Below are 54613 nucleotides of genomic sequence, written 5' to 3' on the forward strand. Positions count from 1 at the left end.
TCCTCGCCGGCTCCACCGCCGCCAGTACCGGCACCCCGGCCTTCAGCGTCTATGGCGCCTCCAAGGCCGCCGTGCGCGCCTTCGCCCGCAACTGGATCCTGGAGCTGCAGGGCCGCGGCATCCGCATCAACACCCTGAGTCCGGGCGCCACCCGCACCCCGGGCCTGGTGGAGCTGGCCGGTCCGGATGCCGCTCAGCAGCAGGGCCTGCTGGACCACCTGGCCAGCCAGATCCCCCTGGGTCGCGTCGGTGAGCCCGAGGAGATCGCCAGGGTCGCCCTGTTCCTGGCCTCCAGCGATTCCAGCTTCGTCAACGGCGCCGAGCTCTTCGCCGATGGTGGCCAGGCGCAGGTCTGAACGGCGTCTGGCGGCCAGAAAAAAGCGGACAGCGCCCGGGGCGCTGTCCGCTTTTTTGCCGACCTAATGCGGGCGTCAGCCGCGCAATCGCGTGTTGAGTACGGCGATATGCTCCGGACCGATGCCGCAGCAGCCGCCGATCAGACTCGCACCACGCGCCTGCCAGTCCTGGGCGAAGCTCAGGTAGCCGGGCGGATCCAGGTCCGGACGCAGGGGGTCGAGGCCATCATTGGCGGTGGCCTCTTCCGGCTGGGGCGGGAAGGCGTTGGCATAGGCGCCAAAGGGAATCTCGACACCCGCCGCGGCAAAGGTCGCCCGCGCGGTATCCAGCGCCGCGGCCATGACCTCGGGCTGGCTGCAGTTGAACAGCAAGGCTCCGGCGCCCAGCTCCACCGCCAGCTGCGCGGCCGCGGTCACCGGCTCGCCGGATCTCAGCCGTGGGGTCTCGTCGACGTCTTCGTCCTTGAGGGTGAAGGACAGCCACAGCGGCTTGCCGTCCCCTGGCAGCCCGGCGGCGATGGCGCGCACCTCGGCCAGGGAGCTCTGGGTTTCCGCCAGCCAGAGATCGACATGGGGCGCCAGGCCGCGGATCAGCGGCTGCAGCACCTCGTCCACCCGCGCCGGCTCGAACAGGTCGGGGCGATAGGAGCCGAACAGCGGCGGCAGCGACCCCGCCACCCGCACCGGCTGACCGCTGGCCACCACCGCCTGCCGTGCCAGCTGGCCGGCCCGCGCGGCCAGGGCCTCGCCTTCGGCGGCGAAGCGCGCCTCGCCGATATGGAAGGGCACCACCGCATAGCTGTTGCTGGTGATCACCTGGGCGCCGGCCTCGATATAGGCGCGGTGCACCGCCTCCACCTGCTCCGGCGCCTCGCTCAGGGCTAGGGCCGACCATTCCGGCTGACGGAAGGGCGCGCCGCGGCGCTGTAGCTCGCGGCCCATGCCACCGTCGAGAAGCACAAGATTCATGTTGGCCATATAGCTATTTCACTTTTCCTTATAACCAAAACGGAGTTCAATATCGGTTCTCATATCTCTCTAATACCAGGCCCTCTTACCCTTTGCAAAGGACGCCTCCATGAGAACCGCTCTGCTATCGGCCCTCGGCCTGACCCTGGCGCTGGTCGCCACCTCGGCCTCGGCCGGGGCCACCCTGGACCGCATCAAGGCCAAGGGCGAGCTGGTCAACGTGCTCATGGAGAGCTATCCGCCCTTCTCCCAGCTCAATGCCCAGAACCAGCTGGAAGGCTTCGACGTGGACGTGGCCAAGGCGGTGGCCGACAAGCTCGGCGTCAAGCTGCGCCTGGAAACCCCTTCCTGGGACGTGATCGCCGCCGGTCGCTGGAGCGGTCGCTACGACGTCTGCATCTGCTCCATGACGCCGAGCCAGGCGCGCGCCCAGGTGTTCGATTTCCCGGTCAACTACTACGCCTCGCCGGCGGTGATCGTGGTCAACGCCGGTGACGACCGCATCCACGGCGCCAAGGACCTCTCTGGCAAGAAGGTCGGCGTCACCAGCGCCTCTTCCTATGAGAGCTACCTGAACAAGGACCTGACCATTGAGGGCCAGGAGGACAAGCCGCTGAGCTATCCCTTCGACGATGTCCAGGTGGTGCCCTTCCCCGACGACAACGTCGCCTTCCAGGATCTCGGCCTGGGCGCCGGCAAGCGCCTGGACGCGGTGCTGACCAACCTGGTGACGGCCCAGCCGCGCCTGGCCCAGGACAGCAAGTTCAAACTGGCCGGCGCGCCCCTCTATGCCGAGCCCAACGCCGTGGCCATCGAGAAGGGTGATCCGGAATTCGCCGCCACGCTGCGCGAGATCATCGAAGGGCTACGCCAGGACGGCACCCTGAAGCGGATCTCCGACAAGTGGATCGGTGCCGACATCAGCCAATGAGTCCGCTACCGCCCCCAGACCAGCGCCGCCCCCTGCTGAGCTTTCGCACCCGTGTCTGGCTGACCTGGCTGGCGCTGCTGGCCGGGGGCGTGGTCTTCGTGCTCGGCTTCGATCTCAAGTTCGCCAGCGTCTGGCCGCGCCTGCCCAACCTGGTGGGCTGGCGCCTGGGTCCCAACGGCTTCCTGCAGGGCGCGGCCCTGACGCTGTTCCTCAGCCTCAGCTCCATCCTGGTGTCGGTGCTGTTGGGCTTCGCCGCGGCCCTGGGCCGGCTGTCGTCCAGCGCCCTGGCCTATGGCGTGGCGACCTTCTACGCCTCCTTCTTTCGCGGCACCCCGCTGCTGATCCAGATCCTGCTGATCTACCTGGGCCTGCCGCAGATCGGCGTGGTGCCCGGCGCCATCAGCGCCGGCATCCTCGCCCTGTCGCTGAACTATGGCGCCTACCTCAGCGAGATCTTTCGCGCCGGCCTGCTCGGCGTCCCCGCCGGTCAGCGCGAGGCGGCCCTGGCCCTGGGCCTGGCGCCGCGGGTGATCTTCTGGCGCGTCACCCTGCCCCAGGCCATGCGCAGCATCATCCCGCCCACCACCAGCCAGTTCATCTCCATGCTCAAGGACTCCTCCCTGGTCTCGGTGATGGGTGTCTGGGAGGTGATGTTCCTCGCCCAGTCCTATGGCCGCTCCAGCTATCGCTATCTGGAGATGCTGACCACCGCGGCGGTGCTCTACTGGCTGATGTCCCTGGCCATGGAGTTCCTGCAGTCGCGCCTGGAGCGGCACTACGGGAAGGCGTATCGGGGGCGTTAGAGCCTCCCGATGTTCCCGCTGGATCGTGCTAGCCCTTTGATACCAAACCGGATTTTGGTGAAACAGGTCACAACACCCCTGGATCAAGCCTCTACCATTCCCTCCTCCTAAATTCCTGCTTCGGAAAGGACTCACCATGAAGCCTCGTCATCGCCTTGCCGTTCTCTGCCTGGGTGGCAGCCTCGCCGTCACTGGCTGCTCCAACATGTCGCAGAACGAATGGCTCAATCAGGAAAATGTCGGCACCGTGGTCGGTGCGGCGGCCGGCATCCTCATCGGCAGCCAGATCGGTGGTGGCAGTGGCCGTACCGCCGCCATGCTGGCCGGCGCCCTCGCCGGTGGCGCCCTGGGCAAGACCCTGGGGGCCAAACTCGACCAGCGCGATCGCGAGGCCCTGGCCGTGCAGACGCAGAAGGCGCTGGAGCACGCCCAGGACGGTCAGGTGACCACCTGGACCTCCGACCACAGTGGCGCCACCGCCCGCATCGTGCCGGTGGCGACCGAGACCGAAGCCCGCCAGGTGGCGGTCAAGCGCACGCCCAAGGTGCAGAAGGTCGAGCAGCTGACCCTGCTCAACAAGCCCTATCAGTCGATCAAGTCGGCCAATCTGCGCGCCGCGCCCAACGACAATGCCGCCAAGGTCGGCGGGCTGCCCACGGGTACGCGCTTCACTGCCCTGGGCCGTACCGGCAACGACTGGATCGCCGTGGGCCGCAAGGGCGTGACCATCGGCTATGTCTACGCGCCCCTGGTGACGCCGGCGACGACTGCCACGGTGGCGACCGCTGGCAAGACCAAGGCTCAACCGGCACCTGCGGTCGATCTGGACACCCTGGACGTGGCCAGCGCCAAGCAGCAGGGCGTGGACCTCGACGCCGCCGATCTCGATGCCGCGCCGGTGCAGGACAAGGTCGCCGCCAAGACCACCTGCCGCACCCTGAACTACAGCCTGAGCCAGGATGGGCAGCAGGATCAGCAGACCACCAAGGCCTGCCAGGCCGCTGACGGTGCCTGGGAACTGATCTAAGGAAGGATGACCATGAAACCCACCCTGCTGGCCCTGACGCTGCTGGCCACGGCCACGGCTGCCCAGGCCGAAAGCACCCGCCTCGCCTATTCCAAGGCCGAAGACGTCGAGGTCTTCGTCGACCACGCGGCCGCCGCCTGGTGCGCGCCCGACCTGGCGCTGCGCTTCGTCTACGGCAAGCCCGCCGAGGCCGTGGCCGTCGAACGCCTGATGCCCAAGATCGGCGCATTGCTCGGCAAACAGTGTGACCAGGCCGAACGCCTGACCTGGACGGCGACCGGTAGCACCGACGCCCGATTGAACGGCACGGCCACCAAGGCCACGGCCTGGGCGGCGCAGGTACAGAATCCGGCTACCGTCGCCGCAGCTCCTGCTCCGGCCCCCGTCGAGCCGCCCAAGGCGGCGCCTGCCGAGGCTCCCGCTGCTACGGCGCCTGAAACGGCCAAGCCCGCCACTCCTCCAGCAGTCCCGGAGGCACCGGCACCTGCAGCGCCAGCGGCCCCGGTCGCCGAATCGACACCTGTCGCGCCGGCCAAGGTCGAGCCTGCACCTGCACCTGCAGCCAAGGTGCCCACCGGTCAGATCGCCACCGATTTCGATGTCGCCGGCTGGCGGCCGGGCGATGGCGAAGCCGAACTGGCCAAGAGCGACTTCATGACCACCCTCAAGGACAGCCAGGGCTGCGCCTTCCGCGTCCCCTTCAAGGCCGAGGAAGACAGCCGCTACCTGCAGGTTCGCTCCAGCGGTATCCGTTGCGAGAACGGCCTGGCCCAGGGCGAGGGTGAACTCGTTCTGGAGCGGAGCGACGGCAAGCAGTTGCAGCGCTGGAAGGGTTTCTTCCTCAACGGACTGCCGCTGGACAAGCCCTTGCCGCCGCTGCGCTTCGTCGGCTTCGATAGCCAGAAGCAGGCGCTGTTCCTGCTGGCCAGCGATCCTGCGACCGCCAGCTACAGCCTGCTGCGCCTCGGCTACAGCTATCGCGGCCAGTGGTCAACCAGTGCGCCGGATGTGCTGTTCGTGACCGGTAACAGCGAGCAATTCCGTCAGCTCGACCAGATCCGCCCCATCATCGCCAAGACCCAGCAACAGCTCGACAACTTGGGCACGATGATTCCGCACTTCACCTTCCTGGCCGTGCGCGATTTCACCAAGGGTATCTTTCCCCGCCCTTGGAACAGCAACGAATCCAGTCAGGACTTCTGGCTGTATCGCGTCAACGTCGACCGCAACTGGCGCAGCAAGGCCTGGCAGTTCAACCCCGAGCAGGCCACCAACTACCTGTTCATGTGGGACGAGAAGCAGGCGCGCCAGCGCGAGCAGGTCGCACGCGAGCGTGAGCGCGAAGCCCGGCAGGCACGGATGCAGCAGGCGTTCCGTGCCCGTGACCAGCTCGACACCTACGAGCGCCTGACCCGGGAAGCGCGCAGCAATCCCCAGGCGCTGCTGGCGCGGCAGGTCAACGATGTGGACTACGCGCCGGGCAGTGGTGGCGACTATGGCGACCTGGTGCGTGGCGCTACCCATCCCGTACGTCTGATCGCCCGGGTGACCAAGACGAATAGCGATGGCTGGACCCTCGACTATCCCTATCCGATCCAGGCGCAGGTACCGGCCGGCACCTCGGCCAAGACCGGCTGGTATGTCCTGAGCGGCACCCTGCAGCTCGATCCGAAGGCGCGTGACGCCGACGACCTGCCCCTGACGCATCTGACGGCCAAGGTCGTGCAGCCCTGCACCAGCGAAGGTTGCAGCGACCTGCGCGATCCCCTGGCGCTGGCACGGGTGCAATTCGAAGACCCCGCCTGGACCCCCGAGGCGGCCCGCCAACAGCTCAAGGATGCCGGTCTCGGCGAGGAGCGCTTCTGATGAAACGGACTCTCAACGTCAAACTCCTGGCCGGTGCGGCGCTGGTCGTGGTGGTCGGTGGCTATTTCGGTCTCAAGGCCTATGCCGCTCATGTCGCCGACGGACGTCTGCGCGACTGGCTGTTCGAACACCGCCTGCAAGACAAGATCAGCTGGCAGTCGCTGTCCTCCTCACCGCTGGGCGGCACGATCAAGCTGCACGAGGTGCGCATCAGCGATGGGCCGAGCATCGCCCAGTTGACCCTCTCCGACCTCAAGGACGAACCCGCCCACCGCCGGGCGGATGTCCAGTTCGAAGGCGTGGCTTTTCCGCCCGACGCCAAGGGCCGCTCGACGGCGCTGCGCCTGCCCCTGGTTGGCGATCTGCTGCTCGCCAGCGGACGCGCCGAACTGGCGCCTTTTTCCGGCCGATTGAAATGGAACGTCGAGGATGAGCTGGCGGACATCGGCCTGACCCTGGACCTGCCGGAGCTGCTGGACGTGGATGCGAGCCTGTCGCTGGCCCAGGTCCGTCGCCTGGCCGAAGACCTGAGTGACATGGCCGACAGTGGCCAGCAGGTGGGCCAGCGCGGTCTGCTGTCATCCTTCGGTCTGCTGGGCAAGCTGCAGCAGAGCGCGCAACGCGCCGAGCTGAAGGGCTTGCAGGTGGATGTCACGGATCAGGGCTATTTCAAGCGCAGCCTGGCCCTGACCCGTCGCTATCTGCCACTCGACCCTACCGCGGGCGACTTCGACAAGCAGCGGGACCGGGCCCTGGCCGCGGCGCACCAGCAGCAGCGCAACGACTGCCTGCAGGACTTCCAGAGCCTGGGCGCGCGCGGCAGGGACCTCTGCAAGGGTCTGGTCGATCTGGCCGCCGGCGAAGAAGACGGTCTGCGGGTAAGCCTTGCGCCCAAGGAACGCGTGCGTCTGAGCGATACCCTGGAAGTCGCCCTGACCGCGGCCCTGGATCCGGCGGGCGCCGCCGGCCTGCTGGACCGCCTCAACCTGGAGTCGAAAAGCCTCTGACGGCAGCGCTCAGGCCCAGGCCTCCCGCAGCCTGGCCAGCGCCTCCTTGATCCGCGCCTCCGGCACCGCCGCGAAGCCCAGCACCAGTCCGGCGCGGGCGTCGGGCGGGGTCGGGCCCTCGGGCAGCCAGTAGCGCGACAGCGCGTTGAGTTCCACCCCGACCGCGGCCGCCCGCGCTACCAGTTCGGCTTCGCGGGCCAGCTGGGTGACCGGCAGGCACAGATGCAGGCCGGCCACTGGCACACCCGGCGGGGCGCAGCCGGCGACCTCTGGCCAGCCGGCCAGCAGGGCATCACGGCGACTGCGCGCGGCCCGACGCATGCGCCGGATATGGCGCTGGAAATGACCCTGCTCGATGAAATCGGCCATGACCGTCTGGGTGGCGCTGTCGAGATGGCGGATGCCGGCCCGTTGCAGCTCCAGCAGCGCCGGCACCAGCGCAGGCGGAGCTACCAGATAGCCCAGGCGCAGGCCGGGAAAGGCGATCTTGGAAAAGGTGCCGACATAGAGCACCCGACCGTGGCGATCCAGCGCGGCCAGGGGCGCCAGCGGCGCACCCTGGTAGCGGTATTCGCCGTCGTAGTCGTCCTCGACGATCCAGGCGTCCGTCTGCCGTGCCCAGTCCAAGAGCGCCAGGCGGCGCGGCAGGGAGAGCACGGCGCCGGTGGGATACTGGTGCGAAGGGGTGACATAGACCAGTCGGCAGTCCCGCTGGCCTGCCAGTTGCTCCACCACCAGCCCTGCCGTATCCACCGGGATTCCCTGCAGCCGCGCCCCGCCACTCTGCAAGGCCAGGCCCGCGGCGCGATAGCCGGGATCCTCCATGGCCGCCAGGGCGCCGGGCGCCAGCAGCAGCCGGGCGCAGAGTTCGATGGCCTGCTGGGCGCCGCTGGTGATGAGGATCTGCTCGGGTGCGCAGACCAGGCCTCGCGCCTGGCGCAGATAGGCACAGAGCAGGCGGCGCAGTCGCGGTTCGCCGCCGGGTTCGCGATAGCCCAGCAGCGCCGGTTCCGGCTGACGCCAGAAGCGCTGCTGCAGCCGCGCCCAGGTGGCGAAGGGAAACAGATCCACCGCCGGCAGGCCGACCCGAAAGGCGCACGGCGCGCCGGGCGGCACGCTGGCCAGGGGCAAGGGGGCCGCCCTGGTCGTGGCTTCGGGAGCGGCCAGCGCTCGGGTCACGGGCGCGACATAGGTGCCGTCGCCCGGGCGGCTGTCGAGAAAACCTTCGGCCAGCAGCTGCTCGTAGGCGGCGGTCACGGTATTGCGCGAGATCCCCAGCAGCCGCGCCAGTTCGCGACTGGCCGGCAGCCGCACCCCGGCGGCCAGCTCACCGGCCAGGATGCGCTCGCGCAGGCCCTGGTAGAGCTGGCGCGCCAGCCCCTGACCCGGCTCCAGCAACAGCCCCGACGGCTCGAATCCCAGCATGGATTGGCACCCTGAAAGTCATGGAAATTGGCTCTTACAGGGAGCCAAAGGCGACCTTAGCATGGTCGGACATCGCTGGAGTTCCTATCCATGTATCCCAATCCCGCCTTCTGTCTCGACGACCTGCCCAGGCTGCACCAGCACCTGCGCGATCACGCCCTGGCGCTGCTGGTCAGCCAGACCGAGGCCGGTCCGCTGGTGAGTCATCTGCCGCTCTGGCTGGCGCCCGACGAGGGTCCCTATGGCACCCTCTATGGCCATCTGGCACGCAGCAATCCCCAGGCGCAGGCACTGGTCGGGGCCCCTGTCGCGCTGGCGGTGTTCCAGGGTCCCCAGGCCTATGTCAGCCCGGCCTTCTATCCCGGCAAGGCCGAACATGGGCGGGTGGTGCCGACCTGGAACTACCAGGCGGTGCACGCCCGCGGCAGCGTCGAGGTGTTCGATGACCCCGAGCGTCTGCTGCAGTTGCTGGAGCGCCTCACCGACCAGCACGAAGCCGGGCGTGCCCGGCCCTGGCAGGTCGCGGATGCGCCCGCGGATTATGTCCAGGGCATGCTGCGCGCCATCCGCGGCCTGCGCCTGCCCCTCGACAGCCTCCAGGGCCTCGCCAAGCTCAGCCAGAATCGCAACGCCGCCGATCGCGAAGGTGTCCGCCAGGGTCTGGCCGCCAGCTCGGTACCCGGCGACCAGGCCCTGGCCGCCCTGATCCCCTCTCCTGCCTGACCCTGGAGCCACCCATGACCATCCGCCCCCTGAGCGAAGCCGATCACGCCGTCTGGCACGACCTCTGGCAAGCCTACCTGGCCTTCTACGAGACCGTGCTGCCGGAGGCCACCTATGCCCGCACCTGGCAGCGCCTGCTCGATCCCGCCCAGCCCCTGCATGGCGCCCTGGCCTGGGACGGCGAGCGGCCCCTGGGCCTGGTGCACTTCATCTATCACCCGTCCTGCTGGACCGAGAGCGACTACTGCTACCTGCAGGATCTCTATGTCGCCCAGGACCACCGCGGCGGCGGCCTGGGCCGTGCCCTGATCGAGCACGTCTATGCCCGTGCCAAAGCGGACGGCTGCGACCGGGTGCACTGGCTGACCCAGGAGACCAACTATGCGGGACGCCAGCTCTACGATCGCATCGCCACCCGCTCCGGCTTCATCCAGTACCGCCACCTGCTGGGAGACAGATCATGACCCCGCTCGACTGGACCCCGGCCCTTCCACCCCAACCCCGGCTACTGCAGGGTCGCCATGTACGCCTGGAACCCCTGGACCCGCCGCGTCACGGCGACGATCTCTGGGAGGCCCTGCACGACCGGGATCCGGCCCTGTGGGACTATCTGCCCTATGGCCCCTTCACCGAGCGGGCCGCCTTCGACAGCTGGCTGGCCGGCCTGGCCCAGGGGCGCGATCCGCTTTTCTATGCGGTAGTGGACCCCCGCGACGGTCGCGCCCTGGGGCAACTCAGCCTGATGAGCATCGTCCCCGAACACGGCAGCATCGAGATCGGCCATGTCGCCTTCGGCGGGCGCCTGCAGCGCACGCCCCTGGCTACCGAGGCCTTCTATCTGCTGATGCAGGAGGCCTTCGCCCTCGGCTATCGGCGCCTGGAGTGGAAGTGCGACAACGCCAATACCCGCTCGAAACGCGCCGCCGAACGCCTGGGCATGCGCCCTGAGGGGCTGTTCCGCCAGCACCGGGTGGTCAAGGGCCGCAATCGCGACACCGCCTGGTTCAGCCTGCTGGATCACGAATGGCCCACGGTCGACGCCGGCTTCCGGCGCTGGCTGGCGGCGGAGAATTTCGATGCCGAAGGACGCCAGCTCAGCGCCCTGGCTGTCACGCCCGGCAAATGAGAAGCAATACCAACGGAGCAGGCAAAGCGTTATCCTAGAGGGGTTGCTACCACCAATCTCCCTTCGCCGTGACCGCCATCCACGTCCTACTCGTCGACGACCACCGCAAGCTGCGTGAGCCCCTGGCGATCTACCTGCGTCGCCAGGGGCTCGAAGCCACCACCGCAGCCGATGCCACGCGGATGAAGGCGTTGCTCGCGCAGCAGCGCTTCGATGTCATCGTCCTCGACGTGATGCTGCCGGATGGCGACGGCTTCAGTCTCTGCCGTGAGCTACGCCAGCGCGACACGACGCCGATCATCCTGCTCACCGCCCGGGGCGAGGTGGATGACCGGGTGCTTGGTCTGGAACAGGGCGCCGACGACTACCTGACCAAGCCCTTCGAACCGCGCGAACTGGTGGCACGGATTCGCACCCTGCATCGTCGCTACCAGGCGACCGCTCCGACGTCTCCGAGCGAGCCTGTACCGGCGGCGATCTATCGTTTCGCGGGCTGGCACTACGCCGCCGTCAGTCAGCGCCTGCACTACCCGGACGGCAGCACCCGCCGCCTGGGTCAGGCGGAGGCGCGCCTGCTGCTGGCCTTCCTGTGTCAGCCCCAGACCGTGCTGCATCGTGATCTATTGCTGCACCAGGTACAGCCGCCCGATCGCGCGCTGGAAGACCGCAGCCTGGATCGCCAGGTCAGTCGCCTGCGCCTGCGGTTGGCCGATCCGACAGGCGAATCGCCGCTGCGGACCGTCTGGGGCCGCGGCTATCTGCTGGACTGCCCGGTGGAGGCCCTGGACGGCCCATGATCGCGCCTTGGCGTAGCTGGCTGCAGGGCATCACCCCCCGCCTCTGCCTGCTGTTCTGCGCGGCCTTGCTGCTGGCGCACGCGGCCGCGGCGCTGGTCCTGCACCAGACCGGCGCGCTGGTCCATCCGTTGTCCTATGGCCAGGCCTTGGAGCGCCTGGCGGTGGCCCGTACTGCGGTCGAGCGCCTGCCGACGGCGCAGGCGCAAGCCCTGCTGCGGGTGCTGGCCGAGTCACCGGCACAGGTCTGGATAGCCACGACGCCGGAGGTGGCGCCCTTCCCCATGCTCGCGGAAGAACGCCGCCTGACCCGGGATCTGGCGCGGCGCCTTGGACAGGCCGAAGAGGGTCTGGTGATGCAGCTGGAAGGCCTCGCCGGCGACGCCGCCCGCGCCTCACCGCTGACCCCGGCCGGCTGGGCACCCCTGCGCTTGCGCAGCAGCGTGCGCCTTTCGGACGGTCGCTGGCTCAATGCCGTGCAGTATCCGGCACGCAGCGACGGCTGGCTGACCGCCCTGGGCTGGTCGCTGCTGCTGGGCGCCCTCCCAGTGCTGCTGCTGGCCTGGCTGTTGATCGGCCAACTGGTACGGCCGCTCCAACGGCTCACCCGCGCCGCGGAGGGACTCAGCCGGGGCGAGCGCAGTCGCCTGGAGGTCCGTCAGGGCCCACGCGAGGCCAGGGAACTGGCCGCGGCCTTCGAGCTGATGCAGGAACGGCTGCTGCGCCACCTGGATGATCGGGTGCGCATGCTGGCCGCCATCAGCCACGACTTCAACACTCCACTGGCTGCGCTGCGGGTGCAATTGGCCCTGCTGGAGCCTTCGGTCGAGCGCGACGACATGGAAGAAAGCCTGGCCGAACTGGACGCCATGGTGCAGGAAACCCTCGACTTCATCCGTGGCGAGCGCCGGACCGAAAGCCACCAGGATGTCGACCTCGTCGCCCTGCTGCAGGCATTGCAGGATCGCTATCAGGCATTGGGCCAGACGGTGACCTGGTCGGGCACCGGCGCGGCACTGCTCCGCGGTCGCCCACTGGCCCTCAAGCGCGCCCTGGGCAATCTGCTCGACAACGCCCTGCAGCACGGTAGCAGCGCCACACTGGAGCTGTCGCGCCCCGCGCCACAGCTGCTCCGCCTGGACATCCTCGACGACGGACCCGGCCTGCCGGAAAACCAACTGGAACGGGTCTTCGAACCCTTCTACCGGCCTCCGGGCCAGGACAGCGCTCGTGGCCTCGGTCTCGGCCTGGCCATCGCCCGGGCCTGTATCCTCGCCCATGGCGGCGAGCTGCAACTGCACAATCGCCCGCAAGGCGGCCTCTGCGCCCGGATCCTGCTGCCGTCGCCCCCCTAGCAGCCAGATATCCCGTAGGAGCGGCCCATGGCCGCGATCGTCCAAACAAAAGATCTTGTCGCGCCAGGACAATGGCTCCCAGGGTAGCGCCACCTTGATCGATCAGGATCTGGCTGATGCTGGAGATGACCGCCTGCTCGAATAGCGCCCTCTCCCTCCGGGGCGCGCCTCACAGCGAAGTCCCAAGTGGAAAAGGCTCCGCCGTTTTCCACGCTACGGTTACAGCACCAGCGCAGTGGAGGTTCCACGTGGAGCATCTGGCTCCCTTAGAAGCTCAGAGTCGCGCTCACCCAGAGATGGCGACCATAGTTCACCGTGCCATAGGTCTCGTCGTCCAGGCGCCGATCGTTCAGGTTGCGGATAGCGGCATTGAAGCTCAGGTTGCGCGTCGCCACGAAACCGCCGCCCACGTCCCAGGTGGTATAGGCCGGCGCCGCTTCGCCGGTCAGGGTGGCGTCGTATTCCTCACCGTAGTAATCCAGCGCCGTCCACAGATTGAGGCGGTCCGACAGGGTCCAGTCCAGGCGGACGTTGGCCTTGCGCTCCGGAGTCAGGGCCAGGGGCGCACCCTGGTTGGGACCGCTGCGCTGCTCCGAATCGAGATAGGTGAAGTTGCCACCCAGCCGCAGGACCTCGGTGATGTCCCAGCCACCGCTGAGCTCCACGCCGCGGATCACCGCCTCGTCGACGTTGATGCGGTCCATGCGGATGTAGCCATTCCAGCGCTCGGTGGTGGTGACCGTGGACAGCTTGTCCTGAAAGTCGTTGTAGAACAGCGTCGCCGCCGCTTCCAGATTGCGTCGGTTGGACCAGAGCGCCGCCACCTCGTAGTTGGTACTGGTTTCCGGCTTGAGATCCGGATTGCCGAGCATGACGAAGCGGTTGCGCCGCAGATAGGCGTAACCCGGTGCAACAGCGCGGATTTCCGGTGCCTTGAAGCCGCGCGAGACGCCGCCCTTGAAGGTCCACTCGGGAGTGGCGTGCCAGACCCCGTAGAGCCGCGGACTCCAGTGATTGCCGTACAGCTCGTGGTGATCCAGGCGCAGTCCACCGGTGAGCGCGAAGCTGTCGGTGATGGCCCACTCGTCCTCGGCGAACAGCGCCTGCTGGGTCACCGCGAAGGAATACTGGCGGCGATCGTTCAGCCCCTGGTTCCAGTCCTGCACCTCGCCACGGTTGTATTGCAGACCGGTGGTGAGCAGGTGGTCATCCAGGGGCGTCACCAGCTTGGCATCGAACACGGTGTTCTCGACCTGGGGCTTGCGCCCATAGACATCGGTCTGCTCCGGCGTGGCAAGGCCTTCGCGAGAGGTCTCTTCGTGCAGCAGCGACACGTCCGAGCGCAGCCCGCCGGTCCAGTGGCCGGTGTGACTCAGCGACCAGTGATCGCGGTCGTTGTCCTGCTGGCGGGTCGCCCAGTTGTCGCTCAGGCCGTCGCCGTTGCGCAGGCGCGTCTGCCCGGCTTCCAGCAGGAATTCTTGGTTCTCGGTCGGGGTGAAGACCAGACGCCCGGTCAGGTCGCGATGGCGCGCCTTGCTGAAGCCCTGGGTCCGCTCGATGTCGTCGTCGGCCTGGCGATCCAGGTAGCGGCCCCAGAGCTGCAGACCGAGCAGGTCGGTGTGCAGCGGTCCGCTCAGAAAGAATTGGCCCTGGCGCGAATTGCCCTGGTCGCGGTGCTGCTGGGCGATGTAGTCGGTGGTCAGGGAGCCGTGCCAGGTGGCGGCGTTCTTCTTGGTGATGATGTTGATCACCCCGCCGATGGCGTCGGAGCCATACAGCGAGGACATGGGCCCGCGTACCACCTCGATCCGCTCGATGGCCGCCGCCGGCGGAATGAAGCTCTGCTCGTAGCCGCGATTGCCGTTGACCCGCGACTCCCGCGCGCTCTGCCGCTTACCGTCCACCAGGATCAGGGTGTAGTCCCCCGGCATGCCCCGGATGGAGATATCGGTTTCATTGGCCGCACCGTTGACCACCACGCCCTCGACGTCGCGCAGGGCGTCGCCCAGATCGCGGATCGGGCGCTTGCGCAGGGTCTCGGCGTCGATCACGGTGACTGAAGCGGGTGCGTCCTCCAGACGCTGTTCGAAGCCGGCGGCGGTGACCACCGTGGTGTCGAGATCGGTGATCTCTTCGGCTTGGACCGCCAGGCTGGCGGCGGCCAGGCCAAGCGCCAGCGGCGTAGCGATGAAACGTTGCAACCTGGCCATGAGCCATGCCCTCCGATGAAAGGGCATGGATGGTAATGATTGACGTTACGGAAATTGGGACAGGTTGAGACAGCGGCATTCACTCGCCGCGGATATAGCCTTCCAGATGGCGGATCAGCTCCGCCTGCTGGACGGTGGTCGCCTTGACCAGGTCGCCGATGGACAGCAGCCCGATCAGCTTGCCGTTGCCCATCACCGGCAGGTGACGCAGGTGGTGGTCGGTCATCATCTGCATGCAGTCGCCCACGGTCTGCTGCGGCAGCACGATGATGACCGCTTCGGTCATGATCTCGCTGACCGGGGTCGCATAGGAGGAGCGCCCCTGCAAGGCCACCTTGCGCGCATAGTCGCGCTCGCTGACGATGCCCACCAGTTCGCCGTCGCGCATCACCGGCAGCGCCCCGACGTTCTTTTCCGCCATCAGGCGCAGGGCGTCGAGCACCCAGGCGTCGGGGGCGATGGTGTAGACGTCCTGCTGGGTCTTCAGGGCAAGCAACTGGGCGACGGTTTTCATTGTGGTTCTCCTGAGGTGAGGCGAGCGTGACCGGAGGTGCCTGGCAGGGCCGGTCAGTCGATTACATCAGGCCACCTGAACGCCCTTGTCGCCCGAACGACGTCGATCCCGCCACAGGCGCCATGCCAGGGCCAGCAGAAAACCGGCCGTCAGCAGCATCACCAGGGTGGGCGCCGGGGCGCTGTCCCAGACCAGGCTCAGCAGCACCCCGCCCAGGGCCGCCATCACGGCCAGGGTGGTGGCCAGCAGCAGCATCCAGCCAAAGGAACGGGTCAGCAGAAAGGCCGTGGCACCGGGGGCGATCAGCAGCGCCACCACCGGCACCATGCCCACCGCCTGCAGTGCGCCGACCACGGTCAGGGCGATCAGACCGAGCAGGCCGTAGTGCAGCAGCCCCACCCGCAGCCCCAGGGCCCGGGCCTGGGCCGCGTCGAAGGCCAGCACCAGCAGGTCGCGCCAGCGGCAGGCCAGCGCCAGCACCACCAGGCCGGTGATCACCGCCATCTGCCAGAAGGCCGCCGGGGACACCCCCAGCAGGTCGCCGAGCAGGATGTGGTCCAGGTGCAGCTCGGTGGGCAGCCTGGCGTGCAGCACCAGGCCCAGGCCGAACATGCCGGAAAAGACCACGCCCATCAGGGTGTCCTGCTTTACCCGGCTGTGGCGCTTGAGATAGCCGGTGGCCAGGGCGCAACCCAGCCCCGCGACGAAGGCGCCCGCCACCAGCGGTGCCCCCAGCGCCGAGGCCAGCACCAGGCCGGGAAAGACCGCGTGGGCGATGGCATCGCCCAGCAACGCCCAGCCCTTGAGCACCAGGAAACAGGACAGCAGCGCCGTGGGCACCGCCACCAGCACGGCCATCAGCAATGCCTGGCGCAGGAAGTCGACTTCGAGGGTCAGCAGCAGCCAGTCCATCAGCCCGCCTCCGCCGTCTGCCGTGCCCGGCGCCGGTTGGCCAGCAGGCCGTGACGCGGCGCCAGGACGAAGGCCAGCAGAAAGATCAGGGTCTGCAAGACCACCACGCAGCCCCCGGTGGCGCCGTCGAGGAAATAGCTGAGGTAGGTGCCGAGGAGCCCGCTGCCAACGCCGATGGCGACGCTGATCAGCACCACCCGCGAGAAGCGATCGCTGAGCAGATAGGCCGTCGCCCCCGGCGTCACCACCAGGGCGATGACCAGGAAGGCGCCCACCGTCTGCATCGCCGCCACGGTGCTCAGCGCCAGCAGGGTAAAGAACAGCAGCCGGTACAGGGTGGGATTGAGACCGCAGGCGCGCGCCTGGCCCTCGTCGAAAAACACCAGCAGCAGGTCGCGCCACTTGAGCAGCAGCACCAGCAGCGAGACGGCGGCGATAGTCAGCAACTGGCGACTGGCCTCGGGGGTAATGGCCAGGATGTTGCCGAAGACGATGGTCTGGATGTCCACCGCGACCGGCGCCAGCGAGACCAGGAACAGCCCGCCGCCAAAGAAGGCGCTGAAGATCAGGCCGATGATGACGTCTTCCTTGAGCCGGGTGTACTGCCGCAGCCCGAGCATGGCGCCGGCCGCCGCGCCGCCGGCGAGAAAGGCGCCCAGGGCCAGCGGCAGGCCGAGCAGATAGGCGCCGGCCACGCCGGGCACCACCGCGTGGGACAGGGCATCGCCGATCAGCGACCAGCCCTTGAGCATCAGGTAGGCGGAAAGAAAGGCGCACAGCCCGCCCACCAGCGCCGCCGCGCCCAGGGCATTTCTCATGTAGCCGTAGGCCAGGGGTTCCAGCAGCCCTTCCATCAGGCACGCTCCCGCCGCCTCGGCTCCGCTTGCAGCCCGTCAAACAGCCGCAGGGCGCCGCCAAAGGTGCGTTCCAGGTTCTCCCGGGTAAAGACCTCGGCCGTCGGCCCCTGGGCCAGCACGGTGCGATCGAGCAACACGGTGCGGTCGCAGAAGCGTTCGATGCTGGCCAGGTCGTGGGTCGACACCAGCATAGAGCGACCTTCGGCGCGCAGCGCCTGGAGCAATTCGATGATGGCCCGTTCGGAGGTGGCGTCCACCCCGGTGAAGGGTTCGTCCAGGAGGATCACCCGGCTGTCCTGGGCCAGGGCGCGGGCGAGGAAGACGCGCTTCTTCTGGCCACCGGAGAGTTCGCCGATCTGCCGCTTGCGCAACGCGGTCAGCCCCACCCGGGCCAGGGCGGCGTCCACCGCCTGGTGATCGGCGGCGCGGGCCAGGCGCAGGAAATTCATCCGCCCATAGCGGCCCATGAGCACCACGTCCTCCACCCGCACCGGAAAGTCCCAGTCCACGTCTTCGCTCTGGGGGACGTAGGCGACGAGGTTGCGCTTGAGCGCCTGGGCCACCGGCAGGTCATCGACCCTTACCTGGCCGGAACGGACCGGCACGAAGCCCATGATCGCCTTGAACAGCGTCGACTTGCCGCTGCCGTTGACGCCCACCAGGGCGGTGATGGAGCCGCCGGGTACCACCAGGCTGGCGTCGCGCAGGGCGGTATGGCCATTGCGATAGGTCACGCTGACCCCCTCGAGCGCGATCATGGCGCCAGCCCCTTCACCAGGGTTTCGGTGGTGACCCGCAGCAGATCGAGATAGGTGGGCACCGGTCCCTCGGCGGCGCTCAGGGAGTCGACATAGAGCACCCCGCCATAGCGAGCGCCGCTCTCCCGTGCCACCTGCTCGGCCGGTGCGGCGGAAACCGTGCTTTCGCTGAACACCGCCGGAATCCGCTCGGCGCGCACCGTCTCGATCACCCGGCGGACCTGCTGCGGCGTGCCCTGGGCGTCGGCGTTGATCGGCCAGAGATAGAGCTCCCTGAGCCCCAGGTCGCGCGCCAGGTAGCTGAAGGCGCCCTCGCTGGACACCAGCCAGCGCCGCTGTTCGGGAATCGCCTGCAGCTGCTGGCGCAGGGGTTCGAGGGTGGCGGTGATGCGCGCCTTGTAGGCTTCGGCGTTGCGACGATAGGTCTCGGCCTGGGCCGGGTCGTGCTGCACCAGGGCATCACGGATGTTGTCGACGTAGATCAGCGCTGCCTGGGGTGACATCCAGGCATGGGGATTGGGCTTGCCGGCATAGGGACCTTGAGCGATGGCGATGGGCTCGACACCCCGCGAGACCACAGCGCTGGGCACGTCCTTCATGCGGCTGAAGAAGCGCTCGAACCAGAGCTCCAGATTGAGGCCGTTCCACAGCACCAGCTGGGCGTCGCGCGTCTTGAGCAGATCGCCCGGAGTGGGCTGGTAGTTGTGGATCTCGGCGCCGGGCTTGGTGATGGATTCCACCCGCGCGGCGTCGCCCGCCACATTACGCGCCATGTCGGCGATCACCGTGAAGGTGGTGACCACCTTGAACGGCTCCGCCGCCTGAGCGACGTTGCCCAGCAGCAATCCCAGCAGACCCGCCAGGGTCCAGCGTCTCGTCTTCTCCAGCATCCGGCCCGCCTCTCGGTGGTTATAGCCTTGGCTAAATTAGATAGCACAACCTATCAGAGGTGCAGGAAGACTTTGTAACCTGGGATGAGAGGGATAAGGGACAGGGACGAACAGGGCAAGGCGCCTCGCTCAGGACAGGGCGGAGGCGCTGATGAGGGCTGCAGAGGCCGGCGGGACCGGCCTGATTGGCATGGATCAGTGCGCGGCGTGGGCCGTCATGCCGCGCGAGCGCTCGGGCTGGGTCTCCAACGGACGCCGTTCGGCGTGACCGTCGAGCAGCTTGTCCAGCAGACCGCGCAGGGCGCGTTTCTTGAGATCTTTCAGCATCGCGAATCCTCCCGGGATCGTTATAGCCTTGGCTATATTAAATAGCAGACCCTATCGAGAGGTGTTAGTGCTTTTTATCAATCGGATAAATAGAGGCGCCCTAAACCTCTCGGGCTAGAGCGATCGGACAAACCGGGAGCGATGCCTAGTCACCCTCCTCCACCCGCGTCCTCAGGCGGCGACGGGCTTCCTGCGGCGCCAGGCCGGTCCAGCGCCGGAAAGCCCGACGGAAATTGCGCAGATCGCCAAAGCCGGTCTGGAAGGCCACCTCGGCCAGCGCAAGGTCGGCCCGGCCGAGCAGCGTCAGGGCGCGATCACGACGCGCTTCGTCGACCAGCGCCTGATAGTGGGTACCCGCCGCTTCGAGCCGGCGCCGCAGCGTCCGTTCGCTGAGATTGAGCGGCGCGGCCAGTTGCGCCAGGGTCGGCGGCGCATCCAGCCGCTTGCGGATCTCGCGCTGCAGGCCCTCGACCAGATCCGTTCGCAGCGGATCGTAGCCAGCCTTTGCGCCCAGCAATTCGATCACCTCGGCGGCCACGGCGTCATCGCGGGTGGCGAGGGGCAGGTCCAGCCAGGCGGGATCGAATTCGATGGCGGTCACCGGCGCGGCGAAACGCACCGGGCACTCGAACAAGGCCGCATAGCGCTCGCCATGCGGTGGAGCGGGATAATCCAGGCTCAGCGCCCGCGGCGGCAACCGTGTCCCGGCCAGATGGCGGGCGACGCCTAGCACGCTGGCCAGCCCCTCCTCCATGTAGAAGGCGGTCACCGCCGGCTCGTGGAAGCGTGGCGTCAGCACCAGCCGCACCGCCGCCGCCCCCTGCTCCAGGCCATAGTCGAGCATGGCACCGGCCTGCTGCTGGTAGTGCAACCCCAGCTCCAGGGCCGCGCCCAGGGTGGCGCAGGCCTGCATGCCGAGACCGACCAGGCCGAGCGAGACGCTGGTCTGCCGGGCGCCGACCGCCAGGCCCAGGCCGTCGTCGCCCAGTTGCGCCAGGCAGCGCCTGACCAGCAGATAGCCCTGCCGGTGCGACAGGCGAAAGCCCGGCCGCTGCACGTCGGCCGCCGTGAACCCCAGGCCGCGGCAGAGTCGCTCCACGTCGGCGTTGCGGTCGGCCGCCACGCGCAGCAGCAGCCGCGACACCTGGGGCGGCGCCGAGGCACGGGAAAAGCGCGGATCGACGGGGTCCGGCATGACGACGCTCCTCGGGCGAGAACCTGGCTGGACGTTAACCCAGTGGCGACCGGGCGAAAATCCCTCGGCAACGGCTGTCCGTTTCGGCCCCCTTCCCTGGCCGCCGCCACCCTGCCGTGGCCCCTCGACCCGCCGCTAAGGTTGCCTCGACACCCACGCGTGGAGACCTGCATGAACGACGACCTCTCCTACCAGGACTGCGGCGAGCGCATCTGCATCGTCGGCGGCGGCCCCGGCGGCCTGTGCATGGCCCGCGCCCTCAAGCGCCGCGGCCTGGACTACGAGCAGTTCGAGCGCCACAGCGACTTCGGCGGCGTCTGGGACCTGGATAACCCCGGCACGCCCATGTACGAATCCGCCCACTTCATCTCGTCGCGGGACCTCTCGGGCTTTCTCGACTATCCGATGCCCCGCGCCTTTCCCGACTATCCCGGCAATCGCCAGATCCTCGACTACCTGCGCGCCTTCGCCCGCACCTTCGGGCTCTATGCCCAGGCCCGCTTCAACACCGCCGTCGAACGGGTCGACAAGGATGCGGATGGCCGCTGGATCGTCACCCTCGACAGCGGTGAACGCCGCCGTTATCGGGCGCTGATCTGCGCCACCGGCTGCAACTGGGACCCCAACCTGCCGGAGATCCCGGGGCACTTCAGCGGCGAGATCCGCCACGCGGTCAGCTACCGGCGTGCGGCGGAATTCCAGGGCAAGCGGGTGCTCATCGTCGGCGCCGGCAATTCCGGAGCCGACATCGCCTGCGATGCCGCCGCCAACGCCGAGCGCGCCTTCATCAGCCTGAGGCGCGGCTATCACTTCATCCCCAAGCACCTCTTCGGCGTGCCGGCGGACGTCTTCGGCGAACGCGGTCCGCGCCTGCCGCTGTGGCTGGAACGGCCGCTGTTCCAGGGTCTGCTGCGCCTGCTGCAGGGCGACCTGACCCGCTTCGGCCTGCCGAAGCCGGACCACCGCCTGTTCGAAAGCCATCCGCTGCTCAACAGCCAGCTGCTGCACCACCTGCAGCACGGCAACATCCAGGCACGGCCGGACGTCTCGCACTTCGAGGGCGACCAGGTGGTGTTTCGCGATGGCAGCCGGGAAGGTCTCGACCTGGTCCTCTATGCCACCGGCTATCGCTGGAGTTGCCGCTACGCCGCCGACTACTTCAGCTGGCAGCACGGCCGGCCGCAGCTCTACCTGTCCATCTTCAGTCGTGAACACCGCAACCTGTTCGGCATCGGCTATCTGGAGACCAATTCCAGCGCCTACAAGCTGTTCGATCAGGAAGCCCACCTGATCGCCTGCCACCTGGCCGACCAGCTCCAGCGCCCGCACCAGGCCCGCGAATTCCAGGCGCTGATCCAGCAGGACGACCCGGACCTCTCCGGCGGCATCCGCTTCGTCGACTCGCCCCGCCACGCCGTCTACCTGGAGGTGCACGCCCTGCAGAACCATCTGCGCCAGCTGCGTCGCCGGCTGGGCTGGAGCGACCTGACCCCGGGTTATTTCGATCCCCTGCGCCAGGCGCCCGAGCCGCTTCCGGCCAGCCTGCCCACCCCGTCCTGAGCGAGCCTGCCCATGAGCGACGTCATCCTGATCACCGGTGCCGCCGGCGGCATCGGTCAATGCCTGGCGCGGCAACTCAGCCGCCGACCGGTCCAGCTGGTCCTGGTGGATCGCGACGCCAGGGGCCTGGCCGCCCTGCGCGCCGAGCTGGGCGAAACCACCCTGACCTACGCCGCCGATCTCTGCGACGAAGACCAGCTCGTCGCCCTGATCGACTTCGTCCAGCAGCGCTGCGGTCGCCTCGATGCCCTGATCAACAACGCCGCCATCGTCCGCGTCGGCCCCCTCACCGAACGCTCTCCGGCGAGCATTCGCCAGGAACTCGACATCAACCTGCTGGCGCCCCTGCTGCTCGCGCGGCTGGCCATTCCCCTGCTCCGGCGCTCGACCAACGCCCGGCTGGTCACCACCGTCTCGCTGGCGGGCATCTTTCCCACCCCGGAGAGCCCCGTCTATTGCGCCAGCAAGTTCGGCCTGCGCGGCGCCATGCTCGCCCTGGCGCAGGATCTCGCGCCCCAGGGCATCCGCGTCTGCTGCGTCCTGCCGTCGGCCACCGACACCCCGATGCTGCGCCACGAGGCCATCGCCGGCGGCAACGCCCTGCAATTCATGGATCCGCCCCAGTCACCCGATACGGTGGCGCGGCTGCTGGTGCGGGTGCTGGATCGACCGCGCCTGGAAAGCGCGCCGCGCGCCGGCGAACTCTGGCTGAGCCGGCTGGCAATGCTGGTGCCCGACCTGCTGCCGCGCCTATTGCCGTTCTTTCAGCGCCGTGGCGAACGCGGCCTGCGTCGCTATCTCAGCGACCTGGAGCAACGCGGCCTGGCCGAACGCCACGAAGGCACCTGGCGCCTGCGCCCGGACGACCGACCCGACTAGCCTTCTTTCGGAAACAAAAAAAGGGGCCCGCAGGCCCCAAGGGAAATCGAAGTGATCTCAGCCTTCGATTTCGATCAACACCTCGCCCGGATTGACTCGGTCGCCCTTGGCCACCCGCACCGCGGTGACGGTGCCGGCGATGGGCGCCTGGATCTCGGTTTCCATCTTCATGGCTTCGGTGACCAGCACGCCCTGCCCGGCCCTGACCTGGTCACCCTCCTTGACCAGCACCTCGACGATGTTGCCCGGCATGGTAGTGCTGACGTCGCCCGGACGCTCCGCCTGGCGCCGCCGCTGACCGCCCTCGGCGACGAAGTCACCACTGGCCTCGAACACCACCTCTTCCGGCACCCCGTCGATGGACAGGTAGAAGTGCCGCTTGCCCTCGCTCTTGAGGCCGATGCCGGTGATGTCCACCTGGTAGGTCTCGCCGTGCACGTCGACGCTGAAGGCGGTCGGCACGCCCTGGCCGCCCACCGCGGCCACGCCATCGGCCGAGGGCATGGGCATGGGCAGCAGGGCTTCCGGCACCAGGGTCCCGGCGGCGCGTTCCTCGAGGAACTTGCGCCCGATGTCGGGGAACATGGCAAAGGTCATCACGTCTTCTTCGCTCTTGGCCAGGTCACCGATCTCGGCGCGCAGCCGGGCCAGCTCGGGACTGAGCAGATCGGCCGGCCGCACCTCGATGACCTCTTCCTGGCCGATGGCCTGCTTGCGCAGCTGCTCGCAGATGGCGCCCGGCGCCTTGCCGTAGCGGCCCTGCAGATAGAGCTTCACCTCGTTGGTGATGGTCTTGTAGCGCTCGCCGGCCAGCACGTTGAAGAACGCCTGGGTGCCGACGATCTGCGAGGTCGGGGTCACCAGGGGCGGATAGCCCAGGTCCTTGCGCACCCGCGGGATCTCTTCCAGCACCTCGTTCATGCGATTGAGGGCGCCCTGCTCGCGCAACTGGTTGGCCAGGTTGGAGATCATGCCGCCCGGTACCTGGTTGACCTGCACCCGGGTGTCGACCCCGGTGAATTCGCTCTCGAACTGGTGGTACTTCTTGCGCACCGCATGGAAATACAGGCCGATCTCCTGCAGCAGCTCCAGGTCCAGGCCGGTGTCGTAGGGCGTGTCGCGCAGGGCCGCGACCATGGATTCGGTCCCCGGGTGGCTGGTGCCCCAGGCCATGCTGGAGATCGCCGTGTCGATGCGATCGGCGCCATTCTCCACCGCCTTGAGCTGGCACATGGCGGCCACCCCGGCGGTGTCGTGGGAGTGCACCACCACGTCCAGGGTCAGGGCCTCCTTGAGCGCCTTGACCAGCTCGCCGGTGGCATAGGGCGTCAGCAGGCCGGCCATGTCCTTGATGGCGATGGAGTCCACGCCCAGGTCGGCCATGCGCCGCGCCTGGTCGACGAAGGCCGCGACGGTGTGCACCGGGCTGGTGGTGTAGCAGAGGGTGCCCTGGGCATGCTTGCCGCTGGCCTTGACCGCGCGGATGGCGGTTTCCAGGTTACGCACATCGTTCATGGCATCGAAGATGCGGAAGACGTCGGTGCCATTGGCGGCGGCGCGCTCGACGAAGGCCTCCACCACGTCATCGCTGTAGTGCCGGTAGCCGAGCAGATTCTGGCCGCGCAGGAGCATCTGCAGCCGGGTATTGGGCAGCGCCTTGCGCAGCTGGCGCAGACGCTCCCAGGGGTCTTCCTTGAGGAAGCGCACGCAGGCGTCGAAGGTGGCGCCGCCCCAGACTTCCAGCGACCAGTAGCCGACCTGGTCGAGCTTGGCGCAGATCGGCAGCATGTCTTCGGTGCGCATGCGGGTCGCCAGCAGCGATTGATGGGCGTCGCGCAGGATGGTGTCGGTGATCTGGATGCTTTTCATTGTTCTGTCGTCCTTACAGACCGGCGTGGGCGGCGATGGCGGCGGCGATGGCGATGGCCAGGTGCGTCGGGTTGCGCTTGATCGAGTACTGGGTCAGCTCCGGATGGCTTTCCACGAAGCTGGTGTTGAAGCGCCCGCTGCGGAATTCGGGATCGCGTAGGATGGCCCCGTAATAGGGCGCGGTGGTCTTCACCCCCTGCACGCGCATGTCGTCCAGGGCGCGCAGGCCGCGATCCATGGCCTCTTCCCAGGTCAGCGCCCAGACGATCAGCTTGAGGCACATAGAGTCGTAGTACGGCGGGATCACGTAGCCGGTATAGATGGCGGTGTCGGTGCGCACCCCCGGTCCGCCCGGCGCGTAGTAGCGGGTGATCTTGCCGAAGCTCGGCAGGAAGTTGTTCTTCGGGTCCTCGGCATTGATGCGGAACTGCAGGGCGAAGCCGCGGTGCTGGACGTCTTCCTGGGCAAAGGACAGCGGCAGGCCCGAGGCGATGCGGATCTGCTCGCGAACGATGTCGATGCCGGTGATTTCCTCGGTGATGGTGTGCTCCACCTGCACCCGGGTATTCATCTCCATGAAATACACCTCGCCCTCGGCGAGCAGGAATTCCACGGTGCCGGCGTTCTCGTAACCCACCGCCTTGGCCGCGCGCACGGCGAGATCACCGATGTAGGCGCGCTGCTCGGGGGTCAGCTGGGGGCTGGGCGCGATCTCGATCAGCTTCTGGTTGCGCCGCTGGATGGAGCAGTCGCGCTCGAACAGGTGCACGGTGTTGCCGTGGCTGTCGGCGAGGATCTGCGCCTCGATGTGCTTGGGATTGACGATGCACTTCTCGAGAAACACCTCGGCCGAGCCGAAGGCCTTGGTCGCCTCGGAGATCACCCGCGGATAGGCCTGCTCCAGTTCCTCGCGGGAGTTGCAGCGGCGGATACCGCGACCGCCGCCGCCGGAGGTGGCCTTGAGCATCACCGGATACCCGAGGCGATCGCCTTCGCGCAGGGCCTCGGCGACGTCCGCCACGTTGCCCTCGGTGCCCGGGGTGCAGGGCACGCCGGCGGCGATCATGCTGCGCCGGGCCTCGGTCTTGTCGCCCATGCGCCGGATGACCTCGGCGGACGGCCCGATGAAGCGGATCCCGCGCTGGGCGCAGATTTCCGCCAGCTCGGCGTTTTCCGAAAGGAAGCCATAGCCGGGATGCAGGGCGTCGCAACCGGTCTCCACGGCCAGGTTCACCAGCTTGCGCGGGTTGAGATAACCCTCCAGCGGATCGCTGCCGATGCCATGAGCTTCGTCGGCACGTTTCACGTGGAGCGCTTGGCGATCCGCATCGGAGTAGACCGCCACCGAGCGAATGCCCATCTCGGCACAGGCACGCACGATGCGCACGGCGATCTCGCCCCGATTGGCGATAAGTATCTTCTTGATCACACCTGGCTCCTTGTCTGCTGCAGCCTGCAGCCGCTTGTTATTGCCGGTGACCTGAAGCTACGCCAGGGTCTCTCTTATGGAAAATAAATAATTGTTGGATACTCCATAAGTCATCCCTTATGGATCTCTGAAATGCCCATGCGCAAGCCCCTGATGCGGCTCACCTTTCGCCAATTGCAGGTATTCGAGGCCGTGTGCGAAGCCCGCTCCTACAGCCGCGCGGCCGACATCATGGCGCTGACCCAGCCGGCAGTGAGCCTGCAGGTCCGTCAGCTCGAAGAGGTGGTGGGCGCCCCGCTGTTCAACTACGTCAATCGCACCCTCTACCTCACCGAAGCCGGCGAGGCCCTGCGCCAGACCGGGCGCGATCTCTTCGCCCGCCTGGGCAGCCTGGACATGCAGCTGTCAGATCTGCGCGGTGCCCTGCACGGCCAGCTGCGCCTAGGGGTGGAGAGCAGCGCTCAGTACCTGGCGCCGCACCTGTTCAGCCAGTTCCGCAGCAGCCATCCCCAGGTCGATCTGGCGCTGACCGTGGGCAACCATGCCCGGGTGCTGCGTCGACTGACGGAGAATCGCGAGGACGTGGCGCTGATGTCCGGGGTGCCCAGTGGCTCGGACCTGGATTTCCTGCCCTTGCTGGACAACGCCATCGTCGCCGTGGCGCGCCCGGGCCATGCCCTGGCCGGCCGCCATGGCCTGAGCCTGCGCGATCTGACGGCCTATCCGCTGCTGGTACGCGAGGTCGGCTCCGGCACGCGCCAGGCCTGCGAGGACTATCTCAAGCAGAAGCGCGCGCACTTCGCCGAACAGCTGGAGATCGGCGCCTTCGAGGCGCAGCGCGAGGCGGTCCGCGCCGGACTCGGCATGGCGCTGCTGCCGCGCCAGGCCATTCGCAGTGATCTCGCCGCCGGCAGCCTGGTCGAGCTGGACGTCGCCGACTTGCCGCTGCGCCGCTCCTGGTGCGTGGTGCAGGTACGTGGCAAGCCGCTGTCGCCGGTGGCTCAGGCCTTCGTCGACTACCTGCGCAGCCAGCGCAGCCTGATCAATGCGTTAGGTATTGCCCTGGAGCCTGCTGTCGGCGCTGGGCCTGGCGCTCGTCAAGCAGCTGATTGAGAAACAGCAATTCATCGAGTTCCACGGCGAGTCGCTGCTCTTCGGCACGGGCTTCGATGGCGCGGCGGAATTTCATCCGCCGTTGATCCTGTAGCTTTCTGCGGGTCTTGCTGTCGAGACGAACGCTGGATTCCTGGATGAGAGCGGTCATGCCAATTCCTCCGGGCTGGGATCGGAATGGGCAGCTTCACCCTAACAGGTGACGATTTGGCGACAAAAAGACGACTATTGGGTGTCGCTGTGCTTGGTCGATTTCGATGACAACCGCAGGCTGCGCAAGCTGCGCTTCACGCCCTTGAGGTGCTCGACCAGGGCCGGACCGCGGGACATGGCCACGCCCATGGCCAGCACATCGATCACCACCAGGTGGGCGATCCGCGAGGTCAGGGGCACATAGATATCGGTGTCTTCGTGCACGTCGATGGCGATGTTGACCGTCGACAGATCGGCCAGCGGCGTCTGACCCGGGCAGATGGTGATCAGGGCCGCGCCGTTGTCGCGCACCAGGTTGGCGGTGATCAGCAGGTCCTTGGAGCGGCCCGACTGGGAGATGCAGATGGCCGCATCGGAGGCCGTCAGGGTCGCCGCCGACATCGCCTGCATGTGCGGATCGGAATAGGCGGTGGCGCTGAGCTGCAGGCGAAAGAACTTGTGCTGGGCGTCGTTGGCCACCGAGCCCGAGGCGCCGAAGCCGTAGAACATCACCCGCTGGGCCTTGGCGATCGCCTCGATCGCCGTTTCCAGCGCACGCATGTCCAGGCGCTCGCGCACGTCCATGAGGGTATGCAGGGTGGTGTCGAAGATCTTCAGACTGAAGTCTTCCACCGCATCGTTCTCGTGGATGGCGAACTGGCCGAAACTGGCCCCCGCCGCCAGGCTCTGGGCCAGGCGCAGCTTGAGATCCTGGAAGCCGTCGCAGCCGATGGCGCGGCAGAAACGCACGATGGTGGGCTCGCTGACGCCGACGTTGTGGGCGAGGTCGGCCATGGAGCTGTGCATGACGGCAGCCGGATCCACCATGACCTGCTCGGCGACCTTGAGCTCCGACTTGCGCAGCAGGTGGCGGGATTGAGCAATGTGTTGCATGAGGTTCACAGGCGTATCTCGTCTAGCGGGCGGATGTAGTGCGTCGTACTTATACTACATAACGGTCGCCAAGGCTCTTGGTCATTACGATTCAGCACGGTCTTTTTCGCGCCCGTATCGGCACTTGGTAGTCATCCGCACGACCGACTACCTGAGCCCGAGCAGCTTTTGAACCGCTCTGCGCAAGGCCTTGCGCAGATTCCCGAGCGGTGGCGCACAGTTGCTCTGCCCCGCCCCTGTAGTGCTTTTTCAACCCACTGATCAGAAAGGAATTTTCGGTTCTGGCATAGCCCTTGTTAGCTCCTGGTACCCGGGCCATGAAGGCCTATCACCAGGCAAGGAGAGCACCATGCCAACCCCCGCGTACCTGTCCCTCGAAGGCACCAAGCAAGGCCTGATCACCGCCGGCACCTTTACCGAGGACTCGGTCGGCAACATCTTCCAGGAAGGTCACGAAGACCAGATCCTGGTCCAGGCCTTCAATCACCAGGTGATCATTCCCCGCGATCCCCAGTCGGGTCAGCCCACCGGCCAGCGCGTGCACAAGCCGCTGATGATCACCAAGGTGTTCGACAAGGCCTCGCCGCTGATCTTCAACGCCCTCACCTCCGGCGAACGCCTCGGCAAGTGCCGCCTGGAGTGGTACCGCACCTCGGCCACCGGCACCCAGGAACACTACTTCACCATCGAACTGGAGGACGCCATCATCGTCGACGTCCAGTCGCGCATGCCCAACTGCCAGGACCCGAGCATGGCGCACTTCACCCACCTGGAAGACGTCTACTTCACCTACCGCAAGATCGTCTGGACCCACGAGGTCTCCGGCACCTCCGGTTCCGACGACTGGCGCTCGCCGATCGCCGCCTGAGGCGCCGACTGCAAACATTACTCTGCCCCCCGCCAGCCCCGCTGGCTGGGGGGTCCGCTGCCCTGCGCCACCCGCCTCGCCTCCCATCCGTCCGGTTTGGCGCTCCTTCTGCCGCATCGGTAGAATGCGGCGATGAACGACGACATTTCCCTGCTGCTCAATTCCCTCAACGATGCCCAGCGTCAGGCCGTGGCCGCGCCCCTGGGTCGCCAACTGGTCCTGGCCGGTGCCGGCTCGGGCAAGACCCGGGTGCTGGTGCACCGCATCGCCTGGCTGATCCAGGTCGAGCGCGCCTCGCCGCACTCCATCCTCTCGGTGACCTTCACCAACAAGGCCGCCGCCGAGATGCGCCACCGCATCGAGCAATTGCTCGGCATGAGTCCGCAGGGCATGTGGGTCGGCACCTTCCACGGCCTGGCCCACCGCCTGTTGCGCGCGCACTGGCAGGAAGCGGGGCTGTCGCAGAATTTCCAGATCCTCGACAGCGACGACCAGCAGCGCATCGTCAAGCGGGTGATCCGCGAGCTGGGCCTCGACGAGCAGCGCTGGCCGGCACGCCAGGCGCAGTGGTTCATCAACGGCCAGAAGGACGAAGGCCTGCGACCGCAGCACATCCAGGCCGCCGGCGATCTCTTCCTCAGCACCATGCGCAGCATCTACGAAGCCTACGAGGCGGCCTGCGCCCGCGCCGGGGTGATCGACTTCTCCGAGCTGCTGCTGCGCGCCCTGGATCTGTGGCGCAACAATCCCAGCCTGCTGGAACACTACCAGCGGCGCTTCCAGCACCTGCTGGTGGACGAATTCCAGGACACCAACGCCGTCCAGTACGCCTGGCTCAAGCACCTCGCCCAGAATGGCGCCAGCCTCATGGTGGTGGGCGACGACGACCAGTCCATCTATGGCTGGCGCGGCGCCAAGATCGAGAACATCCAGCAGTTCAACGAGGACTTCTCGGCCGAGATCATCCGCCTGGAGCAGAACTACCGCTCCACCGACACCATCCTCAAGGCCGCCAACGGCCTGATCGCCCACAACTTCGGCCGCCTCGGCAAGGAGCTGTGGACCGATACCGGTGAAGGCGAGGCCATCACCCTCTATGCCGGCTTCAACGAGCACGACGAGGCGCGCTACATCGTCGAGACCATCGAAAGCGAGTTCAAGAAGGGCACCCGGCGCAGCGAGATGGCCATCCTCTACCGCTCCAACGCCCAGTCCCGGGTGCTGGAAGAGGCGCTGCTGCGCGAGAAGATCCCCTATCGCATCTATGGCGGTCTGAGATTCTTCGAGCGCGCCGAGATCAAGAACGCCATGGCCTACCTGCGGCTGATCCAGCATCGCCATGACGATGCCGCCCTGGAGCGGGTGATCAACGTGCCGCCGCGGGGCATCGGCGAAAAGACCGTGGAGGCGCTGCGCAGCGCCGCCCGCGCGCAGAACACCTCGCTGTGGCAGGCGCTGCACGACCTGGTCGGCGCCCGCGCGGTGTCGGGTCGCGCCGCCTCGGCGCTCAATGCCTTCGTCGAGCTGGTCGACACCCTGGCGCTCAAGGCCGAGGACCTGTCCCTGCACAGCCTGGTGCAGCAGATCATCGAGCAGACCGGCCTGGTCACCTTCCACAAGGAAGAAAAGGGCGAGAAGGGTCAGGCGCGGGTGGAAAACCTGGAAGAACTGGTCAGCGCCGCGCGCTCCTTCGATTTCAGCGGTGACGAGGAGATGACGCCCCTGGCGGCCTTCCTCGACCACGCCGCCCTGGAATCCGGTGACACCCAGGCCGACAGCCACGAAGACAGCGTCCAGCTGATGACCCTGCACAGTGCCAAGGGCCTGGAATACCCCCTGGTGTTCCTGGCCGGCATGGAAGAAGGCCTGTTCCCGCACAAGATGAGCCTGGAAGAACCCGGCCGCCTGGAAGAGGAACGCCGCCTGGCCTACGTGGGCATCACCCGCGCCATGCGCCGCCTGGTGATGAGCTATGCGGAGACCCGCCGGCTCTATGGCAGCGAGACCTACAACAAGGTCTCGCGCTTCGTCCGCGAGGTACCGGACGGCCTGATCCAGGAAGTGCGGCTGTCCAATGCGGTCAAGCAGCCCTTCGCCAGCAGCCGACCCAGTCCCTTCGCCCAGGCCCCGGTGCCAGAAACCACCTTCAGTCTCGGTCAGCCGGTGCGCCACGCCCTGTTCGGCGACGGCGTCATCCTCAACTACGAGGGCTCCGGCGCCCATGCCCGGGTGCAGGTCAACTTCAAGTCCGAAGGCAGCAAGTGGCTGATGGTGAGCTACGCCAAGCTCGAACCGCTCTAGCCATGACCACCTCCTGGCTGTTCTGGGCGCTCCTGGCGGCGGCGTTCGCCGCCCTCACCGCCATCTTCGGCAAGCTGGGCGTGGAACACGTCAATGCCGACTTCGCCACCCTGCTGCGCACCCTGGTGGTCGTGGTGGTCCTGGCGGCCATCGTCCTGGCCACCGGGCAGGCGCAACCCCTGGCCAGCATCGCCGGTCGCAGCTATCTGTTCCTGTTGCTTTCGGGCGTGGCCACCGGCCTGTCCTGGCTGTGCTACTACCGGGCGCTCAAGCTGGGCCCCGCCTCGCTGGTGGCGCCAGTGGACAAGTTGAGCGTGGTGCTGGTGGCGATCTTTGGCGTGGCGCTGCTGGGTGAGCGCCTGGACCTGCGCCAGTGGTGCGGCATCGCCGCCATCGGCGGGGGCGTGCTGCTGCTGGCCTGGCGGCCCTGAGAGCCTATACAAAGTTTGCTGCGCGTCGGCCAAACTGCGTTGAAAAGCCCCTCGGAATGCTCATTTACCACTCGTAAACTCCGCTTCCTCGGGTCTTTCCGCCTTGTTTCGCTCTAGCTCGCGAAACTTTGAACAGCCTCTTAAAAGGGCGCAGGAAAAGAGCCTGACCGCCGGTGGGAGATTGCCGGACGGCAGAAAGCGGCCAAGCCCATTTCCTGCATTGCGCATTCCCTTGCCATCGATCCGCTTATTCAAACGGCCGACTTAGAGCGATTCTGCCGCGTCGATCCCCGGTGGGCAATGGCTGGATTCCGCAAAAGCGGCCTAAGGGTGTCCGCCCTTGTCCTGTTCCAGGGTCTCGATGAAGGCGATCTGCAGCCGCGAATGGACGCGGATGAACCAGCGCCACAGCACCGCGATCACCACCACCGCGACCAGGCCGATCAGCAGCAGCAGCTCGCCACGCGGCAGGATGCTGCTGCTCAGCGCGGCCAGCAGCACCAGGATGCCGGCCAGCGACAGCAGCGGGATCAGCTCGCTGACCAGTCGCCGTACCGGCTGCGTATAGCGGCCAGCCTGGTTCTGCCGCACGCTGAGTTCGGCCATCAGCATGGCCAGGGCCTTGAGCTTGCGATAGGCGGCGATCAGGCAGGGCAGCGACAGCAGCAGGGCCCCGCCCCAGATACAGGCCTTCTGCAGATCGGGATCGGTGATCCAGGTGCTGAGACAGCCGGCCAGGCCGCCAGCGAAATAGGCGCCGCCAAGGAAGATGGCGATGACCAGCGACAGGTTGATGCCCACCTGCAGCAGGATGCGCCTCATCATGCCGGCCAGGACCGCCTTCTCGCCCTGGGGCTGGATGCTGCGCAGCCATTCGCCATAGATGCCCAGCACCCGCTGCATGGGCTGCGGCAACCAGCGGCCGATCCACAGCGCCAGCGGATCGGCGGCCTTGATCAGATAGGGTGTCAGCAGCGTGGTGATCGCCGACACGGCCACCGCCACCGGATAGAGGAAATGACTGGTGACGCCCAGGGTGATCCCGAGGGTGGCGATGATGAAGGAGAACTCGCCGATCTGCGCCAGGCCCATGCCGACCCGCAGCGAGGTCCGGCCATCGTTGCCGGCGATCAGGGTCCCCAGGCTGCAGGCGAGGATCTTGCCCAGCACCACGGCGACGCTGATCACGGTGATCGGCCAAGCGTATTCCACCAGCACCTTGGGATCGAGCAGCAGGCCGATGGCGACGAAGAAGATGGCGCTGAACATGTCGCGCAGCGGTTCCACCAGCTTCTCGATCTTAAGCAGCTGCCGCGACTCGGCCATGATGGCGCCGATCAGGAAGGCACCCAGCACCACGCTGTATTCAAGCTTGGCCACCAGCAGGCAGAAGCCGAAGCACAGCCCCAGCACCGTGATCAGCAGCATCTCGTTGCTGTCGAACTTGGCCACGTAGGCCAGCAGGCGTGGCACCAGCAGGATGCCGATGACCAGCGCCACGATCATGAACAGACTCAGCTTGCCCAGGGTCGAGGCCACCGCGCCCGGTTCCACCGAACCGCTCACCGCCAGGCCCGACAGCAGGGCGATGATGCCGATGCCGAGGATGTCCTCGACGATCAGCACGCCAAAGATCTGCTGGGCGAAGCGCTCGTGCTTCATCTTCAGCTCGTTGAGCGCCTTGACGATGATGGTGGTCGAGGAGATGGCCAGGATGGCGCCGAGGAACAGCGAATCCATATGCGACCAGCCGAACATCTGGCCCACTTGGTAACCCAGCCAGAGCATCAGGCTGATCTCGAGGAAGGCGGCGATGAAGGCCGTGGCACCCACCCGGAACAGCTTGCGCAGCGAGAATTCCAGGCCGAGGCTGAACATCAGGAAGATGACCCCCACCTCGGCGAGGGTCTTGATGCTTTCTTCGTCGTGGATCAGACCGAATGGCGGGGTGTGGGGTCCGATGATGAAGCCGGCGAGGATGTAGCCCAGGACCACGGGCTGCTTGAGGCGGTGGAAGAGGATGGTCACCACGCCGGCCACCAGCATGATGACGGCCATGTCCTGGATAAAAGCTAGAGCATGCATCGGCCGGGCCCTCCTATGACGGGCCGGGCACTCTCCCGACACCTGCGCTGACTGGAGTCCAAGACTAGCATCTGCAAACTCTTGTGACGGATTTTGCAAAAATCTGTAATAGATTGATGTGCTTGGAAATTTTCAACGGTCGCAAGCACTTGGCGCCCTGCTTCCAGGTAACGCCGACAGGGCAAAATACCGAAACAATTCACGCTGGCTGTACTTGACCGGGCAGCGCAAGATGTATTCAACACCAGACTCTTCACAGAGAGAACACCACATGCAACGCCTGATGAGCTTCTTCATGATCCTGTGCCTGGGCCTCACGCTCAGCCTGGATGCCAATGCCAAACGCATGGGCGCCGGCAAGTCCGCTGGCGCCGCGCCCATTCACCAGACCCGCCAGGCCGCGCCGACCCAGCAGCCGGGCATGGCCGCGCCCGCCGCCGGTGCTGGCGCCGCCGCCGCCGCCCGTCCCAGTGGTGCCTCGCGCTGGCTCGGCCCGCTGGCCGGTATTGCCGCCGGTGGTCTGCTCGCCTCCATGTTCATGGGTGACGGCTTCGAAGGCTTCCAGTTCTTCGACTTCCTGATCCTGGCGATCATCGCCTTCGTGATCTTCCGCCTGATCGCCCGTCGCAAGCAGCAGGCCGGTCCGCAGCCCGCCGTCGCCGGTCATGCGCCGATGCAGCGCGAGATGCCCAACCAGCCCAACAATGGCGGTCTGTTCGGCGGTGCCGCCGCTGGCGCCGCGCCGGTGATCAACGCACCGAGCTGGTTCAATGCCGAGCGCTTCGTGGCCGCCGGTCGCGAGCACTTCATGAACCTGCAGCAGCACTGGGACGCCAACGAGATGGACAAGATCTCCGAGTTCGTCACCCCGCAGATGCTGCAGTGGCTGCGTGACGAGCGCGCCGCGTTGGGCGAGGGCTTCCAGTCCACCTACATCGAGAACCTGAACGCCACCCTCGACGGTGTCGAGGATCTGCAGGGCAAGACCATCGCCACCATCACCTTCAACGGTGTATCCAAGGAATCGCGCTTCGACCAGGGCCAGCCGTTCAGCGAAAGCTGGCGCATGGAGCGCATGGCCGGCGAGAACCAGCCCTGGCTGCTGGCCGGTATCCGCCAGAACGCCTGATAAGGGCGCGTCACCGAAAAGCCCGGCTCTAAGCCGGGCTTTTTCATGGGCGCCGCCTGCCGAACATCTCTCGAAACCGCTATCAAGTCCGCACGGAAGCTGCCGTTATCCCGGACTGAACTGCTAACCTTGCGCGCCTCTTTTCCCTTTATCCGGTGCGCATTTCGAGAGAGGCCTGCTATGGAAGACGTCATCGAACGCCTGCGTGAAGAAAACGAACCCGTTCCCGTACCCCTGGAGCTGCCCGACGAAGACCTGCTGGTCGAGATCGAGGAAGAACTGCTCATCAGCCTGCCGCCGGAATTCCGCGAGTTCCTGCTGACCGTCAGCGACGTGGTCTATGGCCGCATCGAGCCGGTGACCGTCACCGATCCCCAGTCCCATACCTACCTGCCGGAAGTGGCTGCCACCGCCTGGGACGAAGGCCTGCCGCGCGAGTACATCCCCCTCTGCGCCAGCGACGACGGCTACTACTGCGTCAGCCAGGAAGGCGAGGTACTGTTGTGGGAAGATGGCGACCTGACCGACGAATCCTGGGATTCGGTCTGGGTCTGGGCGCGCGACGTCTGGCTGGAAAGCTGACCGGCCCGCTACTGAACGACCCCGCTGCGCATGGGTCTGGATAAGGCCATCACTTACGGAGGATGCGTCATGAGCACTCCCGTCGTCCTGATCACCGGTGCCGCGGGCGGCCTCGGCCGCGCCCTGGCGCAACGCTTCGCCCAGAGTCGCTGGCGCGTCGCCGCCGCCGACCGCGATGCCGAGGGCCTGCATGGCCTCAACGGCATCGTCGGCCTGGATTCCAGCGTGACCGCCGATATCTCCAGCGCCGAGGGCTGCCGTTCCCTGGTCAGCAAGGTCATGGCCCGTACCGGGCGCCTGGATGCCCTGATCAACGCGGCGGGCATCTGGCGCGAAGGCGAGGTCGAGACCTTTACCGAGGACGACTACGACCTGGTGATGGCGGTCAATCTCAAGGCCACCTTCTTCATGTGCTCGGCGGCCATCCCCTTCCTCAAGGAAAATCGCGGCGTCATCATCAACGTCGCCAGCGGCGCCGGACGCCAGCCCATCGCCGGCGCGGCGGCCTATGGCGCGGCCAAGGCCGCGGTGCGCTTCTTCAGCCAGAATCTGGCGGTGGAGCTGGCGCGCGATGGGGTACGGGTCAATGCCGTCTCGCCAGGGGACATCGACACCCCCATGCTGGACTTCCAGGCCGCCCACTATGGCAGCGGCGATCCGGCCGGGTATCGCCGCAACCTGCTCAATCGCTATCCCCAGGGTGACACCGCGCGCTTCATCCAGCCGGAAGAGGTGGCCGAATTCGTCTACTTCCTCTGCCAGCCCCAGGCGGCGGCCATTTCCGGCGCCGACCTGCCCATCGACTTCGGGCTGTCCGCCGGCCGTTGACGGCTGTGACAGACGGCGTCGGTGCGCCGTCTACAGGATTTCCCCCTCGAGGATTCGCCCATGGAAGCCGGCAACCACCAGTTGAGCATGACCATCTTGATGACCCCGGACCTGGCCAACTTTTCCGGCAATGTCCACGGCGGCGCCCTGCTCAAGCACCTCGACGAAGTGGCCTACGCCTGCGCCAGCCGCTATGCCGGACGCTATGTGGTGACCCTCTCGGTGGATCAGGTGATCTTTCGCGAACCGGTGCATGTCGGCGAACTGGTGACCTTTCTCGCCTCGGTGAACTACACCGGGACCACTTCCATGGAAATCGGCGTCAAGGTCATCACCGAGAACATCCAGCAGCGTTCGGTGCGCCACACCAACAGTTGCTTCTTCACCATGGTGGCGGTGGACGAGAACGGCAAATCCTGCCCCGTGCCCCAGCTGGAACCCGTGACCGCGGACGAGAAGCGGCGCTGTGTGCAGGCCCAGCAGCGCCGGCAGATCCGTCGGGAACTTCAAGAGCGCTATCAGGCACTCAAGGAAACCTTTTGAGTTTTGCCGGCTAGGTCGCCGTCGTTCGACGGCAGCGGCTCCAGGATCTGGCAATCCAAATCCTTGGAGCCAGCATGTCCCATGACACCCCTCTGATATCCACCCTGGCGATCGGCCTGGTCCTGGCCTTTGCCTTCGGCATCCTCGCCACCCGTCTGCGCCTGCCGCCCATCGCTGGCTATCTGCTCGCCGGGGTCGCGGCCGGCCCCTTCACGCCCGGCTTCGTCGCCGATCCCGAACTGTCCAAGGAGCTGACCGAAATCGGCGTCATCCTGCTGATGTTCGGCGTGGGTCTGCACTTCTCCATCAAGGATCTGCTGGCGGTCAAACGCATCGCCATCCCCGGCGCCATCGTGCAGATCGCCGCCGCCACCCTGATGGGCATGGGGGTGAGCCACTTCCTGGGCTGGGGACTGGGCAGCGGCCTGGTGTTCGGGTTGTCGCTGTCGGTGGCCAGTACCGTGGTGCTGCTGCGAGCCCTGGAAGAACGCCAGATGGTGGAAAGCCGGCGCGGCCGCATCGCCGTGGGCTGGCTGATCGTGGAAGACCTGCTGATGGTGCTGGCCCTGGTGGTACTGCCGGCACTCGCCGGGCCGCTGGGTGGCGACAGCGGCGAAGAGGCGGGCCAGAGCCTGGGGCTGGAGCTGGGCCTCACCGCGCTCAAGGTCGGTGCCTTCATCGCGCTGATGCTGCTGGTGGGCCGGCGGGTCATCCCCTGGCTGCTGGCCCGGGTGGTCCGTACCGGTTCGCGCGAACTCTTCACCCTGGCGATCCTGGCCATCGCCATGGGCATCGCCTATGGCTCGGCGTCGCTGTTCGGGGTGTCCTTCGCCCTGGGCGCCTTCTTTGCCGGCGTGGTGCTCAACGAATCGGAACTCAGCCACGACGCGGCGGAGAATTCGCTACCCCTGCGCGAAGCCTTCGCCGTGCTGTTCTTCTTTTCCGTGGGTTGCCTGTTCGATCCGGAGATCCTGCTGGAACAACCCCTGGCGGTGCTGGCCACGGTGGCGGTGATCGTCTTTGGCAAGTCCATCGCCGCGACCCTGATCGTCCTGGCCTATCGTCGCCCCTTGAGCGTGGCCCTGACCATCGCCGCCAGCCTGGCGCAGATCGGCGAATTCTCCTTTATCCTCGCCAGCCTCGGCCTGTCGCTGAAACTGCTCGACCAGGCCGCTCACGACCTCATCCTGGCCGCCGCCATCATTTCCATCATCCTCAATCCGCTGCTGTTTCACGGCATCGACCTGCTGCAGCCCTGGATGGAGCGTCGCGAAGGCCGCCGACTGATCAATGCCAAGGGCAAGCATGCGCCAGAACTGGACGACGAACCCGAGCCAGTGGCGCAACGGGGTCACCTGGTGCTGGTGGGCTATGGACGAGTGGGCCGCTATCTCTGCGATCGTCTGGATCGCGAGGATCCGCCGCTGATCGTGATCTCGGACGAACCGGAACATGTCACGGCGCTACGCCAGCAGGGATTCAAGGCGATCCTCGGCAACGCGACCCAGGACAAGGTGCTGGCACGGGCCAAGCTCGAGGAGGCGCGGGCCCTGCTGCTGGCGATTCCCAACGGCTTCGAGGCCGCCGAGATCGCGCGCCGGGCCCGCGAGCTGGCGCCGGAACTGCCTATCCTCGCCCGCGCCCATCACGAAGACGAGATCCGCCATCTGGAGCGTCATGGCGTGGACGAGGTGATCATGGGCGAACGCGAGATCGCCCATGGCATGTTCCGCTATCTGGGCCTGGAGCGGCCCGGGGAGTCCGAGGCGGAGCCCAGGGGCTCCGCCGCCTAGCGACCTAGCGGCGCTGGATCTTGAAGTTGAAGGTCTTGGTGGCCTTGCGCGGGACGATCTGGCCGCCGGAGACCCGGGGGGCGAAGCGCCATTCGCCCAGCACCTCGAGCACCGCGCGCTCCAGTTGCTTGTTGGAGGCTTCCAGCACCTGGATATCGGCCAGTCGACCGTCGGCGGTCACGGTGAACATCACCCGCACCTCGCCACCCACACCACGACGACGCAGCATTTCCGGATACTCCGGCGGCGTCATCTTGATCGGTCGGATGTCGGCGTCGTCGATGCTGCCGGTGGGCAGGCCGGCGGTCTTCGGCGGACCGGACGGTGCGGCGGCCGGCGCCGGCTGACTGGGCGCAGCCGTGGCCGCAGGCGCGGGGGCCGGCGCCGGTGCGGCCTGAGCCACCGGCTCCGGCGCGGGCTCGACCTTTTTCGGCAGCGGCTTCTGCTGGCTGTGCTCGACCGGCTTGGGCTTCGGCTTGGGTTTGGGCTTTTCTACCACCGGCTTGGGCGGCTCCACCGGTTTCGGCGGTTCCACGGGCTTGGGCGGCTCCGGTGGCGGCGGTTCGGGTTGCGGCGGCGGTGGCGCGGGCGGTGCCGGAGTCGGCGCGGGCGGCTCGGGTACCGGCTTGGGCAACTGGATGAAGCTGACCTGCATGGGTTCGTCGCCCTTGGCGATCTTCAGCTCCGGTGGTGCCTGGACCACCAGGAACAGCGCCGCGGCCATGCTGGCGTGCATGATCAGCGACAGCGCCGAGGCGGCCCCCCAGCCGCGACCCCGGGGTGGCTGCTCGCCCGGTTCCGCAGCGCCGACCGGGGTCAATACCGGGGTCAGGATCTCTTCGTTACGCTCGGGCATGCGGAACGACAGAATGGTGGCCGAGGGTTCGCTACGCTTGGCATTGACCCCTGCAACGGGCTCCACATCGCCTGCCTGGGCGGCCCTGACGGGTCCCTGGACGGATTCCAGCTCATCGCCATCGGTATGCGCAGCGACTACGAGAGGTTCAGGCTTGGCAAGAGACGTCGGAGCCATGGGAGCAATACGCAGAGGAAGTAAATTTAATAATCATTATCATTAGCTGAACAAATTTGGCAACCTCAAATGTCGCGAATGGTCCCGCCCAGCGCTTTTTCGAGGGCCTCTAGGTCCGGCTTCTCCTCCAGGATCAACTCCAGCCGGTTGTCGCGTCGCCACAGGGTCGGCTCCCAGGCGCCCTGCCCGGCCAGACCGTTGTAGGCCTGCCAGCCCTCCGCCAGCTGCAGCACCGCCTTCAGCCTGAGCAGCCCGGGGAGACCGCCCAGCAGCGCCAGCAATGCCGGGCCGTCGAAGCTGTGGCTGGGATGCCAGCGCCAACCGACAGCGTGGTGGCCCTCCAGGGTATGGCTGAAGCGCAGCGGGCGTCCGGGCAGCAACAGCGCCTGCGGAGCGGACGCCGACTCGGGCTCGGGTAACTCGCCGTCGCTCGAGGTTTCACCGTCGACCAGGGGCAGGTCGGCCAGGGCGATCCGCCCGCCTTCGGTCCAGTACAGCGGCCGATCGCCCAACTGCGCCGGCAAGCCTGCCCGCTCCAGGCCCGCGCTCTTGTTGAGCACGATCAGGCCGGCCTGGCCCAGCGCCTGCTGCTGGGCGTCCGGCAAGGGCTGGCCCTCCAGCAGTTGCCTGGCATCCACCACCCAGATCAGCGGTTGCAGACTCAGCACCCCGGTCCAGGGCGGCGCCTGGAGTTGCCGATAGAGGCTGGCGGGATGGCCCAGGCCGGAAGGCTCGATGAACAGCCGCTGCGGTCGTGCCCGTCTGAGCAGTCGGGTGAGGGCTACCTGCAGGGGCACGCCCTGGACGCAGCACAGGCAGCCACCCGGGACCTCGGCGATCGCCAGGCCGTCGTCGTCCCGGGTCATGAGCGCCGCGTCGAGTCCGACCTGGCCGAATTCGTTGACCAGGATCGCCCAGCGCTCGTGGGCGGGGCGCTGGGCGAACAGCTGGCGGATCAGGGTGGTCTTGCCGGCGCCCAGAGGGCCAGCGATCACATGGGTCTTGATATCGGCGAGGCGCATGGCGGGAGGGTCGAATGCTAGAGTGGCGATTTCATCAGGGAGATGGGCTGGAATGTGGCGATTGCTGATGCCTCTGCTGCTGTTGCCGTCACTGGCGCTCGCCGATGCCTGCGTGATCCGCAGTCGTCAGGGCAGTGTGGACGTGCAGGTCTGCCAGAGCAATATTGACATCCCCACCCAGCTGTTTCGCGACGGCTTCTGCCAGCCGCAGCTCAAGGACCAGCAGACCGAGGTCCGCTTCGTCGACCGCTGTCCGGTCGGCGAGATCGGCATCTGCCAGGGCGCCCGCAGTCCGGGCGTGCCCTATCGACAGGATATCCACTACTACGGCGAGCCCGGCGACGGCCGCTTCCTGGCCGTCGCCTGCCGGCAGCAGAATCAGGGCAGCTGGCGCGTGCCCTGAGGTTCCACGTGGAACCCGTTATTCCACGGTCACCGACTTGGCCAGATTGCGTGGCTGGTCCACGTCGGTGCCCTTGAACACGGCGACGTGGTAGGACAGCAGCTGCAGCGGGATGGTGTAGAGGATCGGCGACAGCGCATCGTGGATGTGCGGCATGGGCACGATGCGGGTGCCTTCGCCTTCCTCGAAGCCGGCACGCTCGTCGGCGAAGACGATCAGCTGACCGCCACGGGCGCGCACCTCCTGCAGGTTGGACTTGAGCTTTTCCAGCAGCTCGTTGTTGGGCGCCACCGTCACCACCGGCATGTCGGCATCCACCAACGCCAGCGGACCGTGCTTGAGCTCACCGGCCGGATAGGCCTCGGCGTGGATGTAGGAGATCTCCTTGAGCTTGAGCGCACCCTCCATGGCCACCGGGTACTGCTCGCCACGCCCCAGGAACAGGGTGTGGTGCTTCTCGGCAAAGGATTCCGCCAGCTTTTCCACGGTCTTGTCCATGGCCAGGGCTTCGTCCAGCCGCGCCGGCAGCCGGCGCAATTCGGCCACCAGCTCGGCTTCGACGGCGGCAGCCAGACGCTGCTGGCAGCGACCCAGACTCAGGGTCAGCAGGAGCAGCGAAACCAGCTGGGTGGTAAAGGCCTTGGTCGAGGCCACACCGATCTCGGGACCGGCCTGGGTCAGGAAGCTCAGCTGGGATTCGCGCACCAGGGAGCTGGTCGCCACGTTGCAGATGGCCAGGCTGCTCAGATAGCCGGATTGCTTGGCCATGCGCAGCGCGGCCAGGGTATCGGCGGTCTCGCCCGACTGGGAGATGGTGACGAACAGGGTGTCCGGGCTGACGGCGACGCGGCGATAGCGGAATTCGCTGGCCACCTCCACCTGGCAGGGGATGCCGACGTATTCCTCGATCCAGTAGCGCGCCACCGAACCGGCATGGAAGCTGGTGCCGCAGGCGACGATCTGGACCTGGCGGACCTTGGCGAACAACTCGGACGCCGCGGGGCCGAAGGCCTCGGGCAAGACCTGACCGTCACCCAGGCGGCCTTCCAGGGTGCGCTGGACCACGCTGGGCTGCTCGTGGATCTCCTTGAGCATGAAGTGGCGATAGGCGCCCTTGTCGGCGGCCTCGCTGCCCTCGTGGTACTGCACCGTCTCGCGCTGGACCGGCGCGCCGCTCATGTCCCAGAGCGTGATCTGATCCAGACGGATCTCGGCCACGTCGCCCTCTTCCAGGTAGACGAAGCGATCGGTCACCTGACGCAGCGCCAGCTGGTCGGAGGCCAGATAGTTCTCGCCCAGACCCAGGCCGATGACCAGGGGGCTGCCGCTGCGGGTCGCCACCAGGCGATCCGGCTGCTGGCGCCAGACCGCCGCCAGGCCATAGGCGCCGTGCAGTTCCTTGACCGCCGTCTTCAGCGCCGTGGTCAGGTCGCCGCTGTCCTGCAGCTTCAGGTGCAGCAGATGGACGATGACCTCGGTGTCGGTCTGGGAGGTGAAGACATAGCCCTGGGCCTTGAGCTGGGCGCGCAGGGCCTCGTGGTTCTCGATGATGCCGTTGTGCACCACCGCCACGTCACCCTGGGAGAAATGCGGGTGGGCATTGGCTTCGGTGGGCGCACCATGGGTCGCCCAGCGGGTGTGGGCGATGCCCAGGCGACCGGCCAGGGGATCGGCCAACAGGGCCGCTTCCAGTTCGCTGACCTTGCCGATGCGGCGCAGGCGCTGCAACTCGCCCTGGGCATCCAGCAGGGCCAGGCCGGCGCTGTCGTAGCCACGGTATTCCAGGCGCTTGAGACCCTCGACCAGAATGGCGGTGATGTTACGCTCGGCAATGGCGCCGACGATTCCACACATGCTTACCTCCCCTTGCCTGTCTTATCCACAGCGACCCGGCGGGGCCGGCTGTGGATGACCTGATTGTCTAGTTTTCCACCGGGGCGCAGATGACCTGCACCCCCTGGGTTTCGATCGCCCGGGCCGCCTCGGCGGGCAGTCGCTCATCGGTGATGAGCACGTCCACCCTTTCCCAAGGTAGTTCCAGATTGGGAATTCGCCTGCCCAGCTTGCTCGCCTCGGCCATGACCACCACCTCGCGCGCCACCTCCGCCATCACCCGCGACAGCGACAGATGCTCGTTGAAGGTGGTGGTGCCGCGCTCCGGATCGAGGCCGTCGGCGCCGATGAACAGCTGGTCGAAGTCATAGGATCTGAGTACCTGCTCGGCGACCTGCCCCTGGAAGGATTCCGAGTGCGGATCCCAGGTGCCGCCAGTCATCAGCAGCATGGGTTCCTGTTCCAACTCGCGCAGGGCGGTGGCCACCTGCAGGGAATTGGTCATCACCACCAGGCCGGGACGGCGATCGAGTTGCGGGATCAGCGCCGCCGTGGTGCTGCCGCAGTCGACGATGATCCGTGCATGTTCGCGCAGGCGCCGGGCCGCGGCCCGGGCGATGGCCTGCTTGAAGGGCGATGCCTGGGGCGGTGCCTCGGCCAGCAGCTCCTGGGGCATGGCCATTGCACCGCCGTAGCGGCGCAGCAGTAGCCCATTGCGCTCGAGGGCGGCCAGGTCCTTGCGGATGGTGACCTCGGAGGTCTCCAGCTGGCGGGCCAGTTCGTCCACGCTGACCTCGCCCTGCTCTTGGAGCTGGGCAAGGATGGCATGGCGACGCTGGGCGGTGTTGCGACGGGTCATAAATTTCGATTCGAAAGATAATGGATCGAATCAAAACCTAATAGCAGGCCGGCGTCAAGCCTTGGGGGCCTTCTTCGGTCGCTGCCAGCCGGTCTTGTTGATCTGCCGCGCCCGCCCCAGTGCCAGGGTATCAGCCGGCACGTCCGCCGTAATGACCGAGCCGGCCGCCGTGGTCGCGCCGGCGCCCAGGCTGACCGGCGCCACCAACGAGCTATTGGAGCCCACGAAGACGTCCGCGCCGATTTCGGTTCGAAACTTGTTGGCGCCGTCATAGTTGCAGGTGATGGTGCCTGCGCCTATGTTGCTGCCGGCACCGATGCTGGCATCGCCCAGATAGGTCAGGTGACCGGCCTTGGCGCCGTCCTGCAGATGAGCGTTCTTGAGTTCGACGAAGTTGCCCACATGGGCCTTGCTGCCCAGTTCGCTGCCCGGGCGCAGACGGGCGAAGGGACCGACGTCGGCGCCCTCCCCGACCACGGCGCCGTCCAGATGACTGTTGGCCTTGATGATGGCGCCGCGCTTGAGCACGCTGTCCTTGATCACGCAATTCGGACCGATGCTCACGCCGTCTTCCAGCACCACCCGACCTTCGAGAATGACGTTGACGTCGATGGAGACGTCGCGACCCGCCTCGACCTGGCCACGCTGATCGAAACGCAGGGGATCCAGCAGGGTCACGCCCTGCAGCATAAGGCGCTCGGCGGCGCGCTGCTGGAAGTGCCGCTCCAGCTGGGCCAGTTGCCGGCGATCATTGGCGCCCTGCACTTCCATGGCGTCCGCCGGCTGGCTGGTGGCGATGGTCAGGCCGTCCGCCACCGCGAGGGCGATGACGTCGGTCAGGTAGTACTCGCCCTGGGCGTTGCTGTTGGACAGGCGACCCAGCCAGTCCGCCAGCCGCCGACCGGGTACCGCGAGGATGCCGGTATTGCCTTCGCGGATGGCGCGCTGGGCGTCGCTGGCGTCCTTGTGCTCGACGATGGCGGTTACCCGCCCCTGCTCATCGCGCAGGATGCGGCCATAGCCGGTGGGATCGTCCAGCTCCACGGTCAGCAGCGCCAGATGGCTGTCATCCACCTGCTGCAGCAGGCGCTGCAGGGTCTCGGTCTGGATCAGGGGCACGTCGCCATAGAGGATCAATACCTGCTCCGCCGTCAGCGCCGGCGCTGCCTGGGCCACGGCATGGCCGGTACCGAGTTGCTCGGCCTGGACCACGAAGCTGACGTCGTCGGCGGCCAGCTGGCTGCGGACCTGGTCGGCGCCATGGCCGATGACGACATGGATGCCGGCCGGCTGCAGCTCACGGGCACGGTCGAGGACATGCCCCAGCATGCTGCGACCGGCCACGGGATGCAGCACCTTGGGTAGAGCGGATCTCATGCGGGTGCCCTGGCCAGCAGCCAGGACGACGATTTCCAGGGACATCGGAACCTCGGAGACAGGAGGGGAAGAGACGAGCCGGCGACCGAAGGCGACAGGCACCTTCCAAGTCCGACCACGCGAAATTTCTCGCCCACTTTTCGGGCGACAAAAGAAAAGGGTAGCCGAAGCTACCCTTGTCGTTACAGCCTGACCTTGCGCTTAGCGCTTGGCCTGCCGCTTGAGCTGCTGGATGGTGCGCAGCTGGGCGGCGGCTTCGGCGAGCTGAGTGGCGGCAGCGGTGTAGTCGAACTCCGTGCCCTTGTCGCTCAGTGCTGCCTCGGCGCGCTGCTTGGCTTCCAGAGCGGCAGCTTCGTCGATGTCACCGGCGCGGCTGGCGGTATCGGCCAGCACTTCGACGACATTCGGCTGCACTTCCAGAAAACCGCCGGAGATGTAAAACACCTCCTCGGCGCCCCCGGCCTTAACCAGGCGGATGGGGCCCGGTTTCAGATCGGTGAGCAGCGGCGCATGGCCCGGGGCGATACCCAGATCACCCAGGTGGCCGTGGGCGATGATCATCTCCACCGCGCCGGAGAAGATTTCCCCTTCCGCGCTGACGATGTCGCATTGGACTGTCTTGGCCATAGCGTGCCTCTAAGAGCGCCCGTCGCCGGGCGCGGCAGTTACAGTTTCTTGGCTTTCTCGATGGCTTCGTCGATGCTGCCGACCATGTAGAACGCCTGCTCGGGCAGGTGATCGTAGTCGCCACGCAGGATCCCGGAGAAGCCGGCGATGGTATCCTTGAGAGACACGTACTTGCCGGGCGAACCGGTGAAGACTTCGGCCACGAAGAACGGCTGGGACAGGAAGCGCTGGATCTTACGCGCGCGGGAAACCAGCTGCTTGTCGGACTCGGACAGTTCGTCCATGCCCAGGATCGCGATGATGTCCTTCAGCTCCTTGTAGCGCTGCAGCACGTACTGGACGCCGCGAGCGGTGTCGTAGTGCTCCTGGCCGATCACGTTCGGGTCCAGCTGGCGCGAGGTGGAGTCCAGGGGATCGACCGCCGGATAGATACCCAGGGAGGCGATGTCACGGGACAGAACCACGGTGGCGTCCAGGTGGGCGAAGGTGGTCGCCGGGGACGGGTCGGTCAAGTCATCCGCAGGGACGTAGACGGCCTGGACGGAGGTGATCGAACCCAGCTTGGTGGAGGTGATGCGCTCCTGCAGGACACCCATCTCCTCGGCCAGGGTCGGCTGGTAGCCCACCGCGGACGGCATACGACCCAGCAGCGCGGACACTTCGGTACCGGCCAGGGTGTAGCGGTAGATGTTGTCGACGAACAGCAGGACGTCACGGCCTTCGTCACGGAATTTCTCGGCCATGGTCAGACCGGTCAGGGCCACGCGCAGACGGTTGCCCGGCGGCTCGTTCATCTGGCCATAGACCAGGGCGACCTTGTCCAGAACGTTGGAGTCCTTCATCTCGTGGTAGAAGTCGTTCCCTTCACGGGTACGCTCGCCCACGCCGGCGAACACGGAATAACCGCTGTGCTCGATGGCGATGTTACGGATGAGCTCCATCATGTTGACGGTCTTGCCCACGCCGGCGCCGCCGAACAGGCCGACCTTGCCGCCCTTGGCGAAGGGGCAGACCAGGTCGATGACCTTGATGCCGGTTTCCAGCAGGTCGTTACCACCGGCCTGCTCTGCATAGGACGGGGCCTTGCGGTGGATTTCCCAGCGCTCTTCCTCGCCGATGGGGCCGGCTTCGTCGATGGGGTTGCCCAGGACGTCCATGATGCGGCCGAGGGTCTTGACGCCGACCGGGACCTTGATGGCCTCGCCGGTGTTGCCCACGTTCAGGCCGCGCTTGAGGCCTTCGGTGCTACCCATGGCGATGGTACGGACCACGCCGTCGCCCAGCTGCTGCTGGACTTCCAGGGTGGTTTCGGCACCCTGCACCTTGAGGGCGTCAAAGACGCGCGGTACCGCGTCGCGCGGGAATTCCACGTCGATCACGGCGCCGATGATTTGTACGATACGTCCGCTACTCATTTCGCGTTCCTCGAATGTTTAAGCTGTCCGTCAGACCGCGGCGGCGCCGCCGACGATTTCCGAAATTTCTTGGGTGATCGCAGCCTGGCGAGCCTTGTTGTAGACCAGCTGCAGCTCCTTGATGAGATCGCCGGCGTTGTCGGTGGCGTTCTTCATCGCGATCATCCGCGCGGCCTGTTCGCTGGCAGCGTTCTCGACCACGGCCTGGTACACCTGGGATTCCACGTAGCGCACCAGCAGACCGTCGAGCAGGGTCTTGGCGTCGGGCTCGTAGAGGTAGTCCCAATGCTTGCCTTGCAGCTCACCGCCCTCGGCCGGTACCAGGGGCACCAGCTGCTGGATGGTCGGCTTCTGGGTCATGGTGTTGACGAAGACGTTGGACACCACGTACAGACGGTCGATACGGCCGTTCAGGTAGGCATCCAGCATCACCTTGATGCTGCCGATCAGATCGCCGATCGCCGGGGCTTCGCCGAGGTGGCTGATGGCCGCGACCACGTTGCCGCCGAAGCTGCGGAAGAAGGAGGCACCCTTGGCCCCGATCACCGCCAGATCGATTTCCACACCCTTGCCGCGCTGGTCGCTCATGTCGCGGACCAGAGCCTTGAACAGGTTGGTGTTCAGACCACCGGCCAGACCCCGATCGGAGCTGACCACGATGTAACCGACGCGCTTGACCTCGCGTTCCACCATGAAGGCATGGCGGTACTCGGGGTTGGCGTTGGCCAGGTGGCCGATCACAGCGCGGATGCGCTCGGCATAAGGCTTGCTGGCAGCCATGCGGGCCTGAGCCTTACGCATCTTGCTGACCGCAACCTTTTCCATGGCGCTGGTGATCTTCTGTGTGCTTTTGATGCTCGCGATCTTGCCGCGAATCTCTTTTGCGCCTGCCATGTGACACCTATCGGGTTGGCAAACGGGGGCTGGCGCCCCCGTCGCGGCTTACCAGGTTTGCGTGGCCTTGAACTTCTCGATTCCCGCCTTGATGCCGGCGTCGATCTCGTCGTTGAAGTCGCCCTTCACGTTGATCTTGGCCATCAGGTCGGCGTGATCGCGGTTGAAGTAGGCGATCAGGGCCTGCTCGAAGCTACCGATCTTGTCCAGGGACACATCGCTCAGGAAACCACGCTCGGCGGCGTACAGGCTCAGGGACATCTCAGCGATGGACATGGGCGCGTACTGCTTCTGCTTCATCAGCTCGGTGACGCGCTGACCATGCTCGAGCTGCTTGCGGGTGGCTTCGTCCAGGTCCGAGGCGAACTGGGCGAAGGCCGCCAGTTCACGGTACTGGGCCAGCGCGGTACGGATACCGCCGGACAGCTTCTTGATGATCTTGGTCTGGGCCGCACCACCCACACGGGATACCGAGACACCGGCGTTGACCGCCGGGCGGATGCCCGAGTTGAACAGGCCGGCTTCCAGGAAGATCTGGCCGTCGGTGATGGAGATCACGTTGGTCGGAACGAAGGCGGACACGTCGCCGGCCTGGGTCTCGATGATCGGCAGTGCGGTCAGCGAGCCGGTCTTACCGGTCACGGCGCCGTTGGTGAACTTCTCGACGTAGTCGGCGGAGACGCGGGAGGCGCGCTCGAGCAGACGGCTGTGGAGATAGAACACGTCGCCGGGATAGGCTTCACGGCCCGGCGGACGACGCAGCAGCAGGGAGATCTGGCGATAGGCCACGGCCTGCTTGGACAGATCGTCATAGACGATCAGGGCGTCTTCACCGCGGTCGCGGAAGTATTCGCCCATGGTGCAACCCGAGTAGGGTGCCAGGAACTGCAGGGCCGCCGATTCGGACGCACTGGCTGCCACCACGATGGTGTTGTGCAGAGCGCCGTTCTCTTCCAGCTTGCGCACCACGTTGGCGATGGTCGACTGCTTCTGACCAATGGCGACGTAGACGCAGCGGATGCCGCTGTTCTTCTGGTTGATGATGGCATCGATCGCCATGGCGGTCTTGCCGATCTGACGGTCACCGATGATCAGCTCGCGCTGACCGCGGCCTACCGGGATCATGGCATCGACGGCCTTGTAGCCGGTCTGCACCGGCTGGTCGACCGACTGACGCCAGATCACGCCCGGTGCGACCTTCTCGACGGCGTCGGTGGCGCTGGCGTTCAGCGGACCCTTGCCATCGATGGGGTTGCCCAGGGCGTCGACGACGCGACCCAGCAGTTCCGGACCAACCGGGACTTCCAGGATGCGGCCGGTGCACTTGGCGCTCATGCCTTCGGCCAGACCCAGGTAGCTACCCAGGACCACGGCGCCGACGGAGTCCTGCTCCAGGTTCAGCGCCATGCCGTAGATGCCGCCGGGGAATTCGATCATTTCGCCGTACATGACGTCGGCCAGACCGAAGATCCGCACGATACCGTCGGACACGCTGACGATGGTGCCTTCATTGCGGGCTTGCGAGGTCACGTCGAGTTTCTCGATGCGACCCTTGATGATTTCACTAATTTCGGAAGGATTGAGTTGCTGCATGCTACTGCCCCTTCAAACTCAAGGTTTCAACGCTTCGGCCAGTTGCGCGAGCTTGCCGCGAACGGAGCCATCGATTACCAAGTCGCCGGCGCGGATTACCACACCACCGATCAGGCTCGCATCCTCGGATGCATTTAGTCGCACTTGTCGACCTAGCCTTGCGCTGAGAGCCTTGGCGAGTTTGTCTTGCTGTTCGTCGCTCAAGGCGAAAGCACTGGTGACTTCCGCCTCAATGGATTTTTCCTGCTCGGCCTTGTACGCCTCGTAGATCTCGGCGATGGCCGGGAACAGGTCGATCCGGTCGTTTTCTGCCACGGTCCGAACGAAGTTCTGGGACTGTGCATCCAGCTGATCGCCACATACGTCGATGAGCAATCCGGCCTTGGCGTCCGCAGTCAACTGCGGCTGCTGAAGCAGCTGGCGCACGGTCCCATCTTGGGATACCGCGGCGAGCAGCCCTAGCGCGGCCGACCATTGGGTCAACTGCTGCTGGGACTGTGCGAACTCGAAAGCCGCCTTGGCATAGGGCCGGGCCAGCGTGTTCAGTTCTGCCATTGGTGGCCTCGCTTAGATTTCCGCTGCCAGTCGGTCGACCAACTGGGCATGAGCATTGGCATCAACGGTCGATCCGAGGATCTTCTCGGCGCCGGCCACGGCCAGCACGCCGACGCGAGCACGCAGAGCGTCCTTCGCGGTGTTGATTTCCTGCTCGATTTCCGCCTGAGCCTGCGCCTTGATCCGGTCGCCTTCGGCACGGGCCTTGGCCTGTGCGTCCTCGACGATCTGAGCGGCACGCTTGTTGGCTTGCTCGATGATCTCGGCTGCCTGGCCCTTGGCTTCGTTCACTTTCTGGTTGGCTTGCTGCTGTGCCACTTCCAGATCACGAGCCGCGCGGTTGGCAGCGTCAAGGCCATCGGCAATCTTCTTCTCACGCTCACGCAGCGCCGAGATGATCGGCGGCCACACGTACTTCATGCAGAAGAGCACGAAGATGAAGAAGGCAACGGACTGGCCTATCAGGGTTGCATTAATGTTCACGCCAACACCTCGCTCGTTCGTTGTCCATCAGTCCTGCCTACACCCGCGAGGGTGATCAGCCGGCGATCTGACCAACGAAGGGGTTAGCGAAGGTGAAGAACAGGGCGATACCAACACCGATCATGGTCACGGCGTCGAGCAGACCGGCGACGATGAACATCTTGACTTGCAGCATCGGAACCATTTCCGGCTGACGAGCGGCGCCTTCCAGGAACTTGCCACCCAGCAGACCGAAGCCAATGGCGGTACCCAGAGCGCCCAGGCCAATCAGCAGAGCAACGGCGATCGCGGTCAAACCAACTACAGTTTCCATCTTTCCTCCCGACTTTTTTAGTCGTCTTGGTTAAGGTTGAAGCGAAAAAGTTTTCCCAAGTTACCCGGCGGACAGGGCCCGCCGGGACTCACGGCAGAACCGCCTCCGGACGCCGTCAGCAGCGCCCGGGGGCCATTCCTTAGTGACTTTCTTCGTGCGCCATCGACAGGTAGACGATGGTCAGCATCATGAAGATGAAGGCCTGCAGGGTGATGATGAGGATGTGGAACACCGCCCACGCCCACTGCAGCACGATACCCAGACCGCCCAGTGCCAGACCGTTGGCGAACATGATGGCGATCAGGATGAAGATCAGCTCGCCCGCATACATGTTGCCGAACAGTCGCAGTGCCAGCGAGATCGGCTTGGCGATCAGGGTGACGAATTCGAGCAGGAAGTTGATCGGAATCAGGATGATCTGCAGCAGCGGGTTCTTGCTGCTGAACGGGTGCAGGGTCAGCTCGCCGAAGAAGCCGCCGAGACCCTTCATCTTGATGCTGTAGAAGATGATCAGGCCGAACACCGACAGAGCCATGCCCAGCGTGGCGTTCGGGTCGGTGGTGGGCACCACGCGGAAGTAGGTGTGCTCACCGAACAGCATGCCGGCCACGGACGGCAGCCAGTCCACCGGCACCAGGTCCATCAGGTTCATCAGGAAGATCCAGACGAAGATGGTCAGGGCCAGGGGCGCGATCAGGGCGTTCTTGCCATGGAAGGTGTCACGGACGCTGCCGTCGACGAATTCCACCAGCACTTCGACGAAGTTCTGCAGGCCGCCGGGCTGACCGCTGGTGGCCTTCTTGGCGATGCTGCGGAACAGCACCAGGAAGATCAGGCCGAGAGCGACCGACCAGCCGAGGGTGTCCACGTGGAAGGCCCAGAAGCCCATTTCCTTAGCTTCAGCGGGGGTGTGGGCGAAGCTCCAGCCGTTCACCGGATGCATACCATAGGTCAGGTTCTGCAGGTGGTGCTGGATGTAGCCCGAAGCGGAGTCTGCTGCCATGTGTGCCTCGAATGCCTTAAGGTCTAGTCGGTTTTTTCAGTAGCAGGGGCGCGCCGGCATTGACCATCAGCGTCAACAGGTAGACGCCGAACAGTGCAGGAGCCGAAAGCGGTTTTACCCCGGCAAACGTCAGTGCAAAGAGCACTGCCGTGAGAATCAGTTTGCCCGCCTCGCCCGAGTAGAAAGAACGGACGATGTCTCGGGCGGCATGGGCGCCGCGATAGCGGAACGCCTTGAACGAAAAATACAGATTGGGCAGCCAGGCAATCAGCCCGCCCAACAATCCGGAATAACCGGCGACCTTACCGACGAAGCAAGACAAGACAACGGCGGCACACGACGCGACAGCCAGTTGGACGAGCAGCAGGCGAAAGGCAGGCTGGTGATGGAAGGGCAGGCGTTTGGGCGTGCGGCGGTCCATCGGCTCGAAGTCCTCTGGTGTCGGCATAATAGTTGTTTTCACTGGCATGCTTTGTGCCGACAAAAAGCGGGCAAAGTATAGGGGCGCGTCTGGAGTGGTTCAAGCCACCCCGGACAGATTGCCGCCCAGCCTTGCAGGCATTTGTGTCAGCGAATGTGCGCCAGTACGCCTTGAAGTTCGTCCAAAGAGGTGTAACGGATCACCAGTTGACCCTTGCCTTTCTCGCCATGGCGGATCTGCACGTTGGCGCCCAAACGTTCGGCCAGACGCTGCTCCAGCCGGCTGATGTCAGGATCCACCGCAGGCGCCTTCTCGACCGGCTCCGCGCCGCTAAGCCACTGGCGCACCAGGGCTTCGGTCTGGCGGACGGTGAGCCCCCGTGCGACAACGTGCCGCGCCCCTTCGGCCTGGCGGGCCTTGGGCAGGCCGAGCAAGGCGCGGGCATGGCCCATCTCCAGCTCGCCCCTGGCCAGCAGGTCCTTGGCGTCTTCGGCCAGGGCCAGCAGGCGCAGCAGGTTGGTCACGCCCGAGCGCGACTTGCCGACGGCTTCGGCCACCTGGGCCTGGGTCAGCTCGAATTCGTCCTGCAACCGCTGCAGGGCCATGGCCTCTTCCAGCGGATTGAGGTTCTGCCGCTGGATGTTCTCGATCAGCGCCAGGGCGATGGCCACCTGGTCGGGCACATCGCGCACCAGCGCGGGGATGCGGTCCAGGCCGGCCTGCTGGCTGGCGCGCCAGCGGCGTTCACCGGCGATGATCTCGTAACGGCCTTCGCCGATGGCACGCACCACGATGGGCTGCATCAGCCCCTGGACGCGAATGGAGTTGGCCAGCTCTTCCAGAGCGGTCGGATCCATGTGCCGGCGCGGCTGGTACTTGCCGCGCTGGATGATGTCCACCGGCAGCGATTGCAGTTCGCTGACCGGGGTGGCGGCGGCCTGCTCCTGCAGGACCTTGACGCTGGCACCGCCGAGCAGGGCGTCGAGACCGCGGCCCAGACCTCGTTTCTTCACAGCCATGGGGATTCCTTAGGCAGTCTTGGCGACGCGAGCCGCCTTGCGCTGACGTTTGACCAGCTCGCTGGCCAGCTCCAGATAGGCCGCGGCCCCCTTGGAGCTCTTGTCGTAGACCAGCGCGGGCATGCCGTAGCTCGGGGCTTCGGCCAGGCGGACGTTGCGCGGAATGATGGTTTCGTAGAGCTCGTCGCCGAAGTGCTGCTTGAGCTGGGCGGCGACGTCGTTGGCCAGGCCGATGCGCGGATCGAACATGGTGCGCAGCAGCCCTTCGATCTTCAGCTGCGGATTCAGCCGCTGGGCGATGTGCTGGATGCTGCCGATCAGATCGGTCAGGCCTTCCAGGGCGAAGTATTCGCACTGCATGGGAATGATCACGCCATCGGCGGCCACCAGCCCGTTGATGGTCAGCATGGACAGCGACGGCGGGCAGTCGATGAGCACGTAGTCGTAGTTGTCCCGCACCGGGGCCAGGGCATCGCGCAGGCGGCTCTCGCGCCCGCTCATCTCCAGCAGCTCGACTTCCGCGGCGGTGACGTCGCGGTTCGAGGGCAGCAGCTGGTAGCCGCCGTGCTCGGAAAAGTGCATGGCGTCGAGCAGGCCGCAGGCGCCGGTGAGGACGTCCAGCACCGAATGCTCCAGGGAATGCTTGTCCACCCCGCTGCCCATGGTGGCGTTACCCTGGGGATCGAGGTCGATCAGCAGCACCTTGCGCCGGTTGGTGGCGGCCAGAGAAGCGGCGAGATTGATGCACGTCGTGGTCTTGCCCACCCCGCCCTTCTGGTTGGCTATCGCGTAAACCTTGGCCATGTACCGCCTTACCCCTCTCCGTTCGTGCGGCGCAGTATCAGCAAGTGCCGCTGGCCTTGGCAACCGGGAACCGCGAGGACGTGCGCCGCCGCAACCCGGAAATCCGCTGGTAGCTTGGCCAGCTCGTCGTCGGGGTGTAGCCCCTTCATCGCCAGCCACTGTGTTTGGTTGTCGCCCAGGTGGCGTGTCCAGTTGGCGAAGTCGTCGATGGCGCTGAACGCCCGCGAGACGATGCCGGTGAAGGGCGCGGCGGGCTGATAGGCCTCGACGCGGGCATGCACCACCTCGAGATTGGTCAGGCCCAGCTCGATCCTGGCCTGGGTCAGGAAGCGCGTCTTCTTGCCGTTGCTGTCGAGCAGGGTGAAGCGCGACTCCGGAAAGAGGATCGCCAGGGGAATGCCCGGCATGCCGCCGCCGC

Annotated in this window: 55 protein-coding genes (2 of these 55 only partly in view); 23 read left to right on the forward strand and 32 right to left on the reverse strand. The window is 66.3% G+C overall.

Annotated features, from left to right (window positions below; genetic code table 11):
• Positions 1–356, forward strand: partial view of an SDR family oxidoreductase gene (locus PSEK12I1_RS0101490; protein ID WP_027600472.1) — the end only. Its footprint begins 397 nt before the window's first position; only the last 356 of its 753 coding nucleotides appear in the window; the start codon falls outside the window, past its left edge; the stop codon is at positions 354–356.
• A gap of 75 nt (positions 357–431) precedes the next feature.
• Here PSEK12I1_RS0101490 and PSEK12I1_RS0101495 read toward each other — a convergent pair whose 3' ends face one another.
• Positions 432–1334, reverse strand: coding sequence for a homocysteine S-methyltransferase family protein (locus PSEK12I1_RS0101495; protein ID WP_027600473.1), 903 nt, complete (start codon positions 1332–1334; stop codon positions 432–434).
• Positions 1335–1434: 100 nt separating this feature from the next.
• Here PSEK12I1_RS0101495 and PSEK12I1_RS0101500 point away from each other — a divergent pair, with 100 nt between their 5' ends.
• The 5 genes from PSEK12I1_RS0101500 (at position 1435) to PSEK12I1_RS0101520 (ending at position 6959) form a co-directional block, all read left to right on the forward strand.
• Positions 1435–2256, forward strand: coding sequence for a transporter substrate-binding domain-containing protein (locus tag PSEK12I1_RS0101500; protein WP_027600474.1), 822 nt, complete (start codon positions 1435–1437; stop codon positions 2254–2256).
• The gene (locus tag PSEK12I1_RS0101505) at positions 2253–3059 is read left to right on the forward strand and encodes an amino acid ABC transporter permease (RefSeq protein WP_027600475.1); all 807 of its coding nucleotides are present in this window, start codon (positions 2253–2255) and stop codon (positions 3057–3059) included. Before PSEK12I1_RS0101500 ends, PSEK12I1_RS0101505 begins: the two co-directional genes overlap by 4 nt.
• Before the next feature lie 136 nt (positions 3060–3195).
• Entirely contained in the window at positions 3196–4086 is an 891-nt protein-coding gene (locus PSEK12I1_RS0101510; RefSeq protein ID WP_051399170.1) for an SH3 domain-containing protein, read from the forward strand.
• Positions 4087–4098: 12 nt separating this feature from the next.
• Entirely contained in the window at positions 4099–5952 is a 1854-nt protein-coding gene (locus tag PSEK12I1_RS0101515) for a hypothetical protein (RefSeq protein WP_027600477.1), read from the forward strand.
• On the forward strand, positions 5952–6959 hold the full coding sequence (locus PSEK12I1_RS0101520) for a hypothetical protein (RefSeq protein WP_027600478.1): 1008 nt from the start codon (positions 5952–5954) through the stop codon (positions 6957–6959). Before PSEK12I1_RS0101515 ends, PSEK12I1_RS0101520 begins: the two co-directional genes overlap by 1 nt.
• A gap of 9 nt (positions 6960–6968) precedes the next feature.
• Here the strand turns inward: PSEK12I1_RS0101520 and PSEK12I1_RS0101525 are convergent, their stop codons facing one another.
• On the reverse strand, positions 6969–8384 hold the full coding sequence (locus tag PSEK12I1_RS0101525; RefSeq protein ID WP_027600479.1) for a PLP-dependent aminotransferase family protein: 1416 nt from the start codon (positions 8382–8384) through the stop codon (positions 6969–6971).
• Positions 8385–8474: 90 nt separating this feature from the next.
• On the opposite strand from PSEK12I1_RS0101525, the gene PSEK12I1_RS0101530 reads away from it, so the two are divergent.
• The 5 genes from PSEK12I1_RS0101530 to PSEK12I1_RS0101550 all read left to right on the forward strand — a co-directional run bounded on the left by PSEK12I1_RS0101530 (position 8475) and on the right by PSEK12I1_RS0101550 (position 12382).
• Positions 8475–9107 (forward strand): FMN-binding negative transcriptional regulator, encoded by a 633-nt coding sequence (locus tag PSEK12I1_RS0101530; protein ID WP_027600480.1) that lies wholly within the window; start codon positions 8475–8477, stop codon positions 9105–9107.
• 14 nt (positions 9108–9121) lie between these two features.
• The gene (locus PSEK12I1_RS0101535; RefSeq protein WP_027600481.1) at positions 9122–9571 is read left to right on the forward strand and encodes a GNAT family N-acetyltransferase; all 450 of its coding nucleotides are present in this window, start codon (positions 9122–9124) and stop codon (positions 9569–9571) included.
• Positions 9568–10233, forward strand: a complete 666-nt coding sequence (locus PSEK12I1_RS0101540) for a GNAT family N-acetyltransferase (protein WP_027600482.1) — start codon at positions 9568–9570, stop codon at positions 10231–10233. Before PSEK12I1_RS0101535 ends, PSEK12I1_RS0101540 begins: the two co-directional genes overlap by 4 nt.
• Before the next feature lie 68 nt (positions 10234–10301).
• The gene (locus PSEK12I1_RS0101545) at positions 10302–11030 is read left to right on the forward strand and encodes a response regulator transcription factor (RefSeq protein ID WP_027600483.1); all 729 of its coding nucleotides are present in this window, start codon (positions 10302–10304) and stop codon (positions 11028–11030) included.
• Positions 11027–12382 (forward strand): HAMP domain-containing sensor histidine kinase, encoded by a 1356-nt coding sequence (locus PSEK12I1_RS0101550; protein ID WP_027600484.1) that lies wholly within the window; start codon positions 11027–11029, stop codon positions 12380–12382. Before PSEK12I1_RS0101545 ends, PSEK12I1_RS0101550 begins: the two co-directional genes overlap by 4 nt.
• Before the next feature lie 266 nt (positions 12383–12648).
• Here PSEK12I1_RS0101550 and PSEK12I1_RS0101555 read toward each other — a convergent pair whose 3' ends face one another.
• From PSEK12I1_RS0101555 to PSEK12I1_RS0101590, 8 genes are all read right to left on the reverse strand, one after another.
• A complete protein-coding gene (locus PSEK12I1_RS0101555; RefSeq protein WP_027600485.1) occupies positions 12649–14592 on the reverse strand; it encodes a TonB-dependent receptor domain-containing protein in 1944 nt (647 codons plus the stop codon).
• A 79-nt stretch (positions 14593–14671) separates the two neighbouring features.
• On the reverse strand, positions 14672–15106 hold the full coding sequence (locus PSEK12I1_RS0101560; RefSeq protein ID WP_007160094.1) for a CBS domain-containing protein: 435 nt from the start codon (positions 15104–15106) through the stop codon (positions 14672–14674).
• 66 nt (positions 15107–15172) lie between these two features.
• Positions 15173–16018 (reverse strand): metal ABC transporter permease, encoded by an 846-nt coding sequence (locus tag PSEK12I1_RS0101565; protein ID WP_037006580.1) that lies wholly within the window; start codon positions 16016–16018, stop codon positions 15173–15175.
• On the reverse strand, positions 16018–16872 hold the full coding sequence (locus PSEK12I1_RS0101570; RefSeq protein WP_037006581.1) for a metal ABC transporter permease: 855 nt from the start codon (positions 16870–16872) through the stop codon (positions 16018–16020). Before PSEK12I1_RS0101570 ends, PSEK12I1_RS0101565 begins: the two co-directional genes overlap by 1 nt.
• Positions 16872–17633, reverse strand: coding sequence for a metal ABC transporter ATP-binding protein (locus tag PSEK12I1_RS23445; RefSeq protein WP_028700293.1), 762 nt, complete (start codon positions 17631–17633; stop codon positions 16872–16874). The genes PSEK12I1_RS0101570 and PSEK12I1_RS23445 overlap by 1 nt, the downstream gene beginning before the upstream one ends.
• Positions 17630–18523 (reverse strand): metal ABC transporter substrate-binding protein, encoded by an 894-nt coding sequence (locus PSEK12I1_RS0101580; protein ID WP_027600488.1) that lies wholly within the window; start codon positions 18521–18523, stop codon positions 17630–17632. The genes PSEK12I1_RS23445 and PSEK12I1_RS0101580 overlap by 4 nt, the downstream gene beginning before the upstream one ends.
• Before the next feature lie 195 nt (positions 18524–18718).
• Positions 18719–18850, reverse strand: a complete 132-nt coding sequence (locus PSEK12I1_RS24880) for a hypothetical protein (RefSeq protein ID WP_256203978.1) — start codon at positions 18848–18850, stop codon at positions 18719–18721.
• Between the two features lie 145 nt (positions 18851–18995).
• The gene (locus tag PSEK12I1_RS0101590) at positions 18996–20045 is read right to left on the reverse strand and encodes an AraC family transcriptional regulator (RefSeq protein ID WP_027600489.1); all 1050 of its coding nucleotides are present in this window, start codon (positions 20043–20045) and stop codon (positions 18996–18998) included.
• A 171-nt stretch (positions 20046–20216) separates the two neighbouring features.
• Here PSEK12I1_RS0101590 and PSEK12I1_RS23450 point away from each other — a divergent pair, with 171 nt between their 5' ends.
• Entirely contained in the window at positions 20217–21605 is a 1389-nt protein-coding gene (locus PSEK12I1_RS23450; protein ID WP_051399169.1) for an NAD(P)/FAD-dependent oxidoreductase, read from the forward strand.
• Between the two features lie 12 nt (positions 21606–21617).
• Positions 21618–22484: an SDR family oxidoreductase gene (locus tag PSEK12I1_RS0101600; RefSeq protein ID WP_027600490.1), complete on the forward strand. Its 867-nt coding sequence runs from the start codon at positions 21618–21620 to the stop codon at positions 22482–22484.
• Positions 22485–22541: 57 nt separating this feature from the next.
• Here the strand turns inward: PSEK12I1_RS0101600 and oadA are convergent, their stop codons facing one another.
• Together oadA and PSEK12I1_RS0101610 are read right to left on the reverse strand one after the other, a co-directional pair.
• Positions 22542–24353: a sodium-extruding oxaloacetate decarboxylase subunit alpha gene (oadA, locus tag PSEK12I1_RS0101605; RefSeq protein WP_027600491.1), complete on the reverse strand. Its 1812-nt coding sequence runs from the start codon at positions 24351–24353 to the stop codon at positions 22542–22544.
• A 13-nt stretch (positions 24354–24366) separates the two neighbouring features.
• Positions 24367–25782 (reverse strand): acetyl-CoA carboxylase biotin carboxylase subunit, encoded by a 1416-nt coding sequence (locus PSEK12I1_RS0101610; RefSeq protein ID WP_027600492.1) that lies wholly within the window; start codon positions 25780–25782, stop codon positions 24367–24369.
• Between the two features lie 138 nt (positions 25783–25920).
• Here PSEK12I1_RS0101610 and PSEK12I1_RS0101615 point away from each other — a divergent pair, with 138 nt between their 5' ends.
• Positions 25921–26895, forward strand: a complete 975-nt coding sequence (locus PSEK12I1_RS0101615) for a LysR family transcriptional regulator (RefSeq protein ID WP_027600493.1) — start codon at positions 25921–25923, stop codon at positions 26893–26895.
• Here the strand turns inward: PSEK12I1_RS0101615 and PSEK12I1_RS24185 are convergent.
• Positions 26825–27046: a PA3496 family putative envelope integrity protein gene (locus PSEK12I1_RS24185; protein ID WP_074583361.1), complete on the reverse strand. Its 222-nt coding sequence runs from the start codon at positions 27044–27046 to the stop codon at positions 26825–26827. The genes PSEK12I1_RS0101615 and PSEK12I1_RS24185 overlap by 71 nt on opposite strands.
• A 74-nt stretch (positions 27047–27120) precedes the next feature.
• Positions 27121–27990, reverse strand: coding sequence for a transcriptional regulator HexR (hexR, locus tag PSEK12I1_RS0101620; RefSeq protein ID WP_007160102.1), 870 nt, complete (start codon positions 27988–27990; stop codon positions 27121–27123).
• Between the two features lie 340 nt (positions 27991–28330).
• On the opposite strand from hexR, the gene PSEK12I1_RS0101625 reads away from it, so the two are divergent.
• The 3 genes from PSEK12I1_RS0101625 (at position 28331) to PSEK12I1_RS0101635 (ending at position 31581) form a co-directional block, all read left to right on the forward strand.
• A complete protein-coding gene (locus PSEK12I1_RS0101625) occupies positions 28331–28849 on the forward strand; it encodes an Hcp family type VI secretion system effector (RefSeq protein ID WP_017639168.1) in 519 nt (172 codons plus the stop codon).
• Between the two features lie 132 nt (positions 28850–28981).
• Entirely contained in the window at positions 28982–31150 is a 2169-nt protein-coding gene (gene uvrD, locus PSEK12I1_RS0101630) for a DNA helicase II (RefSeq protein ID WP_027600494.1), read from the forward strand.
• Between the two features lie 2 nt (positions 31151–31152).
• Positions 31153–31581: an EamA family transporter gene (locus tag PSEK12I1_RS0101635; protein ID WP_007160104.1), complete on the forward strand. Its 429-nt coding sequence runs from the start codon at positions 31153–31155 to the stop codon at positions 31579–31581.
• A 324-nt stretch (positions 31582–31905) separates the two neighbouring features.
• Here PSEK12I1_RS0101635 and PSEK12I1_RS0101640 read toward each other — a convergent pair whose 3' ends face one another.
• Entirely contained in the window at positions 31906–33666 is a 1761-nt protein-coding gene (locus PSEK12I1_RS0101640) for a cation:proton antiporter (RefSeq protein WP_027600495.1), read from the reverse strand.
• A 271-nt stretch (positions 33667–33937) separates the two neighbouring features.
• Between PSEK12I1_RS0101640 and PSEK12I1_RS0101645 the strand changes: the two genes are divergently transcribed.
• The 5 genes from PSEK12I1_RS0101645 to ybaL all read left to right on the forward strand — a co-directional run bounded on the left by PSEK12I1_RS0101645 (position 33938) and on the right by ybaL (position 38541).
• Positions 33938–34795, forward strand: coding sequence for a Tim44 domain-containing protein (locus PSEK12I1_RS0101645; protein ID WP_027600496.1), 858 nt, complete (start codon positions 33938–33940; stop codon positions 34793–34795).
• A 180-nt stretch (positions 34796–34975) separates the two neighbouring features.
• The gene (locus PSEK12I1_RS0101650; RefSeq protein ID WP_007160107.1) at positions 34976–35377 is read left to right on the forward strand and encodes an SMI1/KNR4 family protein; all 402 of its coding nucleotides are present in this window, start codon (positions 34976–34978) and stop codon (positions 35375–35377) included.
• A 69-nt stretch (positions 35378–35446) separates the two neighbouring features.
• Positions 35447–36205: an SDR family NAD(P)-dependent oxidoreductase gene (locus tag PSEK12I1_RS0101655; protein WP_007160108.1), complete on the forward strand. Its 759-nt coding sequence runs from the start codon at positions 35447–35449 to the stop codon at positions 36203–36205.
• A 60-nt stretch (positions 36206–36265) separates the two neighbouring features.
• A complete protein-coding gene (locus PSEK12I1_RS0101660) occupies positions 36266–36748 on the forward strand; it encodes an acyl-CoA thioesterase (protein WP_007160109.1) in 483 nt (160 codons plus the stop codon).
• 74 nt (positions 36749–36822) lie between these two features.
• A complete protein-coding gene (gene ybaL / locus PSEK12I1_RS23455; RefSeq protein ID WP_028700292.1) occupies positions 36823–38541 on the forward strand; it encodes a YbaL family putative K(+) efflux transporter in 1719 nt (572 codons plus the stop codon).
• 4 nt (positions 38542–38545) lie between these two features.
• Here the strand turns inward: ybaL and PSEK12I1_RS0101670 are convergent, their stop codons facing one another.
• On the reverse strand, positions 38546–39463 hold the full coding sequence (locus tag PSEK12I1_RS0101670; protein WP_007160111.1) for an energy transducer TonB: 918 nt from the start codon (positions 39461–39463) through the stop codon (positions 38546–38548).
• A gap of 176 nt (positions 39464–39639) precedes the next feature.
• Complete coding sequence (locus PSEK12I1_RS0101675; RefSeq protein WP_027600497.1) at positions 39640–40596, reverse strand: CobW-like GTP-binding protein; 957 nt, start codon at positions 40594–40596, stop codon at positions 39640–39642.
• A 67-nt stretch (positions 40597–40663) separates the two neighbouring features.
• On the opposite strand from PSEK12I1_RS0101675, the gene PSEK12I1_RS0101680 reads away from it, so the two are divergent.
• The gene (locus PSEK12I1_RS0101680; protein ID WP_231501036.1) at positions 40664–40999 is read left to right on the forward strand and encodes an NADH:ubiquinone oxidoreductase; all 336 of its coding nucleotides are present in this window, start codon (positions 40664–40666) and stop codon (positions 40997–40999) included.
• An 18-nt stretch (positions 41000–41017) separates the two neighbouring features.
• Here PSEK12I1_RS0101680 and glmS read toward each other — a convergent pair whose 3' ends face one another.
• The 15 genes from glmS to rsmG form a co-directional block, all read right to left on the reverse strand.
• Positions 41018–42853, reverse strand: coding sequence for a glutamine--fructose-6-phosphate transaminase (isomerizing) (glmS, locus tag PSEK12I1_RS0101685; protein WP_027600499.1), 1836 nt, complete (start codon positions 42851–42853; stop codon positions 41018–41020).
• 67 nt (positions 42854–42920) lie between these two features.
• Positions 42921–43691 (reverse strand): DeoR/GlpR family DNA-binding transcription regulator, encoded by a 771-nt coding sequence (locus PSEK12I1_RS0101690; protein WP_027600500.1) that lies wholly within the window; start codon positions 43689–43691, stop codon positions 42921–42923.
• A 54-nt stretch (positions 43692–43745) separates the two neighbouring features.
• On the reverse strand, positions 43746–45113 hold the full coding sequence (glmU, locus tag PSEK12I1_RS0101695; protein WP_027600501.1) for a bifunctional UDP-N-acetylglucosamine diphosphorylase/glucosamine-1-phosphate N-acetyltransferase GlmU: 1368 nt from the start codon (positions 45111–45113) through the stop codon (positions 43746–43748).
• Positions 45114–45269: 156 nt separating this feature from the next.
• Complete coding sequence (locus tag PSEK12I1_RS0101700; protein ID WP_007160117.1) at positions 45270–45695, reverse strand: F0F1 ATP synthase subunit epsilon; 426 nt, start codon at positions 45693–45695, stop codon at positions 45270–45272.
• A gap of 38 nt (positions 45696–45733) precedes the next feature.
• On the reverse strand, positions 45734–47110 hold the full coding sequence (atpD, locus tag PSEK12I1_RS0101705) for a F0F1 ATP synthase subunit beta (RefSeq protein WP_007160118.1): 1377 nt from the start codon (positions 47108–47110) through the stop codon (positions 45734–45736).
• A gap of 30 nt (positions 47111–47140) precedes the next feature.
• Positions 47141–48004 (reverse strand): F0F1 ATP synthase subunit gamma, encoded by an 864-nt coding sequence (gene atpG / locus PSEK12I1_RS0101710; protein WP_007160119.1) that lies wholly within the window; start codon positions 48002–48004, stop codon positions 47141–47143.
• A gap of 48 nt (positions 48005–48052) precedes the next feature.
• Positions 48053–49597, reverse strand: coding sequence for a F0F1 ATP synthase subunit alpha (gene atpA, locus PSEK12I1_RS0101715; protein WP_007160120.1), 1545 nt, complete (start codon positions 49595–49597; stop codon positions 48053–48055).
• An 18-nt stretch (positions 49598–49615) separates the two neighbouring features.
• Positions 49616–50152, reverse strand: a complete 537-nt coding sequence (locus PSEK12I1_RS0101720; protein WP_027598717.1) for a F0F1 ATP synthase subunit delta — start codon at positions 50150–50152, stop codon at positions 49616–49618.
• Between the two features lie 12 nt (positions 50153–50164).
• On the reverse strand, positions 50165–50635 hold the full coding sequence (locus PSEK12I1_RS0101725; RefSeq protein ID WP_007160122.1) for a F0F1 ATP synthase subunit B: 471 nt from the start codon (positions 50633–50635) through the stop codon (positions 50165–50167).
• A gap of 55 nt (positions 50636–50690) precedes the next feature.
• Entirely contained in the window at positions 50691–50948 is a 258-nt protein-coding gene (atpE, locus tag PSEK12I1_RS0101730; protein ID WP_003097235.1) for a F0F1 ATP synthase subunit C, read from the reverse strand.
• A gap of 139 nt (positions 50949–51087) precedes the next feature.
• On the reverse strand, positions 51088–51951 hold the full coding sequence (gene atpB / locus PSEK12I1_RS0101735; protein ID WP_007160124.1) for a F0F1 ATP synthase subunit A: 864 nt from the start codon (positions 51949–51951) through the stop codon (positions 51088–51090).
• 16 nt (positions 51952–51967) lie between these two features.
• On the reverse strand, positions 51968–52372 hold the full coding sequence (locus PSEK12I1_RS0101740; protein WP_037006585.1) for a F0F1 ATP synthase subunit I: 405 nt from the start codon (positions 52370–52372) through the stop codon (positions 51968–51970).
• Positions 52373–52518: 146 nt separating this feature from the next.
• The gene (locus tag PSEK12I1_RS0101745) at positions 52519–53391 is read right to left on the reverse strand and encodes a ParB/RepB/Spo0J family partition protein (protein ID WP_027600502.1); all 873 of its coding nucleotides are present in this window, start codon (positions 53389–53391) and stop codon (positions 52519–52521) included.
• Positions 53392–53400: 9 nt separating this feature from the next.
• On the reverse strand, positions 53401–54195 hold the full coding sequence (locus PSEK12I1_RS0101750; RefSeq protein WP_027600503.1) for a ParA family protein: 795 nt from the start codon (positions 54193–54195) through the stop codon (positions 53401–53403).
• 8 nt (positions 54196–54203) lie between these two features.
• Positions 54204–54613 carry the 3' portion of a 16S rRNA (guanine(527)-N(7))-methyltransferase RsmG gene (gene rsmG / locus PSEK12I1_RS0101755; protein WP_027600504.1) on the reverse strand. 235 nt of this gene lie beyond the right edge of the window, so only the last 410 of its 645 coding nucleotides appear in the window; its start codon lies off the right edge, out of view; it ends in the stop codon at positions 54204–54206.

Source organism: Pseudomonas sp. MOIL14HWK12:I1, from assembly GCF_000510705.1.
Classification (GTDB): Bacteria; Pseudomonadota; Gammaproteobacteria; order Pseudomonadales; family Pseudomonadaceae; genus Chryseomonas; species Chryseomonas oryzihabitans.

Coding starts and splice junctions, on each gene's coding strand:
- ybaL (WP_028700292.1), top strand. CDS start 36,823: ATGTCCCATGACACCCCTCTGATATCCACCCTGGCGATCGGCCTGGTC.
- PSEK12I1_RS0101650 (WP_007160107.1), top strand. CDS start 34,976: ATGGAAGACGTCATCGAACGCCTGCGTGAAGAAAACGAACCCGTTCCC.
- glmS (WP_027600499.1), bottom strand. CDS start 42,853: ATGTGTGGAATCGTCGGCGCCATTGCCGAGCGTAACATCACCGCCATT.
- PSEK12I1_RS0101590 (WP_027600489.1), bottom strand. CDS start 20,045: ATGCCGGACCCCGTCGATCCGCGCTTTTCCCGTGCCTCGGCGCCGCCC.
- atpA (WP_007160120.1), bottom strand. CDS start 49,597: ATGCAGCAACTCAATCCTTCCGAAATTAGTGAAATCATCAAGGGTCGC.
- PSEK12I1_RS0101745 (WP_027600502.1), bottom strand. CDS start 53,391: ATGGCTGTGAAGAAACGAGGTCTGGGCCGCGGTCTCGACGCCCTGCTC.
- atpE (WP_003097235.1), bottom strand. CDS start 50,948: ATGGAAACTGTAGTTGGTTTGACCGCGATCGCCGTTGCTCTGCTGATT.
- PSEK12I1_RS0101550 (WP_027600484.1), top strand. CDS start 11,027: ATGATCGCGCCTTGGCGTAGCTGGCTGCAGGGCATCACCCCCCGCCTC.
- PSEK12I1_RS23450 (WP_051399169.1), top strand. CDS start 20,217: ATGAACGACGACCTCTCCTACCAGGACTGCGGCGAGCGCATCTGCATC.
- PSEK12I1_RS0101570 (WP_037006581.1), bottom strand. CDS start 16,872: ATGGAAGGGCTGCTGGAACCCCTGGCCTACGGCTACATGAGAAATGCC.
- PSEK12I1_RS0101515 (WP_027600477.1), top strand. CDS start 4,099: ATGAAACCCACCCTGCTGGCCCTGACGCTGCTGGCCACGGCCACGGCT.
- PSEK12I1_RS23445 (WP_028700293.1), bottom strand. CDS start 17,633: ATGATCGCGCTCGAGGGGGTCAGCGTGACCTATCGCAATGGCCATACC.
- PSEK12I1_RS24185 (WP_074583361.1), bottom strand. CDS start 27,046: ATGACCGCTCTCATCCAGGAATCCAGCGTTCGTCTCGACAGCAAGACC.
- PSEK12I1_RS0101520 (WP_027600478.1), top strand. CDS start 5,952: ATGAAACGGACTCTCAACGTCAAACTCCTGGCCGGTGCGGCGCTGGTC.
- PSEK12I1_RS0101505 (WP_027600475.1), top strand. CDS start 2,253: ATGAGTCCGCTACCGCCCCCAGACCAGCGCCGCCCCCTGCTGAGCTTT.
- PSEK12I1_RS0101525 (WP_027600479.1), bottom strand. CDS start 8,384: ATGCTGGGATTCGAGCCGTCGGGGCTGTTGCTGGAGCCGGGTCAGGGG.
- uvrD (WP_027600494.1), top strand. CDS start 28,982: ATGAACGACGACATTTCCCTGCTGCTCAATTCCCTCAACGATGCCCAG.
- PSEK12I1_RS0101565 (WP_037006580.1), bottom strand. CDS start 16,018: ATGGACTGGCTGCTGCTGACCCTCGAAGTCGACTTCCTGCGCCAGGCA.
- atpG (WP_007160119.1), bottom strand. CDS start 48,004: ATGGCAGGCGCAAAAGAGATTCGCGGCAAGATCGCGAGCATCAAAAGC.
- PSEK12I1_RS0101560 (WP_007160094.1), bottom strand. CDS start 15,106: ATGAAAACCGTCGCCCAGTTGCTTGCCCTGAAGACCCAGCAGGACGTC.
- PSEK12I1_RS0101700 (WP_007160117.1), bottom strand. CDS start 45,695: ATGGCCAAGACAGTCCAATGCGACATCGTCAGCGCGGAAGGGGAAATC.
- PSEK12I1_RS0101580 (WP_027600488.1), bottom strand. CDS start 18,523: ATGCTGGAGAAGACGAGACGCTGGACCCTGGCGGGTCTGCTGGGATTG.
- PSEK12I1_RS0101530 (WP_027600480.1), top strand. CDS start 8,475: ATGTATCCCAATCCCGCCTTCTGTCTCGACGACCTGCCCAGGCTGCAC.
- PSEK12I1_RS0101720 (WP_027598717.1), bottom strand. CDS start 50,152: ATGGCAGAACTGAACACGCTGGCCCGGCCCTATGCCAAGGCGGCTTTC.
- atpD (WP_007160118.1), bottom strand. CDS start 47,110: ATGAGTAGCGGACGTATCGTACAAATCATCGGCGCCGTGATCGACGTG.
- PSEK12I1_RS0101675 (WP_027600497.1), bottom strand. CDS start 40,596: ATGCGCCTCGCCGATATCAAGACCCATGTGATCGCTGGCCCTCTGGGC.
- PSEK12I1_RS0101690 (WP_027600500.1), bottom strand. CDS start 43,691: ATGACCCGTCGCAACACCGCCCAGCGTCGCCATGCCATCCTTGCCCAG.
- PSEK12I1_RS0101535 (WP_027600481.1), top strand. CDS start 9,122: ATGACCATCCGCCCCCTGAGCGAAGCCGATCACGCCGTCTGGCACGAC.
- PSEK12I1_RS0101660 (WP_007160109.1), top strand. CDS start 36,266: ATGGAAGCCGGCAACCACCAGTTGAGCATGACCATCTTGATGACCCCG.
- PSEK12I1_RS0101500 (WP_027600474.1), top strand. CDS start 1,435: ATGAGAACCGCTCTGCTATCGGCCCTCGGCCTGACCCTGGCGCTGGTC.
- PSEK12I1_RS0101645 (WP_027600496.1), top strand. CDS start 33,938: ATGCAACGCCTGATGAGCTTCTTCATGATCCTGTGCCTGGGCCTCACG.
- PSEK12I1_RS0101635 (WP_007160104.1), top strand. CDS start 31,153: ATGACCACCTCCTGGCTGTTCTGGGCGCTCCTGGCGGCGGCGTTCGCC.
- PSEK12I1_RS0101600 (WP_027600490.1), top strand. CDS start 21,618: ATGAGCGACGTCATCCTGATCACCGGTGCCGCCGGCGGCATCGGTCAA.
- PSEK12I1_RS0101625 (WP_017639168.1), top strand. CDS start 28,331: ATGCCAACCCCCGCGTACCTGTCCCTCGAAGGCACCAAGCAAGGCCTG.
- glmU (WP_027600501.1), bottom strand. CDS start 45,113: ATGTCCCTGGAAATCGTCGTCCTGGCTGCTGGCCAGGGCACCCGCATG.
- PSEK12I1_RS0101750 (WP_027600503.1), bottom strand. CDS start 54,195: ATGGCCAAGGTTTACGCGATAGCCAACCAGAAGGGCGGGGTGGGCAAG.
- oadA (WP_027600491.1), bottom strand. CDS start 24,353: ATGAAAAGCATCCAGATCACCGACACCATCCTGCGCGACGCCCATCAA.
- PSEK12I1_RS0101555 (WP_027600485.1), bottom strand. CDS start 14,592: ATGGCCAGGTTGCAACGTTTCATCGCTACGCCGCTGGCGCTTGGCCTG.
- PSEK12I1_RS0101740 (WP_037006585.1), bottom strand. CDS start 52,372: ATGGACCGCCGCACGCCCAAACGCCTGCCCTTCCATCACCAGCCTGCC.
- PSEK12I1_RS0101540 (WP_027600482.1), top strand. CDS start 9,568: ATGACCCCGCTCGACTGGACCCCGGCCCTTCCACCCCAACCCCGGCTA.
- PSEK12I1_RS0101495 (WP_027600473.1), bottom strand. CDS start 1,334: ATGGCCAACATGAATCTTGTGCTTCTCGACGGTGGCATGGGCCGCGAG.
- PSEK12I1_RS24880 (WP_256203978.1), bottom strand. CDS start 18,850: ATGCTGAAAGATCTCAAGAAACGCGCCCTGCGCGGTCTGCTGGACAAG.
- PSEK12I1_RS0101615 (WP_027600493.1), top strand. CDS start 25,921: ATGCGCAAGCCCCTGATGCGGCTCACCTTTCGCCAATTGCAGGTATTC.
- PSEK12I1_RS0101680 (WP_231501036.1), top strand. CDS start 40,664: ATGCCTCTGCTGCTGTTGCCGTCACTGGCGCTCGCCGATGCCTGCGTG.
- PSEK12I1_RS0101640 (WP_027600495.1), bottom strand. CDS start 33,666: ATGCATGCTCTAGCTTTTATCCAGGACATGGCCGTCATCATGCTGGTG.
- atpB (WP_007160124.1), bottom strand. CDS start 51,951: ATGGCAGCAGACTCCGCTTCGGGCTACATCCAGCACCACCTGCAGAAC.
- PSEK12I1_RS0101655 (WP_007160108.1), top strand. CDS start 35,447: ATGAGCACTCCCGTCGTCCTGATCACCGGTGCCGCGGGCGGCCTCGGC.
- PSEK12I1_RS0101510 (WP_051399170.1), top strand. CDS start 3,196: ATGAAGCCTCGTCATCGCCTTGCCGTTCTCTGCCTGGGTGGCAGCCTC.